This is a genomic window from Bacillus sp. XT-4, assembly GCF_050864245.1.
GTDB lineage: Bacteria > Bacillota > Bacilli > Bacillales > Bacillaceae > Bacillus > Bacillus altitudinis.
This window is the reverse complement of the sequence record NZ_JBPAFI010000001.1, coordinates 221,345-261,873: the sequence shown is the minus strand read 5'-3', so window position 1 is coordinate 261,873 and position 40,529 is coordinate 221,345. Positions and strand designations below refer to the sequence as shown.

The following is a 40,529-nucleotide window of genomic DNA, read 5'->3' as shown; positions in this document are numbered from 1 at the left end:
TTAGTCAGGAATTTAAATAAAGGTACGTTTGATTTTCGAGATGTAGCAAAAAACGGAGGAACACATGAAACCACTTGATATCCTTGCATTCGGTGCCCATAGCGATGATGTAGAGATCGGTATGGGTGGAACGATTGCAAAATACGTAAAAAAAGGGGCACGTGTTGGGATTTGTGACTTGACTCAGGCTGAATTATCTTCAAATGGAACGGTTGAAAGCCGAAAAGAAGAAGCCAGAGCAGCCGCTGCCATTTTAGGCGTCACGACTCGAATCCAGCTCACGCTGCCAGATAGAGGACTTTATCTCAATGACGAAGCGATGAAAGAAATTGCAGGTGTCATCCGAACATACAAACCGAGACTTATTTTTGCCCCGCACCACCAAGATCGACATCCTGATCATGGTCATGCGGGTTCACTTGTAGAAGAGGCCGCTTTTTCTGCAGGTATACATAAATTTGAAGATTCATACAAGCAGCCAGCGCATAAAATAAGCCAGATGTATTATTACATGATTAACGGCCACCATCGTCCAGATTTTGTGATCGATATCTCAGACGAGATGAACCAAAAAATTGATAGCTTACATGCGTATAAAAGCCAATTTGTCAAAACAGAGAGTTCAGTGGAGACACCGCTTGTAAATGGTTATATTGATTTTGTCAAAATGAGAGAGTCGATGTATGGAAGGGAAGTCAATAAACCTTTTGCAGAAGGGTTTCTGACAAAGAAGCCACTTTTGATGGACGATGACTTACTTGGGGGGTAATTATGAAAAAATTGAAGATCGGAATCACTTGTTATCCGAGTGTTGGCGGTTCGGGCATTATTGCCACAGAGCTTGGAAAACGTTTAGCTGAAAAAGGGCACGATGTTCATTTCATTACCTCAAGTATTCCGTTTAGACTCAATAAAGTGTATCCGAATATTTATTTTCATGAGGTGGATGTCAATCAATATGCTGTGTTTCAATATCCGCCTTATGACCTTGCACTGGCAAGTAAACTCGCAGAAGTGGCAAAACGAGAGAAGCTTGATATTATTCATGCGCATTATGCGGTCCCTCACGCCGTCTGTGCGTTCTTAGCTAAGCAAATGACTGGACAGTCTGTCAAAGTCGTCACCACGCTTCACGGGACGGATATTACGGTTTTAGGCTATGACCCATCTTTAAAGGAAGTCATCCGGTTTGCGATCGAATCATCTGACCGCGTAACGGCTGTATCACATTCATTAGCTGCGCAGACATACGATCTGATTAAACCGAATAAAAAAATTGATACGATCCATAATTTCGTCGATGAGCGCGTATATTTGCGTGAAGATCACGAAGTGCTGAAGACGCATTATGGTCTTCTGCAGGATGAGAAGGTCGTCATTCATGTATCAAATTTCCGTAAAGTGAAGCGGGTGCATGACGTGATCCATGTGTTTAAACAGATTTCTGAACAGGTGAATGCAAAACTGCTACTGATTGGGGACGGACCTGAAAAATCGGTTGTTTGCGAGCTTGTGAAAAAGCTTGGATTAACGGACCGCGTGTTATTTTTAGGAAAGCAAGAGAAAGTGGAGGAGCTCTATTCGATTAGTGATTTGAAGCTGCTGCTTTCTGAGAAAGAGAGTTTTGGTCTTGTACTACTTGAAGCAATGGCATGCGGAGTACCTTGTATAGGAACAGACGTTGGAGGAATTCCAGAGGTGATTGCACATGGAGAGACAGGATTCCTTGTTCCGCTTGGTGATGTAGATGGAGCAGCAAAACATGCCATCACTATTCTGAAAGACAATGCGCTCCATCAGCAAATATCGATGGCAGCCAAGTCTAGTGTGGAAGCCAATTTCTCTTCTGACAAAATTGTGAGAGAGTATGAAGAGCTTTACTTAGAATTGATCGAAGGTGATGTTGAAGATGAATGAACCATTCACACATGCGATCCCTATTTTACATACACTGCACGAACATGGGTATCAAGCTTATTTTGTCGGCGGTGCGGTGAGAGATGTCCTTTTAGGCAGGGAAGTTGGGGATATCGATATTGCGACAGATGCCACACCTGATGTGGTGGAGTCTTTATTTGATAAAACAGTAGATGTCGGCAAAGAGCATGGCACTGTTATTGTTTTACTTGACGGGGTCAGCTATGAGGTCACTACGTTTCGGACTGAATCAGAATATGAAGACTTTCGCCGGCCTAAAGAAGTGGCGTTTATTTCATCACTAAAAGAAGATCTTTTAAGAAGAGATTTAACGATCAATGCAGTAGCCATGGATATTCATGGTGACATCATTGACCATGTAGGCGGCAAGCGGGATATTAAGCGGAGACGAATTCAAACGGTTGGAGATCCTGCGTGCCGCTTTCAAGAAGACGCGCTTCGGATGATGAGAGCGGTGCGGTTTTTAAGCCAGCTCGGGTTTGAGCTTTCTAAAGAGACGGAAGAAGCAATGAAAAAAGATAAACATCTGCTTGCCAACATCTCTGTTGAACGCAAAAAAATCGAAATGGAAAAACTTTTAAAAGGCCGCTACTGTGAGCAAGCCATCAAGGTGCTCATCTCCACCAAATTGTATGAAGAATTGCCCGGCCTCAAAAAGGATCAGCTGAATGAAACGTTCCAAGCTTTCCCGTATTATTTATTGGATGGGTTAGATGAGGTGTGGGGAGCCTTTATCCATTTACTTGGTCTAGATGAGGCGGAGGCGGTGTCCTTTTTAAAAGAATGGAAGTTATCAACGAAACTTTTAAAAGAAGCCGTTGCTATTAGCAAATATGTTGATTGTGACTGGGATGCGGAAAAAATGTTTGAAGCTGGTGAACATGTCCTGCTTTCTAGTATGAAAATCACGCAGCTCAAACATGAGCGTCGCATTTTCTTTGATGAGCTGGAGGCGGCGAAACGTTCATATGATGCGCTGCCGATTAAACAGCTTCAAGACCTTGCAGTGTCAGGAAAAGATTTGATGGCCTTTCGGCAAAAGCCAGCTGGTAAATGGATTGCAGAAGAGCTTGCTTTTGTGAAAAAAGCCGTTTTGCAAAACCAGCTTGAAAACCGAAAAGAAGCCATAGAGGAGTGGCTCATAGCGTGCGATCAGCGATTAGAAAACGATTAATTGAACTATTTACAGCATCTGAGCAAGATTTTGTCTCAAGCCAGCAAATATGTGATGAGCTTGGCTGCTCCCGAACGGCAGTATGGAAGCATATAGAGGATTTGCGAAAAGAGGGATATGAGGTCGAAGCGGTCAGAAGAAAAGGATACCGGCTGCTTCGTAAACCGGACAAAATTAGTGAAGACGAAATTCTGTTTGGTTTGGAAACAGAGCTGTTTGGCAGGCATATTTATTTTCAAGAAGAAGTCGCCTCAACTCAGATCATTGCCCATGACCTCGTCAATAAAGGAGCCCCGCACGGCTCGCTTGTTGTCAGTGATCATCAGACAAACGGAAAAGGACGCCTTCAAAGAACGTGGCACTCACCAAATGGGACAGGCATATGGATGAGTTTGATTCTCCGGCCAGAAATACCGTTGCACAAAGCGCCGCAAATGACGCTTTTAGCATCTGTCGCGATCGCTGAAGCCATAGCGCAGCAAACGGGTCTCAGTCCATCGATCAAATGGCCAAACGATATTTTGCTAAACGGAAAAAAGGTCGTTGGTATTTTGACTGAATTAAAAGCAGAAGCTGACCAAGTTCACGCAGTCATTATTGGCCCAGGCATTAACGTGAATCAGACGGCAAATGATTTTCCTGAAGAATTAAAGGATGTTGCGACGAGTTTGCGAATGGAGCTTGGTCAAAAGGTAGACAGAGCGGCACTGATTCAAACCATCATGTCCACCTTTGAAAAAAGGTATGATGAATATATGACATATGGTTTTGCTCCGATCAAACAATTATGGGAATCGTATGCGATGACCATTGGAAAACGTATCATCGCACGCACCGTCAATGGACAATATGCTGGAACGGCGCTTGGGATTAACGATGAAGGCGTTCTCTTACTCGAAACGGAGGGCGGAATCCAAAACATCTACTCCGCTGACATTGAGATCAAGTCAACTTAAGTGGAACACCCGGCACATTTTTGATATACTTCGTGTGGGCAGTATCTGAAAAAGAACTGTACCTGTTAGGAAGAAAAATTCGATAAATTTCTGCCTTGATCCTAAGGGACTTGGACAGAGGGATGATTCGTCTGCACATGAGAGATAAAAGCGTGTGAGATCAGACAAGCCATCTCCTCTCCAGAATGAGGAGGAACAAATGAAGACAAAGTTAGATTTTTTCAAAATGAAAGAACAAAACGAACCTATCGTGATGCTGACAGCATACGACTATCCAGCTGCAAAGCAAGCGGAAAAAGCGGAAGTCGACATGATCTTAGTTGGTGACTCACTTGGGATGGTTGTCCTTGGACTTGATTCCACAGTGCAAGTGACGATGGATGATATGATTCATCACACAAAAGCAGTCAAAAGAGGCGCAAAAGACACATTTGTTGTGACGGATATGCCATTTATGTCTTATCATTATTCATTAGAAGAAACGATGAAAAATGCAGCACGCATTATGCAAGAAAGCGGTGCTGATGCCTTAAAGCTTGAAGGTGGAGATGGAGTATTTGAATCCATTCAAGCACTTACAAGAGGCGGTATTCCTGTTGTAAGCCATTTAGGGCTCACCCCTCAATCAGTCGGTGTCCTTGGCGGCTATAAAGTGCAAGGAAAAGACAAAGAGAGTGCACAGAAATTGATTGAAGATAGTCTGAAATGTGAGGAAGCAGGTGCCATCGCCCTTGTGTTAGAGTGTGTACCTGGTGAACTGACAAAACGGATTACTGACATGCTAAAGATTCCTGTGATCGGAATTGGGGCAGGGGCTGAAGCAGATGGACAAGTTCTCGTTTACCATGATGTGGTAGGGTACGGCGTGTCTAGAACACCTAAATTTGTGAAACAATACGCGCAAATCGATGCTGTATTAGAAGAAGCGCTCATACAATATACAAAAGAAGTAAAAGCACGCACATTCCCAGAGGATGCTCATACCTTTCATATGAAAGAAGAAGTCCTTGATGGTTTATATGGGGGGATCAAGGAATGAAGGTTGTTTCCCATATTCATGAATTAAAAGAAATGATCAAGCAGCATCAAAAGAAGCAGCATTCCATTGGATTTGTCCCTACAATGGGTTTCCTTCATGAAGGACATCTTACGCTTGCAAAAGAAGCAAGAGATCAAAATGACATTGTGGTGATGAGCATCTTTGTCAATCCATTGCAATTTGGACCGAATGAAGACTTTGAATCCTATCCAAGAGATATGAAAAGAGACCAGCGTCTTGCTGAAGAAGCTGGAGTAGATATATTATTTACACCTGATGTGAAGGAAATGTACAAAGATGAGCCATCGATTACGATGACTGTTCAAAAGCGTACAGACGTCTTATGCGGGAAGAAACGCCCAGGACACTTCGACGGCGTTGTCACGGTGCTCACAAAGCTGTTTCACCTTGTCGCACCAACCAATGTATACTTTGGTCTAAAGGATGCACAGCAAGTCGCTGTTATCGATGCGATGATCAAGGATTTCTTTTTTGATCTTCACCTTGTGTCTGTTCCTACTGTTCGAGAAGAAGACGGTTTAGCGAAAAGTTCAAGAAACGTGTATTTGTCTGAAACAGAAAGGCAAGAAGCACCTGCTTTATACCGGGCATTAAAAAAAGGACAGACAGCTGTAGAAAAGGGTGAACATGATGTAAATCGTATTTATCAATTAGTGGAAGAGGAGATTCTTCAAACGAGTGGAGAAATCGATTATATTGACATTTACTCCTATCCAGAGCTTGAACCCCTTCAGCACTTAACGGGGCAAGTGATCATTGCCATTGCTGTGAAGTTCTCCCGGGCAAGACTGATTGATAATGTGATTTTCCATGTTCCTGAAAGCGGTGAAAAACATGTATAGAACTTTTATGACCTCGAAACTTCATAAAGCGACAGTGACTGAAGCAAACTTACACTATGTAGGTAGTATTACTATCGACGAAGATTTGCTTGATGCGGCAGGCATGATGGCAAATGAGAAAGTGCAAATTGTCAATAATCACAATGGTGCTAGACTTGAAACATATATCATCCCTGGAGAAAGAAAGAGCGGTGTCATTTGTTTAAATGGTGCGGCAGCAAGATTGGTTCAGCCAGGAGATGAAGTCATTATTATCGCTTATGGGATGTTGTCAGAGGAAGAAGCGAAATCGCACACACCTAAAGTGGTCGTGTTAAATAAACAAAATCAAATTGAACAAATGATTGGGCAAGAGCCTGCGAGAACGATTTTATAACGCACGCTCACATGGAAACAGAACAGTTTCATCATAAGGAAGCTGTTCTGTTTCAGCTATATTGCCCAGAGTGTGTTTCACTATGAGTGGAACGAGGAATTGAGGTGTCCATTTTATGACCGATCAAAGGTTTGTTGTCGTTGATATTGAAACCACCGGGAATTCACCAAAAAAAGGTGATAAAATCATTCAAATTGCTGCGGTGGTCATTGAAAATGGACAAATTGTCGAACGGTATTCAAAATATGTGAACCCAGGGAAAACGATTCCTGGATTTATTGAACAGCTGACAGGTATTAAGCAGCACATGGTTGATGACGCGGTGTTTTTTGAGGACATTGCCCAAGAGGTGTATGATCTCATACAGGGCGCTTATTTTGTTGCGCACAATGTTCATTTTGATTTGAACTTTTTAAACGATGAACTAAAAGCATGCGGGAAAAATGAGCTGGATGTGCTAGCGATTGATACGGTTGAAATTTCTAGAATTCTTTATCCTGAGCTTGAAGGTTATAAGTTAACTGAATTAAGCGAAGAGCTCATGCTTCCACATGACCACCCGCACAGAGCGGATAGTGATGCGGAAGTTACTGCCATGTTATTTTTAACCTTATTACATCAATTAAGGAATACACCGCCAAATGTGTTAAAACAGCTGCGCAGATTATCCTCTTATCTTCTAAGTGATATAGGACTTTTAATTAAGCAGCTTGAAACCAATCACACGAGTCAGGATGATTCGCTTGTAGAAGTAGGATCTTTTGCTGTGAAAGATGTGACCAATCCGATCACTGAATCGACATATGCAGTAGGCGCTGACGACGAGCAGCTGTTTCAGGAGATAAAAGAGAAGCTTCCTCAAACATTAGAAGGCTATGAAGTAAGAGAAGGCCAGCTCACGATGATGAACAAAGTAAGAGATGCGTTCCATGAAAGAGCTTATGCGTTAATTGAAGCGGCGCCGGGAATCGGGAAAACACTCGCTTATCTTATACCAGCTGCTTTAGAAGCAAAGAAATCAGGAAAACCTGTCATTATCAGTACATATTCTATTTTACTACAGCAGCAAATGCTTCAGCGCGATGTTCCGCTACTCAAGCAATTGCTCCCATTTGAGCCAGCCGCCTGTGTGTTTAAAGGGCGGGCACATTATATTTGTTTAGATAAGTTTGAGCATGTGCTGCATGAGGAAGATGATAACTATGATGTTGTCTTAACAAAAGCGCAAATTTTAATGTGGCTCCTTGTCACTGAAACAGGTGATTTGTCTGAACTGAATTTACCGTCAGGAGCTGCAAATATAAAAGACCGTATCTCTTGTGTACACATGCCATTTACATCGAAAAAACGCCGTTTTAAAGAACATTGTTTTTATGAACGGGCTAAACGAAAGGCTCAAACCGCTGACTTAATTTTGACGAATCACCGTCTACTTTTATCCCAAACGGAAGGAGCCTCTATCTTTCAGGATGCAGACGTCTATGTGATTGATGAGGCCCACCAATTTGAAAAAACAGCCAATGAAACGCTAGGTGACAGTGCGTCTTATATCCAGCTTCATGCGAAATTAACGCAGCTTGGCTCTTTGCATGGCGGGCTGCTTAAGAAATTGAAAAAGAGATTTCATGGGGCAGGTTTATCAACTGACACCTTTATTGAAATGGACGAGTATCTTCAGCAGCTGCAGATGGAAAGTGACGCATTTTTTAGTACCGTTCATTCTTTTGTCAAAAGGACAAAACCAAAAGCGGACATCAATCGTCTCATTCATAGAGTCCGTCATCATTCAAAACATGCTCAGTGGGTCCGAATTAAAGAATCAGCGAGTAAGCTTTGTTCGTTATTGATTGCTTGTGAGAAACTGTATGAGCAGCAAAAAAATGAGCTGCTTCACAAAAGTGATCAGTTCATAGAACACTTTGCATTTGAAGCAGAAGAATACGATCAAGTGATGTCGTTTATGCAGACATTCTGCAGTACGCTGTACCGGTTTATCTTTGAACCAAACAATGATGAAACCGTTTGGATTGAGATTGATGCAAAGGGTGCCAAGAATGCTGTCTTTATGCACGCGCAGCCGCTAGATACAGGGGAGCTGCTAGCTGATCGGTTTTTTATGAACAAAAAAAGCGTCGTCCTCACATCAGGGACGCTCACCATCAATCGACGCTTTGATTATTGCTTGGAACGATTTGGCCTGCAAGATTTTTACCCACACCTTGTCCAAATTGATTCACCTTTTGAACTTGAAAAACAGCTTAAGGTCGTTGTACCGGCTGACATGCCGCCGATCACAAACCGTGATGAACGCGATTATGTGAAGCAAGCTGCAACATATATTAAGATCATGGAAAAGCAGGATCAAGCGAAAATATTGGTGTTATTTAATTCACATGAGATGTTAAAAGCAGTGTATGAAGAGCTGAAATCAGAAGGTATGCAATCGGCCTTGTTTGCTCAAGGTTTGACGGGCGGGAGCCCTGTAAAATTGACAAAAATGTTCAAATTGGCGAAGCAAGCCATCTTGCTAGGAACAGGGAGTTTCTGGGAAGGTGTGGATTTTCCTGGCTCGGAGCTAACGACCGTCATTATGGCAAGGCTTCCTTTCCGACCGCCCGATTCACCGCTCATTGAAGCAAAATGTGAAGCGGCAAAAAAACAGGGGAAGAATCCGTTTAAAGCCGTCTCTCTCCCGGAAGCTGTGTTAACTTTTAAGCAAGGAGCCGGCCGCTTGCTGCGCTCGGAAAAAGACATTGGAACATTGCTGATTTTAGACCGCCGAGTGAAAACCGCTTCGTATGGAAAACTATTTTTAGAATCACTTCATCATGCGCCAGTTCACGAGATGTCCAAAGAGTCGCTTGAGGCGTATATAGAAAAGCTTAACAACGAAAAGCCGCTGTCATAAGCGGCCTTTCACTGGTGTGGGTTTGGAGTTAATTTATCGTAACGGCTTTTTATGTTCCGTTGTAAAAATAGTATCGGTTCTCACATTGAAAAGTATGACTAACAATATTTACGTACCGAGGAGGAATTAGAAGTGGAAAGTAAAATAGAGGTACTTTCAACTGTTCAAATTAAGCATTCAGAAGACCTATACAAAATCGTCGATTTGCTGAACAGAACGCTTAAAAGGGAAGATCTTATGTTTGGATTAGCATTAGATCAAGAAGATCAAAATCAAGCGATATTTACCATATATCGCACATAGGGGAAGCTTGACATGAAAAAAATAGTTTGGATTATTTCATCCGTTGCTGCGCTCGTTTTACTCATTGGCATCATTAGCTTTTCGTGGATTTATCAAATGGCCATGGGTCAAAAAGAAGAAGGTCATGAGGCAGCGATTGAACGAGCAAAAAAGCAAGCATCATTGGCACAAGTAGAGCAAGTGGATACCTTTGTTGGGAAAGAAAAGCAATTTATTGTGGAAGGTAAAAACAAACAAAACGAAGCGATCTATGTGTGGGTACCTGCCAGCAAAAAAGAAAAAGTCATTGCTAAAAAAGCAAAAGAAGGCATTACTTCAAACCAAGCAGTACAAGCCGTTCAAAAGGAGAACACCATTTCTAAGCTGAAAAATGTTCAATTAGCAAGAGAAGGTGACGTCCTCCTTTGGGAAGTAACGTACTTAAATGAGAACAGCCAATATAGTTTCAGCTATGTTGATTTTACGACAGGACGAGTGGAAAAAAATTTAACACCGTAGTTTCTTCTGTCTTGCGTTGACCATGCTGATTTAGAACGGTTATAATAAAATGTATGAAAAAAGAATCACACCTATTTAACAAGGTGAGTTTCTTTCTGGCTTTGGAGGGAAATATGTTGAAAACAACTATTAATCAAGTGTTCAAACACGTCGATGAAGAAGTAACAATCGGCGCATGGATTGCCAATAAACGTTCAAGCGGGAAAATTGCATTCTTGCAGCTTCGCGACGGGACAGGCTTTATTCAAGGAGTCGTTGTAAAAGCAGAGGTGGAAGAGGAAGTCTTTAAGCTTGCGAAATCAGTGACACAAGAGACATCGGTCTATGTCACAGGACAAGTAACAAAAGATGAGCGTTCACCACTTGGTTTTGAATTACAAGTGAAATCCATTGAAGTGATTCACGAAGCAACAGATTACCCAATTACACCAAAAGAACATGGAACAGAATTCTTAATGGATCACCGTCATTTATGGCTGCGTTCTAAAAAACAGCATGCCATTATGAAAATCCGTAATGAAATTATTCGTGCTACATATGAGTTTTTCCATCAAGAAGGTTTCGTGAAAGTGGATCCGCCAATCTTAACAGGAAGTGCTCCAGAAGGAACAACAGAGCTGTTTGCTACTAAATATTTTGATGAAGATGCATACCTTTCTCAAAGTGGACAGCTTTACATGGAAGCTGCTGCAATGGCACTCGGAAAAGTATTCTCATTTGGTCCAACATTTAGAGCAGAAAAATCGAAAACAAAACGTCATTTAATCGAGTTCTGGATGATCGAGCCTGAGATGGCATTTGTTGAATTTAATGAGAACCTTGAGTACCAAGAAAATTATGTGTCTCACGTTGTTCAAAGTGTACTTGAAAACTGTAAAGTAGAACTGCACACACTTGGCCGTGATACAGCAAAATTAGAAAACATCAAAGCACCATTCCCGCGCATCACATATGATGAAGCGATTAAATTCTTGCAGGATAAAGGATTTGATGACATCGAATGGGGAGATGACTTCGGTGCGCCGCATGAAACAGCGATCGCCGAAAGCTATGATAAACCAGTCTTTATCACTCATTACCCAACCTCATTAAAACCATTTTATATGCAGCCTGCACCAGACCGTGATGATGTCGTCCTTTGTGCAGATTTAATTGCGCCAGAAGGCTATGGCGAGATTATCGGCGGTTCTGAACGTGTTCATGATTTAGATCTGCTTGAAGCAAGACTAAAAGAACATGGGCTAGATCAAGAAACGTACAAATGGTACACAGAATTAAGACAGTATGGTTCTGTACCACATTCAGGTTTTGGTCTTGGACTTGAACGAACAGTTGCTTGGATTAGCGGAGCGCCGCATGTGCGTGAAACAATTCCATTCCCAAGATTATTAAACCGTTTATATCCTTAAGACGTGAAAGCCTCCAATATATGGAGGCTTTTTCAAACGTCTTAAGGACAGCACGTATGAGAAAACGTGATATACTGAAAGTGAAGAGGTGTATCCGATGAAAAGGCAGCAATTTATAGATATGCAGAAAATGGGTTCGACCAGTTTGCCTAATTTGCTAATTGCTCATTATGAGCAATTAGGACTGAATGAATCACAAATGATGGTCATGTTAAAGATTAAAATGAATGAAGAACAAGGCGTCTTTTTTCAGACATTTGAAGAGCTTTCACATGGTATGACCATTTCGGCCGAAGAATGTGCTTATATGGTGCAGTATTTGATTCAAAAAGGGTTTATTTCGATCCAGCCGTTTGAAGACAGGTCTGGTATTCAGCATGACCGGTACTCGGTAGAACCCTTATGGGGTGTGCTGTATGACTTTTTAGAAGCAAAACAGGCGAAAGACGTACAAAAGAATCATGTGCAGGCTGAAAAGTCTTTATATGCGCTATTTGAAGATGAGTTTGGTAGACCACTTTCTCCTCTTGAAGGGGAAACACTCTCGATCTGGATGGATCAAGACCATCATGATGCTGAGATGATTCGTCTTGCTCTAAGAGAAGCCGTTTTATCCGGAAAATTAAATTTTCGCTATATCGATCGAATTTTATTTGAGTGGAAAAAGAAAGGGCTGAAAACAGCGGAAGAAGCGAAAGAGCATAGCCAGCATTTCCGTTCGCAGCAAAAAGCCCCACCTTCAAAAGAAGAAACATCTTCATATAAACGACAAGTTCCTTTTTATAATTGGCTGGAACAATAACCAATAAAGGAGAAGGCATGTTATCAAAAAAACAAATCAATGAATGTTTAGATATTATAGGGGATATGTTTCCAGAGGCTGAGTGTGAGCTTGTTCATTCCAATCCATTTGAACTAGTGATTGCTGTCGCACTTTCAGCGCAATGTACAGATGTTCTAGTGAACAAAGTGACCAAACATCTATTTCAAAAATATAAAACACCAGAAGACTATTTAAGTGTGCCGCTTGAAGAGTTGCAGCAGGATATTCGTTCGATCGGTCTTTATCGTAATAAGGCAAAAAACATTCAAAAATTAAGCCAAATGCTGATTGAAGATTATGGCGGTGAAGTGCCAAGAGATCGAGATGAGCTAATCAAGCTCCCAGGAGTTGGGCGGAAAACAGCAAATGTCGTTGTGTCTGTCGCTTTTGGAATTCCCGCCATTGCAGTAGATACACATGTCGAGCGCGTAAGCAAACGACTTGGGATTTGCCGCTGGAAGGATTCTGTTCTTGAGGTAGAGCAAACCTTAATGAAGAAGGTGCCAAAAGAGGATTGGTCCGTAACCCATCATCGTCTCATCTTTTTCGGTAGATATCACTGTAAGGCGCAGCGGCCACAGTGTGAATCTTGTCCACTTCTTGATATGTGTAGAGAAGGGCAGAAGAGGCTGAAAAAAGGGCTGGTGAAGCTGGCATGAGCGGGGCAGCTGTTTTCACCTCATATGTCGAAAAGCTAAAAGAGAAAAAGGTAGAGGTAAGCGGCGAAAAGAAGGATATATTAAGAAACAATCCACTCGCATTTGATCTATCTTCAGAACCTTTACTAGATGAGCAACCGTGGCAGAAAACGGAAGAATTTGTTCCTTTGATGTTTGATCTGTGGAATGAATTAAAAGACAACATGCTTCCTCGCTTTCAAACGAGAAAATCTCGGTGTGAAGAGGATGATATGCTGCAAGGCATTGTCAGTATGATTGCAATGTTTTACTGGATCAAAGGAGAGAAGCTTCAAACCATTGATTGGGAGGAAATCAAACATCAGACGTTTCCAGTAGCCCCCATTAACTGGACAGAACGATTAGAGTTTATTTTGCTTAAACCTACCCAATATCATTGCTTTATTCAATTGGACGAGTTATACACAGAGCTCAAAAAGCAGTATGGAAAATACGAAGCACTCAGAAAGCTTAAACAAAATCGTTAAAAAAGCACTTGCCACATAGGGCAAGTGCTTTTTTGTTATTCGTCTTCTTTGCGAGAAGTAGAATTTGACTGAGTATTTGAGCTTTGAGAATTGGCTTTCTCGTCGTCTTTCTTTTTATCTTTATTGGTATCGCTCTGTGAGTTGCTGTTCCCATTAGTACTGTCTGAGCCATCACTTGAACCGCCATTGCCGTTTTCGGTATTTCCGCCTTGATCTTGATCTTTTTTATCATCAGGCTTCTGCTCATCAGTGCCTTGGTTTTGATTATCATCTGTTTGATCTGTCTGTTCATCATCAGGTTGCTGTGGCTCTTCTTCTTCTTTGTTCTCATCATCTGCTTTTTCTTCCTCTTCTTCGTCATCTTTAATGGTGAGGAAGGTAGAAGCAGCTTTACTTGTGACATCGTCTACAGTCGCTGTCACTTGGAATTTATAGGTGGATCCTGGCTTTACATCAGAGATGACGGCTTCTTTAGAAGAGCTGTTTTGAATGTCTTTATAGCCGCCATCATCGATCGCTTGCTTCACATTAAATGTTGCATCTGCATCGTCATCATAACCCCAAGTGAGTGTAATCGATTTTTTCTCTTCATCATACACCGCTTTTAAGTCAGATGGTTTGTCAGCTTCTTTCTTTTCATATGTGTCAGAAACTTTTGTTGGGACAGTTCCTTTGACGAAGTATTCCGTTGTCTTCTTATCACTTGGTGTGTTTGGTCCAGCTAACTTCGCTGGATCTGATCCTTTTTCAACCGTTGCTTCAACGACACTGTCTGGCTTTTCAAATGAGCCGCTTCCATCATCAATTTGAGAAATTAATTTCTGGAAGACCACTTTGGCAACACGCTGCTCATAATCCGTGAGCCACATTTTGCCGTCTGCATCTTTTGAGTTGCCGATTCCGGTCCACACAGCTGCTGTGTATTGCGGTGTGTAACCGACAAACCATGAATCTTTCGCACCGCCAGAAGGGATGTTGTATTTATTAATATCATCTTGTGTAAAGTTGGTTGTACCTGTTTTACCAGCTACTTGAACATTCGGTACTTGTGCGAGTGTACCTGTTCCAGATTGTACAGCAGTTTTCAGCATATCTGTGATCATAAATGCAGTGTAATCACTCATGGCTGCTTTAGAGTCTGGCGTTAAGTCAAGCTTCGTTCCGTCATTAAATTCAACAGACGTTACGGCATGCGGTTCATTATAGTATCCGTTGTTACCGAATGCACTAAATGCACCAGCCATTTTAAGTGAAGAGACACCTTCGTCAAATCCGCCGATTGAGTAAGACTCAGGAATGTCAGAAGGTAAGTCCAGACCTAAGTTATTGGCGAATTGAACAGCATTATCTGTACCAGCTTCTTGGAAAGCTTTTAAAGCAGGGATGTTTCGTGATTGTGCCAAAGCACTTCTCATCGACATTTTCCCTAAGTGTCTTCTGTCAAAGTTGTTAATTGGTGTACCGTTAGAGTACGTATAAGGCGCATCATCAATTTGCTGATATGTTGACCATTTTTTGTTTTCAATTACAGGGCCGTAATCTAAAATTGGTTTGATTGTAGATCCCGGCTGGCGTTTTGCATCAGTGGCATAGTTAAAGCCGCCGGCTGGTACATCACGTCCACCGCCAATGGCACGAATTTCACCATTTTTTGTATCTAGCAGGGTGACTCCAGCTTGCATACCTTTCGTAAATCCGGCTGAATCCCCATTGATGATGTCATCCAGATGATCCTGTGCTTTTCGATCAAGAGAAGTATAGATTTTTAATCCATCTGTTGATACATCTACTTTGGCTTTTTTCTGTACTTCTTCCATGACTTCTTCAATATAAGCAGAGTACTTACTTGAGTTTTGACTCTTATATTTATCAGCTGAAACAACGGTTTTGCTGACAGGTGTTGCTTTTGCTTCCTCATACTCTTTTTCTGAAATATAGCCTTGTTTTTTCATTAGGCCTAAAACGATATTACGGCGTTTTTCCGCTGCCTCTGGATGTTTCACAGGGTTATAGGCAGAAGGACTTTGCGGCATACCCGCAAGTGTAGCAGCCTGTGCTACAGTTAGTTTATTTAAATCTGTCACTCCGAAAAATTGTTCAGCCGCTTTCCCAACACCATAAGCATAAGGAGAGAAGAAAATACGGTTTAAATACATTTCTAAAATTTCATCTTTAGAGTATTTTTGCTCAAGCTGAATCGAGAGCCACACTTCCTGAACTTTACGTTTTAACGTCTTTTGATTGTTAAGCAGGGAGTTCTTCACAACCTGCTGTGTAATCGTACTTCCACCTTCTGCTCCAAAACCGTCCTCGACGTTTGCGACAAGAGCACCGCCAATACGGATAGGATCAATCCCGTGGTGTTTATAAAAACGTGCATCCTCAGTGGCAATAAACGCATCTTTTACCACGTCGGGTATATCTTTAATTGAGACATACGTTCTTTTTTCCGCCCCGACTTCTGCAAAGACTTTTTTGTCTTTATCGTAAAGTTTTGAAGAATACGGCGTTTTTAGCTTGCTATCATCAATAGAAGGAGCGCTTGATGCAAAAACGGCAAAAGTTGTGATTCCGGCTACTAAACAAAGAAGACCGATCACGAGTAAAGATAAAAATATTTTTTTAAATAGACCTGCTTTCTTTTTGCCTTTTTTGTTCTTTTGCTTCTTATTGTTTTCTTGACTTGCTTTACGTCGCTGTTCACGACTTGTAAATTGATCAGACATCACATCTCAACCTTTCGTGTTAAACCTTTTTCGAACGTAAATGTTGCTTGCTGTCATCCGAAAAATGAAGTGTCTCCACTACTTTAATATAATCAATTCTTGGCGAATATCCAAGTGTCATGAGGTGACCTGCTTCCATTAATTCATCTTTGCTAATGGATTTTCGGCCGTTTTGCTGCTGCCGCTCCCAAAAGAAGAAGAGGTCAGTAGCGGACAAATAATAAACGGAACCAAATGCGGATATAATAACAAAACAAATACCGCCTTGCTTTTCAACCTGTTTCATATGCTCAATTTGATGGTCGTGGAAATTTTTGAGTGGAAACGAGGTGGTGCTTTTGGTTTCCTTTGCTTCAAAATCGATATAACGCCCTTTGTATACCCCGTTGTAGTCTGTTGTGGAGGATTGTTTAAAATAGGCTTCTTTAATGACAGCAGCGCTTCTTTTTGGATAATCCACATTGACAATTTGAACAGGGGTAGGCTTTTTATGAATGACTGCGATCCCGTTGACCAAATAGTACTGGTTCGTTTCATTTAAGTCAGCTTCAAGCGTCATCCCGCGGTTACTATAAGATGATTCGCCGCTGATTCTTTTTTTTGTCCCAATTTGTTGAATGGGCTGATACGATTTTCCGTTAGGATACCGAATCATCAAGTTTCAGCCTCCTTTTAATGCATTTTGTATTGGAGAGATCACCATGTTGTCACAACAAGAGCACATGATTACCCAGCATATTTTACATGAAACGAAAGCGAAAAATAAGGACAACCTGACAAGGACAAATGCGTACAAGCGCTTTTATGACCGTCATCCAGAGATGAAATGGTCTCTGCTTGCTTCTTTTGTCTCCAGAAATGCTGGATGGTCGATGACAGATTTAAAAGGCGAGCTCTTCCATCCGGGTTTAACGGATCAGCAAGGGCATCTGTTCTTTACAGCATATGAAAGAGCGAATTGGCTGATCTTTTCAGATGCTTACCCGCAGCTTCTCTTGTATGAATGGTCAAAAAGGTGCCGTAAACCTTTATTTCATCTGCTGCCCCATTTCGGTGTGTCTCGTTTTATGAGCGCTGAGTGGGAACGATTTTGGCAAACGCGTGACACAGAGCGACTGCTGCATGCACTCATCATAAATGAACAATATACTATACAATCTCCTATTATACAAAATCCTCTCCTGAAAAAGAATGTTTTTCACTCGATTCAATATCTTTTCAGCGAGTGGGCACATTTTCAAACCGTCGTTTTTCCGACAGTAGACGGGCATTTGTATGGGTTAACCATACGAAAGTTTTCCCAAGTAAAAGAGCGCATTACGTTAGGGAAAAAACTAGCAAAACTATTGTTTCGAGCCGATTTGTTTTCGGATTTTTATCATTTTTTGCATACCGTGCCGCATACGGGATCTCGATTTGATTTTGAACCGTTTTTAGGGATTGCGCGAAGGTCAAGCCCTTTCCTCAGAACGGTGTATCCAGTCATGACACATTCATTAGACGATCAAAGGGAAGATTGGTTTCAAAAGAAATTGAGTCCATCCTTGTTTGAAGCAGAGCGTTTACCAAAACAAATTGAGCTGACCGACTGGTATTTTCATAAAAAAAGGCAGCTTCGTTTTCTTTTCTCATTAGAACACTATTTTTTGCATAAATAAAAAGCAGGGGGTACCTGCTTTTTTTACGTGGATGGACGGTTAGGGCCGCCGAGCTTTTTATCAAGCTGATCTGTACTGTTTTCTTTCCCTTTTGTTTTTTGCTCTTTTGGTGCTTGCTGCTTTTTCATGACATCTACCTCCTTTGTCCTTAGAATTTACACAATCGGACGCGATCATACAAAGAAGGACAAGCACGTGTCGAAATGGAAGAAATTGCGCTTATCTTCACTTAGATTGGCGATTTAGTTCTAGTTTTGTCATGTATGAAGGAGGGAGTAAAAGAAAAGAGAATGTAACGAGAGATGATAAAGGAGGAATCTGATGATGAGCGAATTTGTATCAAAAGAATCCATTATGCAATTGTTAGAGGAAATTGAGCGAAAGATTGATGAGGTGGAAGAAGAACTGTCTTTAGCTGTCAAAAAAACAAAAAACGCTGCCGTAGAGGAGCAAGAACAAATCATTGACCGTCTTGAATCTGAAGTGAAGGAATGTGAATTGAAAATTCATGCAGCAGAGTATAAGCTGCAGGCAAGACCCGCATATCACGCCGGATAGCTTTTCTATTTGAGCAATAAGTAAACGTTTGATAGGATGGTTCATAGAGGTGAACACTTTGGATAATCAAACATTACTTAAACATACACAAGACTTGATCACGTGGATCGAAGAAGCATACGAGCAGTACCTAAAGGGAAAGGCAGAAGAGGAATACCCAGATTATGATTTTTACAACGATATTCAGCCGGCCGTTGTCAAATTTGATCAGCAAATGGAAGAGTGGCTTACTGCTGCTACCTCATTTATTCATCAGGCCAAACCTAGATACTTACATCAAGAACAGCTTGAAGCCGTCCAAGAAAATGGAAAAGAGGTTGTGCTGCAATCTTATTTTGGCAAACAGCATGCACCTCGTGTGAAAAATTTAGTTGAGTCAGTGATTTATACACTGAACCTTTTAATAGAAGAAATCAACAAACGCAGCTGATGAAACAGCCTGCGTTTTTCTTATGGCTGCTGTAGGCACATCTTCTGCTTCCTGAACATAATATATCATTGACTTCAATATGTTTTCAGAGCGAGAGGAGCGAGATACGTGTTCCCTTATTCAAACCAGCCATCTTATGAAATGAATCAATTTCAGCAACGGCCTTTTCCGTATCCAGATATGCAGCAGCCTCCGCAGCCTCCAGAATATTTCATGCCCCCATATCAAGGTGAAATGAACCAGCCGCCGTCTGCAGGCTATCAGCCGCCTTTTGGATATCAGGAAAACTTCCAGCCTTATCAGCCGCAGCCTGAAGCAATGAATCAGCCGCAAATGCAGCCGCCGGGCATGATGCCTATGCAGCAGCCTATGAATCCTTATCCTTTGCCAAGGCCGCAAAAACAGCAATCATCTCAATTTAAAAGTGTGCTGTCACAATTTAAAAAAACGAATGGGCAATACGATTTTAATAAAATGTTTGATACTGCTGGACAAATGATGAGTACAATGAATCAAGTGGGCTCATTGGCGAAAGGATTTACTAGTATTTTTAAAGCATAGCAAAACCCAATAGATATACATCTATTGGGTTGTTTGTTTTGGCGCAGTCACACGAAGTGATTGATCTTTCCAAACGCTCTTCATATTGGTTTCATCTATTTTTGCAGGCATTAAAATGGTTTTGGTAAAGCTCGAATAGGAGGAAGTCGTGTCTGTTTTGATTTTTTCCTGTACCGATAAGTGTAAATATTGCGCTTTCACTTCTAGTGCGATATCACCTTCGACAAAATGGTCTGGAAATCGAATCTCAATGTATACATATTGATCATCTTCTGTCACATCGGTTGTAATGGATGCAAGTGAATGGCTCGTGGTCATCAGCGCCTCTGCACTATTTAAAATGTCGTGAAACGGCGATGATGCAAAAAATTGTTCAATCGCTTCATATAAAATGTCTTCATTTGCTAACAACTCGTGTTTCTTTTCACTTTCATGTTTCATTTGAATCACCTCTCATCTACAGCCTATGCAAAAGGGGCTCAGGCGGTTATCAATTGATGAGAGGAAAAAATTATGATTAAATAGTGTTGAATGAAGCAAGGTGTATGGGCGTGAAGGTTTATACGCTGAATAGATCTAGAAGCAAAGCTTGAAGGGAGCAAATGAACATTGCTGAAAAAATTATTCGGTTTCGGAAAAAACCAAGATGATGTAAAGGAAGAAGTCATTTATTCTCCAGTTGATGGAGAGTTAATGGATATGACCGATGTACCAGATCCCGTTTTTTCTCAAAAGATGATGGGAGACGGCGTAGCTGTAAAACCAAAAAACGGCACCATTGTGTCACCAGTAGATGGTGAAATTATTCAACTCTTCCATACAAAACATGCAATTGGGATTCGAACACTCTCGGGGCTTGAGCTTCTGATTCATATCGGACTTGAAACGGTTGGATTAAATGGTGAAGGCTTTGAAGCACACATAAAAGAAGGGGATAAAGTGAAAGCAGGTGATCCTCTCATTACGTGTGATTTAGCGCTGATTGAAGAAAAAGCGGCAAGCACAGTGACACCAATTGTCATCATGAATGGTGATTTAGTAGAACATCTTGACAAAGAACCTAAGGGCTCTGTAGAAAAGCAGACGTCCAAGCTTTTTACAGTGAAAATGAAATAATCCAAAAAAAACTACCCTGAGTTGATAGGGTAGTTTTTTGATTGAGGACATTAATCCTCCATTGGAACCCAGCCTTTACTTGCTTCCATGACAGTCCATAAACCCTCTGGAATCATGTACTTGTCTTTTTGACTGCGTTTAATGACGGTTTCAATCTCGTTTTCTCTGCCTTCTTTAATCTTTACTGCCCAATCGGGATCAACAATGACTTCTCTTGCAACAGCGATGAGTGGAATCCCTTGATTGTATGCATTCAGTGCATCCTCAGCTGTAATGACGCTGCCGACGCCGATGAGTGGAAGCGTGTCACCACAGCGCTCTTTTAATAACTCCATCCGCGTCTTACTTGTATCAGCACCACGTCTTGCTTTAGCGTCAATCTCCATTAAAGAAATATGCAAGTAATCAAGGTTTTTTGTCTTAAGTACGTCCACTAAAGTAAATGTTTCTGTCATGGTTAAACCAGGTGTTTCTGGTTCTTCAGGTGATAATCGATACCCAAAGATAAATGGTTTTGTTACATGCTCTTTGATTGCTTCTTTCACTGCATCTACTACTGCAATTGGAAATGCGAGACGCTTTTCTTCGCTTCCGCCCCATTGATCTGTACGCTGATTACTATGCGGGGAGTAGAATTGCTGTAATAAATATCCGTTCGCTCCATGGATTTCGATCCCATCAAATCCCGCTTGGATTGCGCGCCTTGCTGCTTCTTTAAATGAGTCGATGATGTGAGGAATTTCTTCTTCTGTCAAAGCTCTCGCAATTTGTTTTCCATCTTTAAATACATCACTTGGCGCAACGACATCACCGTTTGGGACTAAATGAGGGAGAGCCTGAGAGCCGCCATGATGAATTTGCATAATGGCTTTTGTTCCTTTCGCTTGAATCGCAGAAGCAAGTTTTTGAAGGCCAGGTATATCTTCATCTCTTGCAATAGAAGGCTGTCCTTCAAACGCCTTACCATCTGGCGTCACGTTTGCACATGCGGTGATGACCATGCCCATTTCGCTTGATCTAGCGGTGATAAAATCAATTTCTTCCTTTGAGATCGTGCCATCCTCATGAGAACCGAAGTGTGTCATTGGTGCAACGACTAAACGGCCATCAATAGAGGCACCCCCTGGAAATGTAAAAGGTTCAAATAAAGGCTTAAATTCGTTTTTCAATCTCATCATCTTCTTCCTTAATAAAATCATTTCACTATAGAAGTGTAATAGATATTGTTACAACACATCAAAATATTTGCTCACAAGCGGTGCATCAAAAAATTGCCGCCTAGTCATGCAAACAAATATTCGGTACACTAGAATGAGAGGTGGATACCAGATGAAGAAGAAAACAATGAACGAACTCATAGAAGATTTAAAAAAAGAAGAACAGGTCGAGCATTGGCATGAAATTGAAGCGAAGCCTGCACTGACTTCTCCAATTCCTGAAAGAATAAATGACAGGCTCAAAGTGGCGCTTGAAAAAAGAGGTGTGAGCGAACTATACATTCATCAAAAGGAAGCCTTTGAACGTGTGATGGATGGTGAGAATGTGGTGACTGTGACACCTACAGCTTCAGGTAAAACGCTTTGCTACAATCTGCCAGTTCTTCAGTCGATCGCAGAAGATCAGACAAGCCGCTCCCTCTATTTATTTCCAACAAAAGCACTCGCGCAAGATCAAAAAAGTGAATTAAACGAAATCATTCATGAGATGGATGTTCCAATTCACAGTGAAACCTATGACGGGGACACCTCCCCAGCGATTCGCCAGCGCGTCAGACAGGCAGGACATATTGTCATTACAAATCCAGATATGCTGCACTCAGCGATTTTGCCTCACCATACGAAATGGGTCAGTTTATTTGAGAACTTAAAGTATATTGTCATTGATGAGCTTCATACATATCGAGGCGTGTTTGGCAGTCATGTTGCCAATGTCATTCGCAGACTAAAGCGAATTTGTGCATTTTATGGAAGTGACCCGACCTTTATTTGTACTTCAGCGACCATTGCGAATCCAAAAGAGCTTGCAGAGCAGCTGACCGGAAGCAAGGTGCATCTCATTGAACGAAACGGAGCACCTAGCGGTAAAAAGAATTTTGTCTTTTACAACCCGCCAGTCGTCAATAAGCCATTAAATATTAGACAAAGTGCGGCCACTGTTGTGAATCAGCTCGCTAAAACATTTTTAAAAGAAAAAATTCAAACGATTGTTTTTGCTAGAAGTAGGGTAAGAGTTGAAGTCATCCTAAGTCATATTCAAGAACTAGTGAAAAAAGAAATTGGTCCTAAATCGATCCGTGGTTACCGCGGGGGCTATTTGCCGAAAGAGCGGCGCATGATTGAAAAAGGCTTAAGGGAAGGAGACATTCTCGGTGTTGTCAGCACAAACGCACTAGAATTAGGAGTAGATATTGGACAGCTAAAAGTCTGTATCATGACCGGATATCCTGGCAGTGTAGCGAGTACGTGGCAGCAGGCTGGACGAGCTGGAAGGCGTCATGAGGAAGCACTCATTATCATGGTCGCAAGCTCATCGCCACTTGACCAATATATTGTCAGACACCCTGAATACTTCTTTAACAGACCACCTGAATCGGCAAGAATCAATCCTGAGAACCTTATCATCCTAGTCGATCATCTAAAATGTGCGTCCTACGAGCTACCGTTTCGAGAAGATGAACAGTTTGGCAGTATGGAAGTAGAAGAAATCTTGCAATACTTACATGAAGAAGGGGTTCTTCATTTCAGCGGGAACCGTTATTATTGGTCAGATCAATCGTTCCCGGCTCATGGCATCAGTCTGAGATCTGCAAGTCAGGAAAATGTCGTCATTGTCGATCAATCTGATGTAGCGAACGTTCGAATTATTGGGGAGATGGATCGATTCAGTGCGATGACCTTACTTCATGATGAAGCGATTTATTTACATGAAGGGGTTCAGTATCAAGTGGAAAAGCTAGATTATGAGCATCTTAAGGCTTATGTGAAACAAGTCGATGTAGAATACTATACAGATGCGAATTTAGCGGTTCAGCTCAAGGTGCTTGAAATTGATCAGACAACAGAGAAGGAAGCGGTATCTGTTCACTACGGTGATGTGACCGTCAATGCAATGCCGACCATTTTCAAAAAAATTCGATTATCAACTGGGGAAAATATCGGTTCCGGCCCGATTCACTTACCTGAAGAAGAGATTCATACGAGTGCTGCTTGGTTTGAATTACATGAAGCAGAGCGGACATTTGAAGAAAAAACACTTGAACAACTCTTGCTCGGTATTGCCAATGTTCTTCAGCATATTGTTCCGGCGTTTGTCATGTGTGACCGTTCAGACATTCATGTCATTTCTCAAATAAAGGCAGCCCATACCGGGAAACCGACCGTATTTTTATATGATCATTACCCAGGTGGAATCGGTTTAAGTAAAGAGGTGCAGGCTCGCTTTGATGAAATTGCCCGTGCAGCCACTCAGCTGATTGAGCGATGCAGCTGCGAGAACGGCTGTCCATCTTGTATTGGCATGGAAATGAAAGAGATCGATGGAAAAAGCAGGATCATTCAATTGATGGCAGGATTTTAAGGGAAGGGGGAATAGACGTACTCATGTCATTAAAAGGAAAATTAAACAGAATGAAAAAACACCTGTCGCACAATCAGTCAGATGAAAAGCGTGTGGCAGTAAAAGAGGGACAAACGCACACTGTGACGGCTGAAACCATTCCATTTCTAAAAGAGTGGGGGGAATTAAGTGCAGCTCCTTACTACTTTGAAGACTCTTTCTGCCTCATTCGGGAAGTGACCTATCCACTTGACCATCAGCATGGTCGATATTCATTTGCAGAACTGCCGGAGATGGTGAGTGCATGGAACAAAAGTGAGATTCAGCATTCTCTTTCTGCAAAAGGCTACAAGCCTCACGAGCTATTTTTCTTCGATACAGAAACAACAGGACTGTCTGGCGGAACGGGAAATATGATTTTTCTGCTTGGGCATGCGAGAGTTTATTCAGATAAAGTAGTGGTAAAACAACATCTGCTCACGAATCCAGGAAATGAAGCGGCACTTTACAATAGCTTTCTTAGTGAGGTGGATGTTGAATCACTTGTGACATATAATGGAAAATCATTTGACTGGCCTCAAGTCAAAACGAGGCATACATTATTACGCGATCAAATACCTGCTCTACCTGAATTTGGTCATTTTGACCTTCTGCATGGGTCAAGGAGATTGTGGAAACATAAATATGAGCGTATGGCTCTTTCGGTTGTAGAAAAAGAGGAACTGCACGTCAATCGGGAGGGAGATACACCGGGGTTCCTCGCACCAATGATCTATTTTCACTTTTTAAAGGAACAAAACCCGAAACTGATTGAAGGAATTTTGACTCACAATGAACTTGATGTCTTATCGTTAATCAGTCTCTACATTCATTTGTCTAAAAAAATCTTATCCAAAGATGCGGTGAAGGAAGACGATGAGAAATATGCATTAGCTAAGTGGCATCTTGCTCACCGTGATGTGCAGGAAGCAACAAAGCACCTGCAAGAATTAACGGGAGCAGCGTTTGAGCATGCGGATCAAGCAGCTTATGATCTATCATTACAGTACAAGCGATTAAAACAATGGGATGAAGCGGCATGCATATGGAGGCGTCTATTTGAATCAAGTGATGTTCATGTAAGATTAAAAGCGGGTGTAGAGCTAGCAAAGTATGAAGAACACCGTCAAAAGGATCCAAAAGCAGCCCTTTCCATTACCCAAACATTGTTATCACAATCGTCTTTAAGTGAACGAGACATTGTGGAACTTGACAAGCGAGAAAACCGGCTCTTAAGAAAAGCTGGGCGATGAAATTATTGCCTGGGAAAGCGCAAAAAATGACAACGTTCGGCTCTCGGCCGAAAATAAAAATTGTTTAGCACTTTTATTGTAGAAAAGTCACGAATCCTGTAAAATAACGTTAGATATTGAATGAGGAGCGTAGAACATGTATAAGGGTCTTTTCTACTTGTTTTTTCTTGTTGTCATATTGGTCGCTTTTGTTTTTTCAAATTATAAAGATGTTTTTCTTGCAAACTTTTAAAATAGGTTAATGCATTAGTACATGTACACCTCTTGATTCATACATTGTTAATGTAAGAATATCAAGGAGAGGGGAATGCTACATGTACCATCATCATCATTGCAATCCAAATGTTACACAGCCAATTGTACATCCAACGAATCACTGCTGTACGCATAGTGAGTCAACTACAATTGTGCCGCACATCCACCCGCAGCATGTAACAAATGTTCATCACCAAAATTTCCAACATGTTCACTACTTCCCGCATACGTTTTCTCAGGTGGACCCGGCAACACATCAACACTTTAACTGCGGTGGACCTTGCTGTAACAGATAAAGTGAAATGGGACTTTTATAAGTCCCTTTTTTTAAAAGCAGGTGAAAAAATGAAAATTATTGCTGTCACAGGGTACAAGCCATTTGAGCTTGGGATCTTCAAACAAGACGAGCCTGCACTTCAATACATAAAAGCGGAACTTCGGAAAAGGCTGACGGCACTCATTGAAGACGGGCTGGAATGGGTGCTCATTTCAGGTCAGTTAGGGGCAGAAATATGGACAGCTGAAGTGGTCTTTGAGCTTCAAGAGGAGTACCCAGATTTAAAACTTGCTGTCATTACACCATTTTATGAACAGGAAGAGCGCTGGAATGAACAAAATAAAGAGCTGTATGAAGGCGTTCTTGCACAAGCTGATTTTGTAGAAAGTGTCACGCATAGACCGTATGAAAGTCCGGCACAATTTAAACAAAAGAACCGCTTTTTTATTGAAAAAACGGACGGCCTTCTCGTCTTATATGATCCCGAGCACGAAGGCTCGCCAAAATATATGATCAAAGAAGCTGACACCTATACCGACTACCCAATTATGTATATCACAATGGATGATTTAAGAGCACAGGTTGAGGCGGAAGATCCGTTTTTTGACTAAAAGCAAGAGAAAATTTGACAACGTCACGTATTTCTGAAAAAATATACTATGAATTCACGATATGAGGTGAAAAAGATGCTTGCTGATAAAGTTAAGCTTTCTGCGAAAGAAATTTTAGAAAAAGAATTTAAAACAGGTGTCCGAGGGTATAAACAAGAAGAAGTCGATAAATTTCTAGATATGGTCATTAAAGACTATGAGACATTCCATCAAGAAATTGAAAAACTCCAACAAGAAAACCTTCACTTGTCAAAACAGCTTGAAGAAGCGGTTGAGCAAGGGAAAAGACAGCCTGCACAGTCCAATACAACAAACTTTGATATTTTAAAAAGACTATCTAATCTTGAGAAACACGTTTTCGGCAGCAAACTTTATGATTGAGTAATACCAAAAAAGCTTGTGTCAGATGACATTGTCGTTTATAATAACGCATGTTGATTAACGTTCGGGTAATCGCTGTAATGCTTTGACATTGCAGAGGAAAGTCCATGCTCGCACGGTGCTGAGATGCCCGTAGTGTTCGTGCCTGGCGAAAAAATAAGCCAGGGCAGCCTGGGAAAGGCTGACGGCAGGAAAAATGCCTACGTCCTTTTAGGATATGGCAAAGTATCCTTGAAAGTGCCACAGTGACGAAGTCTCACTAGAAATGGTGAGAGTGGAACGCGGTAAACCCCTCGAGCGAGAAACCCAAACTTGGTAGGGGAACTTTCTCAAAGGAACCAAACGGAGAGAAGGACAGAGAATTCTGTAGATAGATGATTACCACCTGAGTACGAGGCTTTTGCCGTTTGTAGTACGATGGAACAAAACATGGCTTACAGAACGTTATATCCGTTATCATAAACATGATGAAATCAAAGCTCTCCTATTTCTACATATGGAGAGCTTTTATCTTGATTAAGAAAAGAACGAGAAAACAGGTGATAAACAAATGAAAACCTATACACTCATCGCAACAGCGCCAATGGGAATTGAAGCGATTGTTGCAAAAGAAGTAAGAGACCTCGGGTATGAGTGCACCGTAGATAACGGAAAAGTTATTTTTCAAGGAGATGCGCTTGCCATCTGCCGTGCGAATCTATGGCTGCGTACAGCAGACCGAATCAAGGTCCAAGTTGCTGAATTTTCGGCTAGAACATTTGACGAGCTTTTTGAGCAGACAAAAGCCATTGACTGGGCTGCTTTTTTACCGAAAAATAGCGCATTCCCTGTCATTGGTAAATCTGTTAAATCTCAGCTTGCCAGTGTGCCGGATTGTCAGCGCATCGTCAAAAAGGCTATCGCACAAAAACTTAGATCGTCTTACAACATACAGTCTGAATGGCTAGAAGAGACAGGCCCTGAATACAAAATCGAGGTAGCACTTTTAAAAGATAAAGTATTGCTGACGCTCGATACGTCAGGTGTGGGTCTTCATAAACGTGGATACCGTGCAGATCAAGGGGGCGCTCCGATTAAAGAAACCCTTGCAGCGGCGCTTGTCTTATTAACGAACTGGACACCTGACCGTCCGTTTGTCGATCCTTTTTGCGGATCAGGCACAATTGCTATTGAAGCAGCGATGATTGGACAAAACATTGCCCCTGGATTTAACCGTGAGTTCGCATCTGAATCATGGGAATGGATTGGTGAGGACGTTTGGAACAAAGCACGCCTTGAAGTAGAAGAAAAGGCGAACTATGATCAGCCGCTTCACATTATCGCGAGCGATATCGATCATCGTATGGTAGAGATCGCGAAACTGAACGCAGAAGAAGCTGGACTTAGTGAACTGATTCAATTTAAGCAAATGCAAGTGAAGGACTTTCAAACAAAAGATGAGTATGGTGTGATTGTCGGAAATCCGCCTTACGGTGAACGTCTCAGCGATAAGCCAGCTGTGGAAAAAATGTATCAAGGCATGGGCGAAGCATTGAAAAACCTAGATACGTGGTCCATTTACATTTTAACGTCACATGAAAAATTCGAAGAATGTTTCGGAAGAAAAGCGACGAAAAAGAGAAAACTGTTTAATGGATTTATTAAAACAGACTATTATCAATACTGGGGAAAACGCCGACCTAGAAGAGAAACAACTGAATTGTAACAAATGTCCACACCACGAGAAGGTGTGGATTTTTTATGCTAAACAGGTATAAGTCTTGACGGGACGGAATAAACTGAACTTGATTTTAAAAAAAGAGGTGTCTTCATGATTCATTATGATCAATTTCAGTTAATTCAAAAAGCACTCGCTTCAACAGCCCGAGAAATAGAAGGGATTGAAACAGGACAATCTGCTAAACTTACGGCAGCCATCGAGAACTTAGCAATGGCTCAAAACTACATAGACCATTCAGAGCACGCATTTTTAATGAAGGAAAGCTACCAACATCGCCTGCGCTCTTAAAAAAAGATTGTCATACCCCAGCATAAATGGTACTATTGAATGTCTGAATGATTCAAAAGTTGGGGGTTGAAGCAGGTGACAGCGTCTCGTTTGCCTTTTTCATTAACAAAAGAACATAATTTTTACGAAGAACTGGGCAACTGGATTGGTGATGTGTTTTATGACATTTTGCCAGAAAAGGGCTTTGATCTTCGAGATGAACAAATATTCATGGCTTTTCAGTTAGAAAGAGCCTTTAAAGAAAAAAGTGTGATGTTTGCCGAAGCTGGGGTAGGCACAGGCAAAACAATCGTTTATCTTTTATTTGCGGTCACATATGCAAGGTATACAGGGAAACCTGCGATCATTGCATGTGCAGATGAAACGTTAATTGAACAGCTCGTCAAACAAGAAGGTGATATCTATAAAATTGCCAATCACCTTGATATTCAAATAGATGCGAGATTAAGTAAATCGCATGATCAATATTTATGCTTAAAGAAACTAGAGAAAACGATGCAACGTGAAGATGATGAGAAGTGGCTCGACATTTATGAATCGCTTCCTTCATTTGTTCATGAATCTCATGGGATGCAGACATTTTATCCGTATGGTGATCGAAAAGAGTATCCAGAATTAACAAATGATGAGTGGTCAAGAATTGGCTATGACTCTTTTCAGGACTGCTTAACGTGCGACATGCGGCACCGCTGTGGCTTGAATTTATCAAGAGACCATTACCGAAAAGCAACAGACCTCATCATTTGTTCTCATGACTTTTACATGGAGCATGTATGGACAAAGGAGTCACGTAAACGTGAAGGACAGCTGCCGCTCCTTCCTGAGCATAGCTCTGTTGTATTTGATGAAGGACATCTTCTTGAATTTGCAGCACAAAAAGCGCTAACATACCGAGTGAAACAATCAACACTTGAGACGTTTTTGGAGCGTCTTTTGCAAAATGATATTCGTGAAGAGTTTGCAGAGCTTGTTGAAGATGCACTTGCAACAAACGATCAATTCTTTTACCTCTTAAAAACGAATGCCAAAGAAATCAAAGGATCACACCGCCTTGAAATTGGTCGTGTAGATGAGGTGAAGCGTTCAGCAAGTGAATTATGTGATTTGCTTGAGAAGATTGGAGAAGCGCTCGTATTTGAATCAGAGATGTACACAATTGATCAATATGAATTGTCTGTTGTGGAAGAGTACATTGAACAGATGGCGTATTCTCTGTCGCTTTATCAGAAAAATGCCATTAGCTGGCTGGAGAAGCAGGAATTAGATACAACCTTTGTCGTCATGCCAAAAACGGTAGCAGAAGTGCTCGGTGAAAAGGTATTTTCGCAAAAAATCCCTTATATTTTCTCGTCTGCAACATTGTCTGAAAACCAATCATTTGATTATTTAGCTGAAAGCCTTGGGATCAAAGATTACTTATCTATGAGTGTGGCTTCGCCGTATGATTATGAGGAGCAAATGCAAATGTATTTCCACGGAATTCATCAGCCAATGACAGAGTCAGATGTAAAAGGTCAGCACGTGCTATCTCAGGTAAAAGAAAATGGCGGTCGATCTCTTATTTTATTCCCTTCATTTGATGAACTGCATGTATTTAGAAAGCAGCTCGATGCATCAAATGAACCACTGCCTTTCCATGTGTATTTTGAAGGAGACGAGGAGATCAGTACCATTGTTCAAAAGTTCCAAGCAGATGAAACATCTGTGTTATGTTCCGTTCACTTGTGGGAAGGGCTGGATATTCCAGGACATTCTTTAACAAATGTGGTCATTTGGGGACTTCCATATCCACCGCATGACCCAGTATTTGAAGCAAAACGGAATGAAGCGAAAGATGCATTTACTGAAGTGGACCTTCCGTACATGCTGCTTCGTCTAAGGCAGGGCATTGGGAGACTGATTCGGACAAGCCAAGATGCTGGCAGCATTCATATTTACTTTGGCAGTCAGAAAGATATTGAGCTACAAAGTAAAATTGAATCCGTTCTTCCAGTAAAGCCAGTGATCTCTTAATGATAGAAAACCATTCAATAAAAGGAGGATACGATCAGCGTATCCTCCTTTTTCATTGACAAAAGAACATTTATTGAAGTAGCCTTGAAACGTACATACATATTTTATTGATTGGGGGAACGAACGCATGAGTCTTGAATCAAAAGAGAAAGCGTTTTATCAATTACTAGGAAAAATCGCCCATTATACAGAGGCGCTTCATTTACTTTATTGGGACTCTCGAACACAAGCGCCTAAAAAAAGTGCTGATTTCAGAGCAGAAACCATCGGTCAATTATCCAGCGATATCTTTAATATGAAGACTTCTGATGAAATGAGAGATCTTCTTGATGCATTAAATAGAGAGAAAGAAAAGCTGTCAAAAGACACGCAGAAGGCACTCGAATTATCGCAAAAAGAATATGATGAAAACAGTAAAATTCCAAAAGAAGAATTTAAAGAATACTCCATTCTACAATCAAAAGCAGAACATGTTTGGGTAGAAGCAAGGGAGAAATCAGATTTTTCACTCTTTGCACCCTATTTAAAACAACTGATTGATTTTAACAAGCGTTTCATCCAGTATTGGGGCGTGAAAAAAACACCATATGATGTGCTGCTCAATAATTATGAGCCGGATATGACGGTTGAACAACTCGATCAAAAATTCGGTGCACTTCGAGACGCCATCGTTCCTCTCGTGAAAAAAATTGAAGCTTCGCCAAATAAACCGGATACTTCGTTTTTATCGAAAAGCTTCCCGATCGACAAACAAAAAGAGCTGAGTCTCTTTTTCTTAAAAGAGTTAGGGTATGACTTTGACGCAGGACGACTTGATACAACGGTTCATCCTTTTGCTGTGACATTAAGCAGAGGGGATGTACGTGTGACGACGCGTTATGATGAGCACGATTTTCGCATGGCGATCTTTGGCACCATTCACGAATGCGGCCACGCCATTTATGAACAAAATATTGATGAGGCACTGAGCGGAACGCTCTTATGTGACGGCACATCAATGGGTATTCATGAATCACAGTCTCTTTTCTTTGAGAACTTTATCGGCAGACATGAAGATTTCTGGAAAACGTATTATCAAAAGCTGCAAGAGGCATCTCCTGAACAATTTAAAGATGTCACTTTAGAAGAATTTGTGCATGCGGTGAATGAATCGAAGCCGACTTACATTCGAATTGAAGCAGATGAACTCACGTATCCGCTTCACATTATTATTCGCTATGAAATTGAAAAGGCCATTTTCAATGAAGAAGTAGCCGTTGAAGACTTGCCAGCGTTATGGAATGAAAAATATAAAGCATATCTTGGCATTACGCCGCCTAACGATGCGCTTGGTATTTTGCAGGATGTTCACTGGTCAGATGGTAGTTTTGGTTATTTCCCTTCATATGCACTTGGTTATATGTATGCGGCGCAATTAAAGCAGCAAATGATCAAAGATTTACCGAATTTTGATGAACTGATTCAAAACGGGTCTTTTGCACCGATAAAAGAATGGCTAACTGAACATGTCCATCAGCATGGAAAACGGAAAAAGCCATCTGAGATCATTCAAGACGCAACTGGTGAAGAATTAAATGTTCAATACTTAATTGATTATTTAACAGATAAGTACACGAAACTGTATTTATCATAAATGAAAGGCACCCTTTGATCAGAAGGGTGCTTCAGCGTGTAGACAAACCCTCGCATTCGTTGTCAGGGTCTGCGCGCCGGTGCTCACGAATGTTAAATTCGCTCTGCTCCGGTGCTCGTCCTTCCTAGACTGCAAAGGTTTTCTAACACGCTGAAAAGAAGACAAAGGGCTAAAATAAAGTTCATTTTAGCCCTTTGTCAACAATCTGAGGCACCCTTTAATCAAAAGGGTGCTTTTTTGCTGGTTGAATATTCTAAAAACGAACGTTTAAAGCTTAATGATTATTTAAGTTCGGTATTTTTCTAGAAAAGTGCTTTCCAAGCGTCTGAAATCTTGTTATAATTTGAACACTATAACACTCATATAATCGCGTGATAATGGCACGCAAGTTTCTACCGGACACCGATACCGTCCGACTATGAGTGAGCAAAATGAAACAGCTTTTGTATGAGCTGAAGATCCCGTGGATCGTTTTCGCATTGCTTGCTCCTTAATGGACAGCAATGCTTTTTTTATGCAAAAAAATGAAAGTTGCTAATATGCTGGGAGGAAGAATGATGGAATTGTTACGTCAAAAGATCGAGAACGAAGGAATCGTTCTGTCAAATCAAGTGCTAAAGGTAGATGCTTTTTTAAATCATCAAATTGACCCTGTGTTAATGCATGAGATCGGTCAAGAGTTTGCTAGATTATTTAAGCATGATGGAATTACTAAAATTATCACAATCGAATCTTCTGGTATTGCACCTGCTGTCATGGCTGGACTTGCCCTTCATGTGCCAGTTGTTTTTGCCCGAAAGCGGCAATCACTGACTTTAACGGATAACCTTTTGACAGCAAGTGTGTATTCTTTTACCAAAAAAGTAGAAAGTACGATCGCTGTCTCTAACACGCACCTTAGTGAGGATGATTGTGTGTTAATTATCGACGACTTTTTAGCAAATGGAGAAGCCGCTAAGGGACTAGCTGCAATCGCAAAGCAAGCGAAAGCAAAAGTAGCTGGTTTTGGAATTGTTATCGAGAAATCATTCCAGCCTGGAAGGAAAGAACTTGTGCAAATGGGCTATAGAGTCGAGTCACTCGCACGTATCGAATCGCTCGAGGAAGGAAAAGTCACGTTTGTACGCGAGGTACAATCATGAGTGCCGCTAAAAAAGCCAAAACCCTTTCGCTAGGGATACAGCATGTACTGGCGATGTATGCAGGTGCGGTTCTTGTTCCGCTCATTGTTGGAGATGCGCTTGGGCTCACGCCAGCCCAGCTGACGTACTTAATTTCGGCAGATATTTTCATGTGCGGTGCTGCCACACTGCTTCAAGTATGGAAAAACCGCTTTTTTGGCATCGGTTTGCCTGTTGTACTAGGCTGTACATTTACTGCGGTATCTCCTATGATTGCGATTGGCTCTAAATATGGAATTTCGTCTATATATGGAAGTATTATCGCCGCAGGGTGTATTGTCATTGCTCTTTCATTTTTCTTTGGGAAGCTTGTGAAATTCTTCCCGCCCGTTGTCACAGGTTCCGTCGTCACGATCATTGGAATTACCTTAATTCCGGTCGCCATGAACAATATGGCAGGTGGTGAAGGAAGTGCAGACTATGGTTCTTTTGAGAATCTTGGACTTGCTTTTCTTGTATTGTTTATCATTGTCCTTCTCTATCGATTTACAAAGGGATTCATGAAAGCCATTGCCATCTTAATCGGCATTCTACTTGGGACAGCAGTTGCTGCTTTCTTAGGGAAGGTGGAGACAGCAGAAGTGGCGAATGCACAAGTTTTCCGCATCATTGAGCCTTTTTACTTTGGGCTGCCTACTTTTGAATTTGCACCAATCATGACAATGACATTAGTTGCCATTGTGTCATTAGTCGAATCAACGGGTGTATACTTTGCGCTCGGAGATTTAACGAATCGTTCATTAAAAGAGAAGGATTTAGCAAAGGGATATCGTGCAGAGGGAATTGCCGTTTTATTAGGCGGTATCTTCAACGCTTTTCCATACACAGCCTACTCCCAAAACGTTGGATTGATCCAATTAACAGGCGTGAAGAAAAATCAGGTCATTGTGGTGACAGGTGTATTATTAATGGTATTTGGCCTTTTTCCTAAAATCGCGGCATTTACAACGATTATTCCAAAATCCGTTCTAGGCGGTGCAATGGTCGCCATGTTTGGCATGGTCATTGCGTACGGGATTAAAATGCTCTCACGCGTCGATTTTGCCAAACAGGAAAACTTACTCATTGTCGCATGCTCAGTTGGCATCGGGCTCGGAGTAACGGTTGTGCCGCAAATGTTTGAGCATTTACCAGAATCGATTAAATTGTTAACAAGTAACGGAATTGTCGCCGGAAGCTTTACCGCTATTTTGCTTCATATTATTTATCACATGATTCCTTTTAAAAAAGAAACAGAGCAGGAGCTAATGGAAGAACCTAAGCAATCTGTTATGTAATCACTTCTCTTTGGAGAGCTGAAAGCCCGCATCCTTTGGATACGGGCTTGTTGTGATTAGTGCTATTAATGTTGTACCGGCGGCATTGTTTCGTTAATGACTGCAAATGTATAGCCCCTTGCTTTTAGTTGTGTAATTAGGCTATCTAAATAGTTCGTGGTAGAGGGTTGATCATGCATTAAAATCACTTTTGGTTCCCATGGTTTATTTTTCTCAAACATTTGCAGTTGATTCAATACCTCTTGAACATATTGTGAGTTTTTATATCTCCAGTCAAGGCTATCAATCGTCCAATCCCAGTAAATGAAGCCATATTGGTTTAAGCGTACTTTTTGATCATATGTTAAATTTGGAACACTGCCATAAGGTGTTCTCACAAGACGGGTGTAACCGCCTGTAACAGAAGCAAGAATGAGCTGAGCTTCTCTCATTTCATTTGCGGGAGACTCACTGTTTTGATAAAAGCGGTTTATATCATGCGTCATGCCATGAAGCCCTAATTGATGTCCTTCTTGATAAAGTCTTTTCACAGCTGCTTGGTGAGCTTGGATTTGCGGTCCAAGCATGAAGAATGTCGCCTTCACTTGATGTGCTTTTAAGACATTTAACAGCTGATTTGATGTAGCAGAAGGACCATCATCAAATGTTAAAAAGACCATTTTATTCGTTGTCTGTTGGTTTGGATTGGTCCTAAATTGTTGATCCAATGTTCTTGTAGAATGATCTTTTGCTTTCAGACTGATACTTGTGTCTCGGAAGTCACTGCTAGCAACAATTTTTGCTTGCCCATTTGTCGCCTGCAAATGGGTTTTAGACATATCCCAGATAAAAACGAGAAACAGTGTAAGAAGCACTAAACCAATTATCTTCGAGAGAAATATCGTGTTGTAGGGTGTTTGTTTTTTGGACACCTTTTTCATGACAATCACTCCAGTCAATTAAATTTTGTGCCGAATCATGTAGTAGATTCTGTCTTTTTTCACTGTTTTTCATGGTGTACATATTGATTAAGTATACAGGAAAAAACCCCCTTTTCATATATAATCATCAAATGAATTAGCATTTTATGGTTATTTATTTGTGTTGATCAGAAAAAGGTGATCCATTCATGTTTAAATGAAAGGTGGGGTTTGTCTACGGTCAGCACTTCTCATTTGAGAGGTGCTTTTTTGCATAAAGCTATGTTAACTAACTCTATTAAAATTGCATAAAAAAGCAGGTTCGCTTGGCTTGGAACGAACCTGTGAAGGAGGAAAACTACATCATGTTTTCACCTATATTATCCAATATTTATCAATTGTCGTCAAGACAAAAAGTTAGACGGAGGAAAATATTTTGACTGAATTGTGTCGTTTTGGCATGTATATCCTTTTTTTGATTGGGGATATTAACCGAAAAAAGAGGTGAAGCCGATGGCGTACATTCTTTCAGTTGGAACAAGTCTGCCAAAACATCATGTGGATCAGCAAGCAGCTGCTCAATTTGCAAGGTCTCAATTTAAACGATCGTTTAAAGATATTGATCGGCTATTAAAAGCTTTTAATAATGGCGAAATAGAGAGCAGGCAGTTTGTCCAGCCTATTGATTGGTATCAAGAACATCACTCTTTTGAAGAGAAAAATAATCTCTATGTCGAAAAAGCATTGGCACATGCGAAAGAAGCCGTTTTTCACTGTCTGCATGAAACAGCATTTCTTACAAAGCCAGTTCCTTTTGATGAGATTGATGCTTTGTTTTTCATCTCCAGTACAGGGTTATCAACGCCAAGTCTTGATGCAAAGCTGATGAATGTTCTTCCATTTTCTCCTTATACGAAACGAGTGCCAATTTGGGGGTTAGGATGCGGGGGCGGGGCGGCAGGCTTATCCCGAGCTTATGAATACATCATGGCGTATCCAGAAGCGAAAGTGCTCGTTGTTGCCTGCGAGCTTTGCAGCCTCACTTTTCAGCCGCAAGATCAATCAAAAAGCAATTTAATTGGAACCTCGCTGTTCGGTGACGGGACGGCGGCCGTTCTTTTAACTGGAGAAAAGGCTGCCTCTAAGTATACGCGGTTAAAAACAGTACCTAAAGTGCTTGGCACGCAGTCAGTGACCATGAAAGATTCTGAAGATGTGATGGGATGGGATTTTACCGCCGACGGATTTCGGGTCATCTTCTCACGTGACATTCCGTCCATCATTTCTGGGTGGTTAAAAGAGCAAGTGGATCAATTTTTACATCAGCTAGGGTTTTCTACAGAGGATGTATCCGTTTTTCTTGCTCACCCTGGAGGAAAAAAAGTGATTGATGCCTATCTTGAAAGCCTATCTTTACAAGAACATCAGCTATTTTCTTCAAAAGAGGTTCTGAAACAGCATGGAAACATGTCCTCTGCCACCGTTTTATATGTCATGAAGCATTTTCTTGAACATCAGTCACTAGATGCAGGACAGGTGGGGCTTTGCGGAGCACTTGGTCCAGGCTTTTCGTCAGAATTATTGCTCATGAAATGGGAGGGGCTCTCGTGATGATTTTCTGTATAGTGATTGGCATTTTCATTTGTCAGCGCCTCATTGAAGTGCTTGTGGCGAAAAGAAATGAAAAGAAGGTGAAGGCGCTCGGAGCGATTGAATTTGGTGCAAGCCATTATCCTTATATGGTCGCTATGCATGCAGCTTTTTTCCTCTCGCTTATTGGAGAGACATGGCTGCTGTATCGTCAACCGTCTCGTTTTTTCCTATTGCTGCTTGTGTTTCTGCTTGCGACCCAGGTGATTCGGTACTGGGCACTATGTTCACTTGGGACGTTTTGGAATACAAAAATCTTAGTCGTTCCAAATGCGATGATTGTGAAAAAGGGGCCGTATCGCTGGTTAAAGCATCCTAACTATGTGGTGGTGGCGATTGAACTGATGTTCATTCCGCTGCTATTTAACGCATTTATTACTGCCATTTTGTTTACGTGTTTAAATGGATGGATGATGATGGTCAGAATTCAAACAGAAGAAAAAGCACTGAATCAGTATTTATTAAATTAATATTGAAAATCATTATCAATTGTGCTACACTTTCATTAATGATAAACATTCTCAATCATGAAGGATGGACGGTGATCACATGACAATGATTTTCTTACTCGGTACGGTCTGTGTATACAGCTTATTGATTGGCTTCGTATTAAAAGGTGTTTCAAAAAAATCTGCTTCCTGATTGCAGTCCTTTGTGACTGATCGGGCAGCAGATTTTTTTATTTCCTCAGATCAGAAGAAAAATCTCTTTATTTTGTGTAAAATGGTACACATACATAACTGACTTTTCTAAAAACAAAGGGGTTTATCGTCATGAAAGACTTGTCTATTCGAGATTCGCTCGTTCAAACTACAGGTGCTTTATATCAAAGCCTTCTGAAAAGGGATGATCACGAGCGCGCAGCCAAACTTGCATCTATTATGAAAAAGGAAGCTGAAGAAGAAGTATATATCGCATTTACCGGCCACTATTCTGCTGGTAAGTCATCACTAGTGAATCATCTTCTTCATGATCACATCCTGCCCACAAGCCCAATTCCAACGAGTGCAAACTTGGTTGTTGTCAGGAAAGGGGTCAGTGAAGTTCAGCTCCATACGTCTGATGGACGTTTCGCAAAAATGGGCGGTTCTTATGATAAAGAAGCGGTGCAGCGTTTTTGTAAAGATGGGGAACAAATTGAGATGGTGGAAATTAGCGGTGATTATAGTGGACTTGAAGAAAAAGTGGCACTCATTGATACGCCGGGAATTGATTCAACGGATCATGCGCACTTTTTATCCGCTGCTTCTATTCTTCATCAAGCGGATGCTCTTTTTTATGTCGTTCATTATAACCATGTCCATTCTGAAGAAAACATTCGCTTCATTCGCTCGATTAAAGAGAAAGTGCCTAATCTTTATTTCATCGTCAATCAAGTGGATCGGCACGATGAACAAGAGACAACTTTTGAAAACTACAAAAAACAAGTCGTTGAGATGCTTTTAAAAGAAGGCATTGAAGAAGAACATCTATATTTTACTTCTGTGACGGATGAGGCACACCCAAAAAACGAAATGATCCGTTTAGTGAAGAAGCTACAAGAATTACAAACCATGCCTAAAGCATCACTTCGAGCCTATACAGAGCAGAAAATCGAACATGTTTTAAAAGAACATATAGACTCGTTAAAAGAAGAACTGCATGAAGAGGACCTTGACGCGCGGCTGCAAGAAAAAAGGAATGAAGTGAAAGAACTAGAAGAGAAACGCCGATTTATTGAAAATGGTGCAAAGCAGGTAGAAGATGAAGTGTCTTCTGAAGTAGAGAACATCTTAAAAAATGCAAACCTCACGCCATTTAAAATGCGAGAGCTTGCAAGTGACTATATCGAATCGAAAGCACCTGGCTTTAAAGTGGGTTTACTTTTTGCCAAAAATAAAACCGAGCAGGAAAAGGAAAAAAGGGCAAATGAATTCTTAGCAGATGTAAAAAAGAGAATGAAAGCGGAAGTTGACTGGCACATTGCCGAGCTCCTCAAAAAAGAAATAAAACAGCATCAGCTTGGCGAAGCGTTATTAGACAAAGCCATGGCATTTGAGACACCTATTGAAGAATCCTTGCTTGAAAAGGTCATTCACCAAGGGGCAACTTTTTCTAACGAATATGTTCTTCAATATGCGAAAGATGCTGGTGAAGCATTGAAAAGACAGGCGAAACAGCAAGCGCTTCAATTGATTGAACAGATGATTGAAACCTTGAAAGACCAGCTCAAGAATGAACAGGAGAAGCAAGAGGAAAAATGGGAGCAAGCGAAACAAGAGCTTCAGAGCCTTGAGGGGTATAACGAAAAAAATGAACAAATAAGACAGGATATTCAGCATATATGGGATATTTGGCAAAACGGAACGGATGAGCATATCCCAGGCGACTGGTTTTATGCGAAAAAGCAATGGATGCAGCACGACCAGCTGGAGAAGAATCGCGCATCAATTCATGTTGAAGAGAGCGATCAAGCTACTGAACGGACAGAGCGCGATCAATACCGCCAATCGCAGCATTTAACAACAGCACAATCGATTGCACAATTTAAAGAGCTTTCCCGCATTTTATCGCCTTTAGATATTCTAAAGTCTCAAAGAGATTCCTTTGAAAAACGAACAGAACGGCTGCAGGCAAAAGAATTTACACTCGCTTTATTTGGCGCTTTTAGTTCTGGAAAATCTTCTTTTGCCAATGCGCTTGTTGGACGGAAGGTGTTACCATCATCTCCTACGCCAACAACTGCAACAATTAACAAACTGACACGACCTACGGAAGATCATCCTCATGAAAGTGTCAAAGTGGTGTTTAAAACCAAGCAGGACATTCTAGAGGAACTCGATCAGATTCTTGGATTTTCGATCACAACAGAAAAAGGAGATTCGTTTCAGGCAAAGCTGGAAAGAGTACTGAAAAAACGGCAGCTCGAACAGGATCACCGAATCATTGTAGAACATTTTCTACAAGCCTATGCCAAGTTTCATGATGACATTGACAACCAAACCAATTTACATGTC

The 40,529-nt window shown here is 41.2% G+C and carries 40 protein-coding genes, 1 other RNA gene and 1 riboswitch (1 of these 42 cut by a window edge); of the genes, 35 read left to right on the top strand and 6 right to left on the bottom strand.

Annotation, left to right across the window (positions count from 1 at the left end; translation table 11 throughout):
• Nucleotides 1-64 precede the first annotated feature (64 nt).
• The 14 genes from bshB1 to ACRRMM_RS01255 all read left to right on the top strand — a co-directional run bounded on the left by bshB1 (nucleotide 65) and on the right by ACRRMM_RS01255 (nucleotide 13,452).
• Nucleotides 65-769 carry a bacillithiol biosynthesis deacetylase BshB1 gene (gene bshB1 / locus ACRRMM_RS01320; RefSeq protein WP_025207539.1) on the top strand — a complete coding sequence of 235 codons (705 nt, stop codon included), beginning with the start codon at nucleotides 65-67 and terminating at the stop codon, nucleotides 767-769.
• A 2-nt stretch (nucleotides 770-771) separates the two neighbouring features.
• Nucleotides 772-1,917 carry an N-acetyl-alpha-D-glucosaminyl L-malate synthase BshA gene (gene bshA, locus ACRRMM_RS01315; protein WP_008344584.1) on the top strand — a complete coding sequence of 382 codons (1,146 nt, stop codon included), beginning with the start codon at nucleotides 772-774 and terminating at the stop codon, nucleotides 1,915-1,917.
• Nucleotides 1,910-3,112, top strand: coding sequence for a CCA tRNA nucleotidyltransferase (locus ACRRMM_RS01310; RefSeq protein WP_035391671.1), 1,203 nt, complete (start codon nucleotides 1,910-1,912; stop codon nucleotides 3,110-3,112). Before bshA ends, ACRRMM_RS01310 begins: the two co-directional genes overlap by 8 nt.
• Complete coding sequence (locus ACRRMM_RS01305) at nucleotides 3,085-4,068, top strand: biotin--[acetyl-CoA-carboxylase] ligase (protein ID WP_144610240.1); 984 nt, start codon at nucleotides 3,085-3,087, stop codon at nucleotides 4,066-4,068. Before ACRRMM_RS01310 ends, ACRRMM_RS01305 begins: the two co-directional genes overlap by 28 nt.
• A 199-nt stretch (nucleotides 4,069-4,267) precedes the next feature.
• Nucleotides 4,268-5,107 (top strand): 3-methyl-2-oxobutanoate hydroxymethyltransferase, encoded by an 840-nt coding sequence (gene panB / locus ACRRMM_RS01300; protein WP_008344587.1) that lies wholly within the window; start codon nucleotides 4,268-4,270, stop codon nucleotides 5,105-5,107.
• Nucleotides 5,104-5,970 (top strand): pantoate--beta-alanine ligase, encoded by an 867-nt coding sequence (gene panC, locus ACRRMM_RS01295; protein ID WP_017359739.1) that lies wholly within the window; start codon nucleotides 5,104-5,106, stop codon nucleotides 5,968-5,970. The genes panB and panC overlap by 4 nt, the downstream gene beginning before the upstream one ends.
• A complete protein-coding gene (gene panD, locus ACRRMM_RS01290) occupies nucleotides 5,963-6,346 on the top strand; it encodes an aspartate 1-decarboxylase (protein WP_017359738.1) in 384 nt (127 codons plus the stop codon). Before panC ends, panD begins: the two co-directional genes overlap by 8 nt.
• Before the next feature lie 115 nt (nucleotides 6,347-6,461).
• The gene (dinG, locus tag ACRRMM_RS01285; protein ID WP_428828417.1) at nucleotides 6,462-9,254 is read left to right on the top strand and encodes an ATP-dependent DNA helicase DinG; all 2,793 of its coding nucleotides are present in this window, start codon (nucleotides 6,462-6,464) and stop codon (nucleotides 9,252-9,254) included.
• A gap of 132 nt (nucleotides 9,255-9,386) precedes the next feature.
• The gene (locus ACRRMM_RS01280; protein ID WP_008344594.1) at nucleotides 9,387-9,557 is read left to right on the top strand and encodes a YpmA family protein; all 171 of its coding nucleotides are present in this window, start codon (nucleotides 9,387-9,389) and stop codon (nucleotides 9,555-9,557) included.
• Between the two features lie 12 nt (nucleotides 9,558-9,569).
• Nucleotides 9,570-10,055, top strand: coding sequence for a cell wall elongation/penicillin-binding protein regulator TseB (gene tseB / locus ACRRMM_RS01275; RefSeq protein ID WP_017359736.1), 486 nt, complete (start codon nucleotides 9,570-9,572; stop codon nucleotides 10,053-10,055).
• A gap of 116 nt (nucleotides 10,056-10,171) precedes the next feature.
• A complete protein-coding gene (asnS, locus tag ACRRMM_RS01270; protein ID WP_024718525.1) occupies nucleotides 10,172-11,464 on the top strand; it encodes an asparagine--tRNA ligase in 1,293 nt (430 codons plus the stop codon).
• A 97-nt stretch (nucleotides 11,465-11,561) separates the two neighbouring features.
• On the top strand, nucleotides 11,562-12,266 hold the full coding sequence (locus tag ACRRMM_RS01265) for a DnaD domain-containing protein (protein ID WP_008344601.1): 705 nt from the start codon (nucleotides 11,562-11,564) through the stop codon (nucleotides 12,264-12,266).
• A 17-nt stretch (nucleotides 12,267-12,283) separates the two neighbouring features.
• Nucleotides 12,284-12,946: an endonuclease III gene (gene nth, locus ACRRMM_RS01260; RefSeq protein WP_008344602.1), complete on the top strand. Its 663-nt coding sequence runs from the start codon at nucleotides 12,284-12,286 to the stop codon at nucleotides 12,944-12,946.
• The gene (locus tag ACRRMM_RS01255) at nucleotides 12,943-13,452 is read left to right on the top strand and encodes a YpoC family protein (protein ID WP_212338099.1); all 510 of its coding nucleotides are present in this window, start codon (nucleotides 12,943-12,945) and stop codon (nucleotides 13,450-13,452) included. Before nth ends, ACRRMM_RS01255 begins: the two co-directional genes overlap by 4 nt.
• 35 nt (nucleotides 13,453-13,487) lie before the next feature.
• Here ACRRMM_RS01255 and ACRRMM_RS01250 read toward each other — a convergent pair whose 3' ends face one another.
• Nucleotides 13,488-16,178, bottom strand: coding sequence for a PBP1A family penicillin-binding protein (locus ACRRMM_RS01250; RefSeq protein WP_432450768.1), 2,691 nt, complete (start codon nucleotides 16,176-16,178; stop codon nucleotides 13,488-13,490).
• 19 nt (nucleotides 16,179-16,197) lie between these two features.
• Nucleotides 16,198-16,833, bottom strand: a complete 636-nt coding sequence (gene recU, locus ACRRMM_RS01245; RefSeq protein ID WP_017359733.1) for a Holliday junction resolvase RecU — start codon at nucleotides 16,831-16,833, stop codon at nucleotides 16,198-16,200.
• Between the two features lie 46 nt (nucleotides 16,834-16,879).
• Here recU and ACRRMM_RS01240 point away from each other — a divergent pair, with 46 nt between their 5' ends.
• Nucleotides 16,880-17,836 (top strand): DUF2515 domain-containing protein, encoded by a 957-nt coding sequence (locus tag ACRRMM_RS01240; protein WP_047945924.1) that lies wholly within the window; start codon nucleotides 16,880-16,882, stop codon nucleotides 17,834-17,836.
• 23 nt (nucleotides 17,837-17,859) lie between these two features.
• Here the strand turns inward: ACRRMM_RS01240 and sspM are convergent, their stop codons facing one another.
• Entirely contained in the window at nucleotides 17,860-17,964 is a 105-nt protein-coding gene (gene sspM / locus ACRRMM_RS01235) for an acid-soluble spore protein SspM (RefSeq protein ID WP_017359731.1), read from the bottom strand.
• A 196-nt stretch (nucleotides 17,965-18,160) separates the two neighbouring features.
• Here sspM and ACRRMM_RS01230 point away from each other — a divergent pair, with 196 nt between their 5' ends.
• From ACRRMM_RS01230 to ACRRMM_RS01220, 3 genes are all read left to right on the top strand, one after another.
• Entirely contained in the window at nucleotides 18,161-18,394 is a 234-nt protein-coding gene (locus ACRRMM_RS01230; protein ID WP_224563687.1) for a DUF5446 family protein, read from the top strand.
• A gap of 49 nt (nucleotides 18,395-18,443) precedes the next feature.
• The gene (locus ACRRMM_RS01225) at nucleotides 18,444-18,824 is read left to right on the top strand and encodes a YppE family protein (protein ID WP_414834338.1); all 381 of its coding nucleotides are present in this window, start codon (nucleotides 18,444-18,446) and stop codon (nucleotides 18,822-18,824) included.
• 108 nt (nucleotides 18,825-18,932) lie between these two features.
• A complete protein-coding gene (locus tag ACRRMM_RS01220; RefSeq protein WP_017359729.1) occupies nucleotides 18,933-19,385 on the top strand; it encodes a YppG family protein in 453 nt (150 codons plus the stop codon).
• 21 nt (nucleotides 19,386-19,406) lie between these two features.
• Here the strand turns inward: ACRRMM_RS01220 and ACRRMM_RS01215 are convergent, their stop codons facing one another.
• Nucleotides 19,407-19,826: an Hsp20/alpha crystallin family protein gene (locus ACRRMM_RS01215; RefSeq protein WP_007500867.1), complete on the bottom strand. Its 420-nt coding sequence runs from the start codon at nucleotides 19,824-19,826 to the stop codon at nucleotides 19,407-19,409.
• A 168-nt stretch (nucleotides 19,827-19,994) separates the two neighbouring features.
• Between ACRRMM_RS01215 and ACRRMM_RS01210 the strand changes: the two genes are divergently transcribed.
• Nucleotides 19,995-20,501 carry a PTS sugar transporter subunit IIA gene (locus ACRRMM_RS01210; protein ID WP_008344623.1) on the top strand — a complete coding sequence of 169 codons (507 nt, stop codon included), beginning with the start codon at nucleotides 19,995-19,997 and terminating at the stop codon, nucleotides 20,499-20,501.
• A gap of 50 nt (nucleotides 20,502-20,551) precedes the next feature.
• Here the strand turns inward: ACRRMM_RS01210 and ACRRMM_RS01205 are convergent, their stop codons facing one another.
• Nucleotides 20,552-21,670 (bottom strand): NADH-dependent flavin oxidoreductase, encoded by a 1,119-nt coding sequence (locus tag ACRRMM_RS01205; protein WP_024718533.1) that lies wholly within the window; start codon nucleotides 21,668-21,670, stop codon nucleotides 20,552-20,554.
• A gap of 160 nt (nucleotides 21,671-21,830) precedes the next feature.
• Between ACRRMM_RS01205 and ACRRMM_RS01200 the strand changes: the two genes are divergently transcribed.
• The 12 genes from ACRRMM_RS01200 (at nucleotide 21,831) to pbuX (ending at nucleotide 34,984) form a co-directional block, all read left to right on the top strand.
• On the top strand, nucleotides 21,831-24,077 hold the full coding sequence (locus ACRRMM_RS01200) for a DEAD/DEAH box helicase (RefSeq protein ID WP_428828415.1): 2,247 nt from the start codon (nucleotides 21,831-21,833) through the stop codon (nucleotides 24,075-24,077).
• Between the two features lie 23 nt (nucleotides 24,078-24,100).
• The gene (locus ACRRMM_RS01195; RefSeq protein ID WP_216894602.1) at nucleotides 24,101-25,348 is read left to right on the top strand and encodes a ribonuclease H-like domain-containing protein; all 1,248 of its coding nucleotides are present in this window, start codon (nucleotides 24,101-24,103) and stop codon (nucleotides 25,346-25,348) included.
• Nucleotides 25,349-25,662: 314 nt separating this feature from the next.
• Nucleotides 25,663-25,899 (top strand): spore coat protein CotD, encoded by a 237-nt coding sequence (gene cotD, locus ACRRMM_RS01190; RefSeq protein WP_072368252.1) that lies wholly within the window; start codon nucleotides 25,663-25,665, stop codon nucleotides 25,897-25,899.
• 49 nt (nucleotides 25,900-25,948) lie between these two features.
• Nucleotides 25,949-26,491 (top strand): DUF1273 domain-containing protein, encoded by a 543-nt coding sequence (locus tag ACRRMM_RS01185; protein ID WP_206761464.1) that lies wholly within the window; start codon nucleotides 25,949-25,951, stop codon nucleotides 26,489-26,491.
• Nucleotides 26,492-26,566: 75 nt separating this feature from the next.
• A complete protein-coding gene (gene gpsB, locus ACRRMM_RS01180) occupies nucleotides 26,567-26,872 on the top strand; it encodes a cell division regulator GpsB (RefSeq protein ID WP_008344631.1) in 306 nt (101 codons plus the stop codon).
• A 60-nt stretch (nucleotides 26,873-26,932) separates the two neighbouring features.
• Nucleotides 26,933-27,314: RNase P RNA component class B (gene rnpB, locus ACRRMM_RS01175), an RNA gene on the top strand.
• 108 nt (nucleotides 27,315-27,422) lie between these two features.
• On the top strand, nucleotides 27,423-28,577 hold the full coding sequence (locus ACRRMM_RS01170) for a THUMP domain-containing class I SAM-dependent RNA methyltransferase (RefSeq protein WP_217815882.1): 1,155 nt from the start codon (nucleotides 27,423-27,425) through the stop codon (nucleotides 28,575-28,577).
• Between the two features lie 105 nt (nucleotides 28,578-28,682).
• A complete protein-coding gene (locus ACRRMM_RS01165) occupies nucleotides 28,683-28,880 on the top strand; it encodes a hypothetical protein (RefSeq protein ID WP_017359721.1) in 198 nt (65 codons plus the stop codon).
• Between the two features lie 75 nt (nucleotides 28,881-28,955).
• A complete protein-coding gene (locus ACRRMM_RS01160; protein WP_217815881.1) occupies nucleotides 28,956-30,893 on the top strand; it encodes an ATP-dependent DNA helicase in 1,938 nt (645 codons plus the stop codon).
• 127 nt (nucleotides 30,894-31,020) lie between these two features.
• Complete coding sequence (locus tag ACRRMM_RS01155; RefSeq protein ID WP_428828414.1) at nucleotides 31,021-32,526, top strand: carboxypeptidase M32; 1,506 nt, start codon at nucleotides 31,021-31,023, stop codon at nucleotides 32,524-32,526.
• 339 nt (nucleotides 32,527-32,865) lie between these two features.
• Nucleotides 32,866-32,965, top strand: a riboswitch (purine riboswitch).
• Nucleotides 32,966-33,083: 118 nt separating this feature from the next.
• Nucleotides 33,084-33,668 (top strand): xanthine phosphoribosyltransferase, encoded by a 585-nt coding sequence (gene xpt, locus ACRRMM_RS01150; protein ID WP_008346333.1) that lies wholly within the window; start codon nucleotides 33,084-33,086, stop codon nucleotides 33,666-33,668.
• The gene (gene pbuX, locus ACRRMM_RS01145; RefSeq protein ID WP_007500846.1) at nucleotides 33,665-34,984 is read left to right on the top strand and encodes a xanthine permease PbuX; all 1,320 of its coding nucleotides are present in this window, start codon (nucleotides 33,665-33,667) and stop codon (nucleotides 34,982-34,984) included. Before xpt ends, pbuX begins: the two co-directional genes overlap by 4 nt.
• A 65-nt stretch (nucleotides 34,985-35,049) precedes the next feature.
• Here the strand turns inward: pbuX and ACRRMM_RS01140 are convergent, their stop codons facing one another.
• Nucleotides 35,050-35,904, bottom strand: coding sequence for a polysaccharide deacetylase family protein (locus ACRRMM_RS01140; protein WP_217815880.1), 855 nt, complete (start codon nucleotides 35,902-35,904; stop codon nucleotides 35,050-35,052).
• Nucleotides 35,905-36,396: 492 nt separating this feature from the next.
• On the opposite strand from ACRRMM_RS01140, the gene ACRRMM_RS01135 reads away from it, so the two are divergent.
• The 4 genes from ACRRMM_RS01135 to ACRRMM_RS01120 all read left to right on the top strand — a co-directional run.
• Nucleotides 36,397-37,494 carry a type III polyketide synthase gene (locus tag ACRRMM_RS01135; RefSeq protein WP_008346344.1) on the top strand — a complete coding sequence of 366 codons (1,098 nt, stop codon included), beginning with the start codon at nucleotides 36,397-36,399 and terminating at the stop codon, nucleotides 37,492-37,494.
• Nucleotides 37,494-38,003: an isoprenylcysteine carboxyl methyltransferase family protein gene (locus ACRRMM_RS01130; RefSeq protein ID WP_008346347.1), complete on the top strand. Its 510-nt coding sequence runs from the start codon at nucleotides 37,494-37,496 to the stop codon at nucleotides 38,001-38,003. Before ACRRMM_RS01135 ends, ACRRMM_RS01130 begins: the two co-directional genes overlap by 1 nt.
• A gap of 64 nt (nucleotides 38,004-38,067) precedes the next feature.
• A complete protein-coding gene (gene fbpC, locus ACRRMM_RS01125) occupies nucleotides 38,068-38,175 on the top strand; it encodes a Fur-regulated basic protein FbpC (RefSeq protein ID WP_306172627.1) in 108 nt (35 codons plus the stop codon).
• A 131-nt stretch (nucleotides 38,176-38,306) separates the two neighbouring features.
• On the top strand, nucleotides 38,307-40,529 hold the 5' portion of the coding sequence (locus ACRRMM_RS01120; RefSeq protein ID WP_217815879.1) for a dynamin family protein. Its footprint extends 1,371 nt past the window's final position; 2,223 of the gene's 3,594 nt are visible here — the first part of the coding sequence; its start codon is at nucleotides 38,307-38,309; its stop codon lies off the right edge, out of view.

Coding starts and splice junctions, on each gene's coding strand:
- ACRRMM_RS01200 (WP_428828415.1), top strand. CDS start 21,831: ATGAAGAAGAAAACAATGAACGAACTCATAGAAGATTTAAAAAAAGAA.
- bshB1 (WP_025207539.1), top strand. CDS start 65: ATGAAACCACTTGATATCCTTGCATTCGGTGCCCATAGCGATGATGTA.
- sspM (WP_017359731.1), bottom strand. CDS start 17,964: ATGAAAAAGCAGCAAGCACCAAAAGAGCAAAAAACAAAAGGGAAAGAA.
- ACRRMM_RS01230 (WP_224563687.1), top strand. CDS start 18,161: ATGAGCGAATTTGTATCAAAAGAATCCATTATGCAATTGTTAGAGGAA.
- ACRRMM_RS01185 (WP_206761464.1), top strand. CDS start 25,949: ATGAAAATTATTGCTGTCACAGGGTACAAGCCATTTGAGCTTGGGATC.
- nth (WP_008344602.1), top strand. CDS start 12,284: ATGTTATCAAAAAAACAAATCAATGAATGTTTAGATATTATAGGGGAT.
- cotD (WP_072368252.1), top strand. CDS start 25,663: ATGTACCATCATCATCATTGCAATCCAAATGTTACACAGCCAATTGTA.
- panC (WP_017359739.1), top strand. CDS start 5,104: ATGAAGGTTGTTTCCCATATTCATGAATTAAAAGAAATGATCAAGCAG.
- ACRRMM_RS01170 (WP_217815882.1), top strand. CDS start 27,423: ATGAAAACCTATACACTCATCGCAACAGCGCCAATGGGAATTGAAGCG.
- gpsB (WP_008344631.1), top strand. CDS start 26,567: ATGCTTGCTGATAAAGTTAAGCTTTCTGCGAAAGAAATTTTAGAAAAA.
- ACRRMM_RS01155 (WP_428828414.1), top strand. CDS start 31,021: ATGAGTCTTGAATCAAAAGAGAAAGCGTTTTATCAATTACTAGGAAAA.
- bshA (WP_008344584.1), top strand. CDS start 772: ATGAAAAAATTGAAGATCGGAATCACTTGTTATCCGAGTGTTGGCGGT.
- ACRRMM_RS01240 (WP_047945924.1), top strand. CDS start 16,880: ATGTTGTCACAACAAGAGCACATGATTACCCAGCATATTTTACATGAA.
- ACRRMM_RS01195 (WP_216894602.1), top strand. CDS start 24,101: ATGTCATTAAAAGGAAAATTAAACAGAATGAAAAAACACCTGTCGCAC.
- ACRRMM_RS01165 (WP_017359721.1), top strand. CDS start 28,683: ATGATTCATTATGATCAATTTCAGTTAATTCAAAAAGCACTCGCTTCA.
- ACRRMM_RS01130 (WP_008346347.1), top strand. CDS start 37,494: ATGATTTTCTGTATAGTGATTGGCATTTTCATTTGTCAGCGCCTCATT.
- ACRRMM_RS01140 (WP_217815880.1), bottom strand. CDS start 35,904: ATGAAAAAGGTGTCCAAAAAACAAACACCCTACAACACGATATTTCTC.
- dinG (WP_428828417.1), top strand. CDS start 6,462: ATGACCGATCAAAGGTTTGTTGTCGTTGATATTGAAACCACCGGGAAT.
- ACRRMM_RS01265 (WP_008344601.1), top strand. CDS start 11,562: ATGAAAAGGCAGCAATTTATAGATATGCAGAAAATGGGTTCGACCAGT.
- panB (WP_008344587.1), top strand. CDS start 4,268: ATGAAGACAAAGTTAGATTTTTTCAAAATGAAAGAACAAAACGAACCT.
- ACRRMM_RS01135 (WP_008346344.1), top strand. CDS start 36,397: ATGGCGTACATTCTTTCAGTTGGAACAAGTCTGCCAAAACATCATGTG.
- pbuX (WP_007500846.1), top strand. CDS start 33,665: ATGAGTGCCGCTAAAAAAGCCAAAACCCTTTCGCTAGGGATACAGCAT.
- tseB (WP_017359736.1), top strand. CDS start 9,570: ATGAAAAAAATAGTTTGGATTATTTCATCCGTTGCTGCGCTCGTTTTA.
- ACRRMM_RS01250 (WP_432450768.1), bottom strand. CDS start 16,178: ATGTCTGATCAATTTACAAGTCGTGAACAGCGACGTAAAGCAAGTCAA.
- xpt (WP_008346333.1), top strand. CDS start 33,084: ATGGAATTGTTACGTCAAAAGATCGAGAACGAAGGAATCGTTCTGTCA.
- recU (WP_017359733.1), bottom strand. CDS start 16,833: ATGATTCGGTATCCTAACGGAAAATCGTATCAGCCCATTCAACAAATT.
- ACRRMM_RS01255 (WP_212338099.1), top strand. CDS start 12,943: ATGAGCGGGGCAGCTGTTTTCACCTCATATGTCGAAAAGCTAAAAGAG.
- panD (WP_017359738.1), top strand. CDS start 5,963: ATGTATAGAACTTTTATGACCTCGAAACTTCATAAAGCGACAGTGACT.
- ACRRMM_RS01215 (WP_007500867.1), bottom strand. CDS start 19,826: ATGAAACATGAAAGTGAAAAGAAACACGAGTTGTTAGCAAATGAAGAC.
- ACRRMM_RS01310 (WP_035391671.1), top strand. CDS start 1,910: ATGAATGAACCATTCACACATGCGATCCCTATTTTACATACACTGCAC.
- fbpC (WP_306172627.1), top strand. CDS start 38,068: ATGGACGGTGATCACATGACAATGATTTTCTTACTCGGTACGGTCTGT.